This is a genomic window from Rhodococcus sp. 4CII (assembly GCF_014256275.1).
In the GTDB taxonomy this organism is placed as follows: Bacteria; Actinomycetota; Actinomycetes; order Mycobacteriales; family Mycobacteriaceae; genus Rhodococcus_F; species Rhodococcus_F wratislaviensis_A.
The window spans coordinates 1-57,671 of record NZ_JACCFE010000004.1 but is presented as its reverse complement, the minus strand read 5'-3'; the positions used below and the strand labels follow the sequence as shown (position 1 = coordinate 57,671).

The window sequence follows — 57,671 nt, the reverse complement described above, 5'->3', positions numbered from 1 at the left end:
TGCCGTGCGATGCCGGCGAGTAGCCCGGCCTGTGCCTCGGTCACCGGATCGGCGATCAGAACGATCTCGGGTGCGGTCAGCTCGCTGGTGGTGTACGCCGTGCGTGCCTGCGCGATTGACTCGAAGTCGTTGTCCGCGAGGATTTCGGAGTCGAGTTCGACGTGATTGGCGAGTGTCGTCAGTACCGTGTCGGCGTCCTCGGAGTGGGTGATGCGGCCGTTGTCGATTGCCTCCGCCAGGTCGGCGCAGTATCCGACGAGGTTGAGGTGGAGGCTGTCGGCGATGGGCGAGACTGCGAGCTCGACGGCGAGCGCACGCAGCACCCCGGCTGTTGCAGTTGGGGTGCCGCTGATGGCGAGGTGGCCGATCTGTTCGAGGTTGAGCAAGAGTTCGCGGCCATCGTTGCTGGTTCCGACTGCCGTCAGCGCCGGGTACGGACTGATCTCGGCCTTGGGAACGCTGCGCGGAAACGCTCTCGGATCTACTGACCAGGTGGTGTCGTCGATCTGTGTCCAAGGCGCGGGCAGTGAGATCTGTTCGACGAGTCCGAGCTCGATGTCGTTGTCACCGACGAAGACCGCCAGCAGGCCCGGCAGTGCGATGCTCGTGGACCTGCAGTGGTGCGCGAGGTGCCGCAATGCGATGTCGACGTGGGTGGTGGTGAGCGGATCAGCGGCGGCCGTGAGTGCTTGCTCCGCCTGGATCGCGGTTTCGGCGGGTAGGGCGATGCGCTCGCCGCGGCGGCGGCGGTGTTGTTGCTTGCGGCGACGAAGTGCGAGATGCCCGGTGAGTCCAGCTGCAGCAACCGCTGAGATTCCGAGACCGATGAACACGACGCCGGATGAGCCGTCCTCGGTATCGGTCTCTGGCGGCGCGTCATTGGTGACGAGGTCGGCAGGCATTTGAGGCTCGACGGGGTCGAGTTGCCAGTTGGGGGCGACATCCACAGGCGCGGACGCCGGAGCGGGAGCCGGAACAGCTTCCGGAGCGGGAGCGGGAGCCGGAACACCTTCCGGAGCCGGAGCGGGAGCCGGAACAGCATCAGTCGGCGGCACCAAGGCCGGCGCCGGCGTAGCGTCAGCCGCCGCGGAGGCGGCGGTGGGCATGATCAATTGCTGGCCGACCGTGATCAGCTCGCCAGCCGGGGTGCCGTCGGGAGTCGTGATCTCCATGAAACGCAAAGGATCGCCGAGCTCGCGCTCGGCGATATCCCACAGGGTGTCGCCCTGCTTGACCGTATAGGCGCCGCGTACCACCTCGGGCTGGGATGCGGGCAGCTGCAGGGTCAACCCTTCGGCCAGAAACCCTGGCTCGGGGACAGCAGTCCGGTTGAGGTCCAGGATCTCGGCGTAGCGGCGGCCCTCTCCGAGATGCTGCTGAGCTAATCCCCACAGGGTGTCTCCGCGCACGGTCGTCACTGTCGGCCCCGCCGGTTGTACCGCCACCCGGGTCGCCCGCGGATCCACCTGTGTCTGCGGTGACGCGCTCGGATCTTCCTGCTGTGAGTGCGGCGCGTACGGAGAGGTGCTTCCCACGTCCGCAGGCTGGGTCAGGACGGGTGCGGCGGTGGCGGTTCCGGCGGTCAGGAGCAAGAGAGCGCCGCTGACGAGGAACGTCGCCGTCCGCTGTTGTGAGCGAAGAAGGCGCAGCTTCGGCGCTTTGACGCCACGCAGTGTCGCCGCGAGTTCGAGCAGAATCGGGACGGTGAAGGTGGCCCAAGCCGCCCAGCCAACAAGGGGAAGAAGGGCGATGAGAAGACTGCCGTCATCTGGACTCGCGAGCAAACCTTCGAAATCCGACCACGGTATGTCGAGCGGATTGCCGCGCAGCGCCCAGAGCGCGGCCGGGATCCCGGCGACAAGCATCACCAGGATCAGGAGGTAGCCGAGTCCGGCAAGGCGGGACCGCGCGGCGTTTGCGCTCACGGTATGTACACCTCCCCGGCGTTGGTGCGATTGAGATTCACAGCGGCCGTACCGACGAGCAGTTTCGTTCTGGGGTATGGCAGAAGTTTCGAGTTGTAGACGATGCGGGTCGTGATCAGGAGGGTCCGCGGGCCGGTGGGGATCACGTCGCCGTCGACGCCGGCCTCGAACAGGTATCTCTTGGCGGCTGCCGTCGCGCGGACCGGGTCGACGACCGTGTCGATGCCGCGGGCGCTCACCGATCCAATGATCTGCTGACCGGCTGCTCGGGCAGCATCCTCGGCGACGTTGTCGGCTCGCTGGTCGGCGGTGAGCATGCCGCCACCGTCGACGATCAGTCCCCAGACGAAAAAGATCAGGACAGGGGCGAAGACCACCGTCATCAAAGTGACGGCACCCTTGTCGCGGTGCTCCTCCGGCAGTCGGGAGGCGAGTCGCTTACGCAGGGCGTTGGTCATCGTGTGCGCTCCCGGTAGGTATCGATCGGCGAGATTGCGGTAGCGGTGACGGTGCGGGCACCACTGACTCCGGGCCATCCAAGAGCGTCGAAGGAGACCTGGCAGGTCACGGTGACCTCGACCGTGGCGGGGACACCCGGTCTGGTGCGGAAGCCGCTGGTATCGGCGTTGACGTTCATGGTGGCGCACTTGAGACCTTGTCCGTCCATGCTGCCGGCCGCTGCTTGGTACGCCAGCGGAGTGGCCGTGGCGATGGTGCGGGCGAGTGAGGCTGCACGGGCACCCTCGGTGGCGGCGTGTTCAACCTTCTGATGCGCCTGTCGATTGACGCCGTACGCATACATCCAGCCCAGGAGCACAATCAGAATGACGACTGCGAGGCACAGCTCGATCGTGACGTCGCCCCGGTCATCTCGGCGGGCGCGGGATATCCATCGGGTGAGTCTCATCCGATTCCTCCCGGGTTGGTGACGCGTTCAGTCGGTTTGGTGTGGTTGACGACGATGGGGAATTCGAGACCCGGGACGAGGGAAGGGGCCATTCCGGTGATGTTGACGGTTGTTTCGCGGATGTTCTTGCTGACGAGGACAACCGGGATCTGCAGGTCACCGGTGCCTGCCTGGGTGATGCAGGCATAAGCGGCAGCTGTTCCCAGTGCTTGGTTGCCGTACTGGGATCTCGTGTTCTTCAGTGCCTTTTCGGCGCAGCTGTTGGCGACGTCGCGGCCGTGGAAGAACAGAGCGGTTTGCAGCAGGACCGAAAAGATCAGAAGGAATGCGACCATCGCGATGACCGTCACGAGCGTCGCCGGGCCTCGGTCATCGCGGCGCCACCGGTCGATCAACTGTTCCAGTGTGACCATGGTCTGCTTTCCGATAGTCGTTGGACGGCTGGCTTTTCAGGACGGAACAGGGATATACGGCCACGGCCAGGAATCGATTCCGAGCTGCACAAGCACCGCAGCGACCGCCACCATCGCAGCGGCCTGGAAAACTCTCACGAGGTATGTCACGTACTCACCGTCTCTCCAATCGATGCAGCGCTGTCTGATTTCAGTCGGGGATCGCGTTTGCGCGGGACATGATCTTGCGGACGACGATCGCACCGGCTGCGGCGGCCGCGCCGACAACCAAGACGGCCAGGAAGACGTACTCGAGGGTGGAGGGTCCGCGGTCTGAGTCTTTGCCGCCGGCGCGGTGGAGGAGGGTGCCGGCCAGTGCGGCGACGAACATCATCGTGAGGGTGATGTAGGAGGTCACGGCCTCGCGGGCAGTGCGCCGGGTGGCGGTAGCGACGGTGGTGATGCTCATGGTGGGCTCCTTGTGTTTGGTCGATGTGTAGCAGGTGAGCTGGACTGGATGATCGTGACCGGCCAGGCTCGGCGGTCTGGGCGTCTCGCTCCTTTCGCGGCGCCGGCGGCGCACCATCGAATCGGACTAGCCGGTGATGATGGTCAGTGCCGGGATGAGCAGCAGCATGATGAACAAGCCGGCGAGCCCGGCCAGCGGCATAGCCAGCTTTTCGGTGGCCTCCGCTGCCGCACCCTGTTCTGCGCTGGCCTGAGCGGATCGCAGGCCCGCGGCCTTTGCCCGCAGTGATGCGTAGACGGATGCGCCTTTGTCTCCGGTCATGTTCATGATGTCGGCCAGGTCGCCCAGCTCGGCCAGGCCGAGCTCATGGGAGACACGTGTCAGGGCATTCCACGGGGCTTCGCCGGAGCGCCCGGCTTCGTACAGTTCCTCGTCGAGGCGCAGGAACACCCATGAATCTCCCACCTGCGCAGCGCGCTCGAGGCTCTGGGTGGTGCCGATTCCACCGCGTCGGCACAGCGCGACGAGATCGATGTAGGAGCTCAGCGCCTGCGCGAATTCCGCTCGTGCCGCGGTTGCCCGGCGTCGGATCTCGATGTCGGGGATGAGGAAGAGCAGGAAGGCGGTCGCAATCGACAGGATGGCCGGGATGGACCATCCCAGGCCGACCCCGAATGCAGTCAGGACGAGGTTGAGGAAGGGGAAGATGAGCAGTCCGAGCAGTGCTGCGACGAGCTTTTCCCCGAGCACGTGGGCGGGATCTCGGTGCAGCAGGGCGAGATCGGCGTTGGGGAGCGTGAAGAATTTGCTGTCCTGCAGGTAGGGGTGGACCCGGATGCCGAGTTTGTTCGCCATCCCGTCGATCAGGGAGGTTCCGGCTGTCGACGTGCGCTCCGGGGCCGGTCCGGACAGGCGCGACATGGCATCGCTGAGTGCGGGTTGTGCGCGCATGAAGTAGAGGGCGACCAGGTAGATGCCGATAGTTCCGACGCTCGTGTAGAGGATGACCGTCATCTGAATGCTCATCGCTGCGCTCCTACGAGGTCGGTGCGGTTGACGCGATCATTGGTGCCGATAAAGCGGGGGTAGGTCGGCGGTTTGGTGGCCTGCTTCATCCAGTACAGGTCGGCCGCGAACAGGGTCAGCAGGATCAGTAGCACGATCTGCATTCCGCCCGACTTGTACGGTTCCATGAAGTTGGTGAACAGGAACGCTGCCGCGAGTGTTGTGATCGCGATGATAGTGACCCATTTCGCCTGTGTACGGCTGGATTTGCGGTCGGCCTCGGTGCGGCGTCGGCGCGCGACCATGTCACCGACGTCTTCGGCGAGGCCTTCGAGCACGGCTGCAAGTCCAACGCCCCGCAGTTGCATGCTCAGCAGCAAGGCGCCGCAGATCTTGTCGCCGACACTGTCGTTGAGGTCCGAAGCGAAACGTGTGATCGCATCCACCGGAGGGACGTTGTTGCGCAGACGGCTGATGAACGCCGTGATCTCCTCCCGTAGCGCCTCCGGGATCGGAGTGGAGATGATGGTGTGCTCGATTCCCGAACCAGCCTTCATGCTGCTGGACAGGTTGCGGGCCCACTCATCCATGGCCGCCAGCCGACTGATCTGCTGTTCTGCTTCGGGACGGCCGAGCAGGTACGGCAAGCCGACCAGCAGCGCCGGGACCAGAAAGAGGGTGAAGAGCCAACCCGAGAGGGACGACACGACGATGCCAGCGGCGAAGCCCACGACGAGCAGGATCTGGGTGCTACGCGGGATCTTCGACGAGCTGCGGCGCCGGCGCTGACGCGTGGGCGCGGTGGGATCGCGGCGGTCTTTCCATCCCATGACGATGCAGGCGACCCCGGCGCACAGCAGCAGTACCAGGAAGATGCCGATTTGCTGATACATCACGCCACCTCTTCATCGTCGTAGAGGTCGCGTTCTTCGTCGAAGTGGCGAAGGCTGTCGCTGGGGAGGTTGATTCGCTTGAATCCGCCGGCGAGCAGCCTGCGGAGCAGAGGTTGTGGAATGGATCCGAATTCTCCTGTGCCGTCCGAGTATCCCCGGTAGATCGTGGAGAAGGACGGCTTCTTGTCGTCGCCGGGCTCGACGTAGACGACTTCGTCGACGTAGCGGACCGAGGTGCGCGACCCTTCGCCATCGACGCGGACCTTCGTGCCGAGTTGGACGATCAGGTCGATGTGCTCTGCGAGCTGGCGTTCGACGTAGTCCACCGTCGCGTTCATCGGGGGTTCGGTCGCCAGGTTCACCAGACGGTCGACGACACCGCGAGCGGTGTAAGCGTGCGTCGTGGATAGCCCTCCTCTGGCCGTCTGCAGTGCCTTGAGAAGAGCGAGGATCTCGTGACCGGCGACCTCACCGACGATCATGTAGTCGAGCTGCTGCCGCACGAACTCGTACAGGATGTCCGAGAGGGTGTAGCTGCCGGCGAGCTCACCGTCTGCACCGCGTTCTCCGCCGCCCAGGATTGTCTCGGCGTCGACCACGAAATCCTCGCGGCCTGGCAGTTCGTCGATGAAGAGTTCCCGCTCGGTTTCCGCGATTCCGATTCGCGTCTGCAGAGGAAGCGCATTGGCCAGTGCACGCGTGAAGGTCGTTTTTCCGAAGCCCATTCCGCCGCCGGTGACCACCGAGGCACCGCCACGGACTGCGCACGAGAGGATGGTCGCGAGCTCGATCGGCATCATCCGATGTTCGACGGCGAGCTGATCGAGGGCGATGTTCTTGAGGCGGTGGATGCGAATTGCCACCGAGGGCCGTTTGACCGAGTAGCCCATCACCGACAGTCGGTGGCCTCCGCGCATTGTCAGACGCAGCGACGGATTGAGCCGGGAGAAGGGCCGGCCGCCGTTGTCGGCGCGTGAGGCCAGCAGTCCCATCCACTCGAGGAGTTCCTCGGGGGTGTCGACCACTGGGTCGCGGTGTTCATAGTGTCCGTCGGGAAACTTGACGTAGACGGCCGCGCCGTTGAGGAAGATGTCGGTGACGTGCGGCTCTTCGACGAGTTCCTGCAGCGGGCCCAGGTTGAACTGCGCGTCGAAGATGGCCTTGATCAGGGCTTCTTCTTCGACGATTGTGAAGGCTTCGCCGCCGGAGTTGATGGTCTTCTGGACGTGGTTCTTGACCAGGCCGGTGATCGTCTCACGGCCGAACTCGCGTTCTTCCTCCTCGGTGAACGGGGCGAAGTATTTGCCGGCGTTCTTCGGGTCGTGGCGCTCGCGGTCACGCGCTGACCGGTAGTCACGCAACAGTTCCGCAGCTTCTTTCTGCAGAGCGCGGACCAGGGCGCGATCGACCTTGACCTTCGCGGCCGGCGGCACGGACCGTCGCGCAGTGCCGCTGTGCCCATTGGTGCTGGCCGGTGGCAGTTCGTGTAGGCGAAGCGATCGAAACGGATCGGTGTCGGGGAGCGTGATTTCCGATATCGAACTGCGGCCTCCACCTGCGAGGTCGGCTTCCGGGATCGGGGCTGAGAAGAAGGGTAGTTCCGTGATCTTGTTCTGCGGAGGCTGAGTCGCGTCGTCGGAGTTCATCGGCGTTCTCCTGTCAGTGTCGGCAGCGCAGCATTGAGCGCGGGGCCGGACTTCCAGTCCGCCTGATGGCTCACCGCGAATTTGGTGATCTTCGGCCAGGTACTGCGGTGGAGGGTGTGCAGGTAGATCGAGCGGCGACGGCGCCATTTGCTGATGGGCAACCCGTCCGAGAAGACCTTGGCGTCACCGGAGTCGGGCAGGACCGCGATCACGTCAAGTCCGGTGACTTTCGTGATTTCCTCTGCGTTGTAGGGGGACTCACCGATCAGGATCAACCCCAGACTTGCCCGTGATTGCACCGCGGAGAGCTGCTGTCGCAGGGCGTTCTGCGAGGCGCGTAACGCTGCGATTGCCGTTCGCTCAGTGCGGGTGACGATTGCGATCGTTGTCGCGTTGACGATCAGTTCGACCGGAGCGCCTCGTTGCCCGATCCGGCCGGCATCGACGATCACGTTGGTGTCGTCGACGCTCAATCCGGCCAGGTGGACACCCAACGGTCCCCACACGGGCCGCATCGCATCTGCCTGGGCGGAGTGGACCAGCCCCGGGAGCAATGACACCGACGATTCCGGGATCTGGATGAGTTGCTCGGTCAGAGCAGCCTTGAGGCGCCCGTGACGATTCGCGTCGACGAGATTGATCAAGGAACGATCGTGATAGTGGTTTCCGAGCATGTATCCGGCCAGGACCGGCGAGGACCCGATGGCATCCGCTTCTACGAGCAGAGTCCGGTCGGTCGGTGAGTTCAGTGCCAGGGCGAGCGCCGTGGTGCTCACACCGGGTGAGCGTGAGGCGGATGTCAGTGCGAGAAACATCGCCGATCACCGCACTCGGTTGTCGAGGACGATCGCGACACGCTTGGTTGCGCCGCGGGCGGCGACCCAGTTGGCCTCTGCCTCGGGCACGAGCAGGTTGAGCGTTGTCTCGCCGGCTTCGGGGATCTCCTTGGTGGAGTACACCTGCGCCTTCGTGTTGATCGGGCCCTGTACGGGCGGGTCGTCCTGGTCGCGTGGTGTATCCACGACACGGACCATGTCACCGGGGACGATCGGCTCGGAGGGGAGGTGGCTGTAGCTCACCGTGATGCCGACCATCGTGAGGCCTTCCCCGGGAACAACCTGATCGGTGATCGCGGACGGGAGCAGGACGGTGCCGGCCGGCAACCGGGTGCTGGCACTCATTCCTACGACGCGGCCGCGTTCGCTGGCGGGCAGCGCCCCGAGATCGGCATCGACGTTGACCGATTTGGCGGCCAAGTCCTTGGACTCGATGGTCTCGCCTTGCTGCACCTCGTTCGTCAGGACGAGCACATCGGTGGTTGCGCGCATGGCGTTGACCGCGGTGAGCATGCCGATCACTGCCACCACGACGAGTGCGACACCGATCGCCAGGTAAATGGGGCGTCGACGGACGCGCGCGTGGGTATTCAGATCGGGTGGGTCGTCCTGATCTGCGCCGTTGTGCGCCGGGGGCAGGTCATCCCCGGACGAGCGGAGCTTGTCGATTTTCTTGGTCAGCAGGGATGCCATGTGGTGGTCCTTCACAGTGGACGTGTGGACATATCGGACACTTTCGTACGGCGAACAGTAGAGAGCGACCTGGACAAGTTCGCTGCGACCACGTCACCTGCAAAGCTCCGACGGACTGGTGACGCTATCCGGTGCGACTGGTCCGGTGCGTGTGAGGGCGCGCTGGGCGCGTGAACCAGCTGCGTTGCGTGGCGGATTTCGGTCGGGCGGACCGTGTTGCTCGCCATGGCAGTAGTGCACAGAGCTACGTCTTCGCCGGTATGTACATGAAAACCTCTGCGTCCAGCGGTATCCCGACCTCGGGCGCCGGAAACGACGGTTCCAACCATCCGGCGTTGGGCAAACTGCGCGGCATGCCGTTGACCGACTACTTCTATTGCCCCGTATGGACGGTCGGGTTCGAAATGGTCCTTGTAAACATTCCTGCAGCCCGTTTCAGGAGTCTCTGCTTGGGCTGACCATCGCCTCAGCACGACTAGCGATCCGTGCCGTGCCACGTCGAGCACGAGGAGCCGAACGCCGAGCACCGTCCCCGTCGATCGCACACGCGAACCCCATTGTGCTGCACGTGGCATAAACGCTTTCCCCTCCGCAACCCGCCTGGGCCCTCCCCCTCGGCGCGACTGTCGACCCGCACTCGTCTGCCTGCCACGCAGCTGTGAGTCTTCTGGGAAAACATTCCATCAGGTCGGGAACTGCGTTGTCCAGCAGGGGGGTAACACTCAAGAGTGTTACCTACAAGGCTTGACATTCCCCGGGAGTAGGGTAATGCCGCTGCATTCGCTATCGGAAAGGCCAAGCAATGGACTCGATCAGTCCGCCGAGTCTCGGTGATTTCATCCGTGCTCGGCGCACCCGGGCAACGCCGAAGCACCCGGATGGAATGACTCGGGCCCAACTGGGCGACGAAATCTATTTGAGTGTCAGCTACATCGCGCGGCTGGAAGGAAACGTTAAGGACGCGAGTCCTTCTCCACAGGTTCTCGACGCCACCGCCAACGCACTCTGTCTCGATGATGCAGAACGTCGGCACCTATTCAATCTGGCACGGAGAACACAGACCGAGCGTGAGGACACCACGACACCCTGGACGATCGCCGACTATCGGACACTGATCACACCCGACATGAAGACCGCCATCTCGGCGCTCAACCCGCACCTGGTGGCGTACCTCGACGAACGCTGGAATGTCATCGACTGTAACTCGGCGTACGACAAGGCGTTCCCTGGACTGGTCGACGAGGGAAACGTGTTGCGCTGGTTCTTCTCGACTCCGGCATCAATGAACGTCATGGTGGAGTGGGAGGCGGAAGCCGCCTTGACCGTCAGCTGGTTCCGAGCGTTGATGGGTCGCTACTACAACCCCGACTGGGCGGTGGAAACCCTCGAAGAGTTGAGCGCGTTCCCTCTCTTCCGCGAATTGTGGTCACGCGAAGAAGTCCGGTTCGGCCGGCACCAGCCGTTCATGCACCTCCGCGACGCCGAGACTGGTGAGCAATACAGCGTGCACGTGCAGGTCCACGCGGAGATGCGGGGCAAGTATCCGCTGCAGATGTACCTCGGAGTGCGCCTCCCCGCCTCCTGAATCAGCCGAGCGCCTTGACGAACGCAGTGATCGCCGCGTTGACCGGCTCGGGGTGTGTCCAGTTTGCGGCATGGCCGGCCACCGGGATCGTGACAACTGGCGCAGCACCAGGAAGACCTGCTTTGAGCTCGTCCGCCTTCTCTTCGGGCGCTGACAGGTCATTTTCCCCACGGATGATCAACGCCGGAACGTCAATGTCGGAGAGTCGGTCCACGACGTCGTCGCGTTCGATAAGGCACTCCGCGGCTGGCCGGACAGCCATGCGATCGCTGCTGTTCCATTTGCTGATCCACGACGTCCAATCCGCAGGTTCTCCACCGATCAGTTGGGGGGCAAGTGCGCTGGTGAGCGGTTCGAGTGGCTCTGTGCTGCACCACTGATCGAACAGGACGCGGTATCCGGACTTCTGCTCGGGTGTACAGGCTGAGGCTTCCGTGTCGAGCAAGATCAGAGCCGTCGTGCGCTCCGGTGCGAGAAGTGCTGTGCGCAGCGCGGTATAGCCGCCCTGGGACATGCCCCCGATGATTGCCTTCTCGACGCCGAGGTCGTCGAGGACGGCGAGGGCGTCGCGTGCGAGGTCCCAGTATGTGAACGGCATACCCGCATCGGTGGTCTTTCCGTGGCGGCGCGCATCCCAGGTCACAACCCGGAGGTCCGGGGATAGATCGCGCACCTGGGGCGTGAACATGGATGAGTCCATGAAGAACCCGTGCCCGAGTAGAAGTACGGGCCCCTCTCCCCCACTGTCGGTGTAAAAAATGTCGGCGTCGGGCGTTGTCACTGTCGGCACGTAGCCGATCCTAGGGTGAGGTGACTATCCCCGGTCCAGGCGAGTCTCAAGGAGCGCTGTTGCCAGTGCCCCTTTCAGGGGTTGCCGCTCACTCTCAACAAGACCCTTTCGCCCACAACCTGCGGAGACTATCGACGCGTTCTGCCGAGTGTCCGTGGTCGGTGGGGTTTCTCCCGTTCGAGGGCTGCCCGCGATTGGGTGCGCTCGGTTCGTCCATTCGGTCAGAGCGCGGGCGATCCAGCATCGCGCTACCGCGGAGTCCGCCGCACAGGCGGCGAGGGACTCGAATGCCAGCGCTATCGCGACTGTGAACTCGGGGTGCGTTTCGTCGATGCATTCGAGTGCGATGTCGTTCGCCGCCGAAAGTGCGAGATAGGTGGCCTCTGAACTGGTTACGGCCGAGCTGTGGGCCAATCTCTCCGTGGCCTCGTACGCCGCGCGCCACGCGTCGGGGCTGAGCGCCTTCGTTTCCGATGTTCGGCACATACCGGCGACCCGCTCGAGTTCGTGGAGTACATCGTCGCCGGCGACCGGGAGCCGGCCGGTCAAGCCCCAGTCTGAGTCGAGCACGTCGGCGAACCAGCACCAGCGAGCGAACTCGGGCGCGTCTTCGAGCGCGAGTTCAACGGTTCCGGACGCGAGCTGCATCACTGCATCGGCGACCGACATCTCGGTGAGAGCGGAAGAAAATGACTCATGCATGATCGTTTCCCGTCTCCGTGTCCCATGAGTGGGACGTGAGTATCAAGCGCAGGGTTGAAACCTGTTCTGGTAATTGCCAAACGCCACACTGTGCACAACCGAGCCCGACCGAGGTCAGAGCGTTGTCAACCAGCACTCGACGGCGCGCCTGGCAGCCTCGGTCGGATCGGCGAGGTCGACCACAGTGGTGGCATCGACCCCCTCGGTGCGCTCCCAGCTGCCGTCGTCTCGCTGGTGGTCGACGGTGGACCAGCTTTCGACCGTCGCTTCATGCTCACCGCGGGTGATGAGCCGAAGAGCCGGGGAAAATCCGGGGCAGAGGTTGCTGAGGGCGATGTATGTGCGGTCCTCGTCAACGGCGAGGTCAAGGTCGTTGTGATCATTCGCGTCGTGGGCGGCCGCAATGAACGCCGTGTGGAAGTCCTCGGGGATTTCTATGAGGGCCATCGGGTCTGGTCTCCTTCAAAAGGGTCGAGATCGGGGTGCACAGCAATGCCTCACACGGTCGCCGGCGTCAACAGGTATCAGCGAACTGGAACAAGGCCTGCTTGGTCGACCGGGTCGGGGTGCCGATGCCTGTTCGGCGAGGCGATGCGATCGTTGACGCGAAGAGGGGCAACCCCGACGACAGCCGCCATCGCTCATCTGAGTGAGGCCAGTTCTGCTCGGCACCTACGGCTCTCGTTGAACCCGTCCGGCAGGCCGGCCGCCATAGCTTCGAGCGCCGGGCTATCGGCCAGCTCCCTGGCACCCCACCTTCCGGCGCTGAACGAGCACAGTCGATCGTTGCGTCGTGGAACTGTGCGCTTGCCGTGAAGGCGCCGGTCCAGCGGCGCCTGATCGCACTCACTCGGTTGGCTGAAGCCCGCGCCGGCGCGTTCACCCTGGAGCCGGCGGGCGACTGTGACTCGGCGGCATCCGACGTAGCTGCTGCTTCTCGCGGAGAGTCAGAATCGGGTGCGTCTGTCAGATCGGCCGCGGCAGCGACCGCGGCAGTCTCGCCCTTTCCACGCTCCCCCGTAGGCGCGTCGGTCGGGGTCGACGTCTCCGCCGTGGAATCGGAACCGGCGACGACGACCGTCTGGACGAGAGCTCGGCGGTACCGGCTCAGCTCCGTCACGGCCGAGTCGTACTTGATGGCGAGCTTGTCCGCGAGGAGGCTCGGTGACCAGCGCTGCTCGTAGGCCATCCGAATGATTTCTCGTCGTTCGCAGTTGCGCATGGGGACTTGTTCGCCGCTCAGGCGACGAACGATGACGACCTCGTCGGCCGCGATCGCTCCCGTGGCACGCTCGCGCTCGTGACTACGCGCCTTAGGATTGTCGATCTCGTCGTCGTCCCACCCGAGAGGCGGCACCAGTCCTTCTGCACGTGCTTGTTCACGGAGGTCGGCGTCGGGTCCGGGGCACATGGAAAGCTCGTCGTAGATCTCTTCGACCGCTTCCCACAGCTCGCTCGGGATGAGACCTTTTTCCGGCATCGAGGTGACGACGTCGACCTCGACGTTCAACCGGTGAGCGAGGCTCGGATCGCCGTAGCCCATGGCGTTGAGTGCGCGCAGTCGGCGGCGAGCCCCCACTGCTGGGGTCAGATCACGCCCACGGCTCGGGTGAAAAGTGATCGCGAGGATCGCGTCCGCGATGGCGGAGGTGGTCGTGAGAGTCGAAGTGCTCCTCAGCGACCGGATTGTCGCGACCGGCAGGGAGGCCAGGTCAGCGATCAGAGCGGTCGTCATGCCGGCGCACATCAGGGCGTTGATGTGGTAGCGCACATCAACCGTGTCGACAGATGTATCGACGTGACGGGCAGGTGTCCAAGCCTGCCCGTCACGTCCCCCTAAACCCGACTGTCGCGATGTCTGGAACCACCCGTCGTCGCGACTGGGCAAAGCAGACCGGGCGGGGAATCCGGCTGCATTCAGTCTAGCTAGCTGAGTGGCGCATACGGACGAGCGTGCGTCGCGTCGATGCGCAGAAGTCTGGGACAAGGGTGGGGCAGCTGAAACGGTAGTGGTCATCGGATGCTCTTTTCCGTTTAGCGGCTGGTCAGGCCGCATGTACGTGGGAACTGTTCGTACTCGAGCGCACCGGGTTCGAGTTCAGCGAGTGATCAGCGCTGCACCGCATCGCATTTACCACTGGAATTTAAACCCGGTATGCACCGATGGTATCTACATCTTCAATAGGATGTCCAGCGATGAACGGAAAATCGCAGTGAGAGCGCCCCTGAACGGCTTCAAGCCCCAGGCCCTCGAAGACGCGCGCACTACTGCCGGAATCACGCGCGGCGACCTTTCCCGCGCAATAGGCGTCGACCCGACCACCATCCACAACTGGGAAACCTCGCGAACGCACCCTCAGCCCGACCACCTCGCCCGAGCCGCCGAAAAGCTGGGAATACCCCTCGACCGTCTCGTCGTCGTCCCGGAGGACAGTCGGACCATCGCCGACCTGCGGAATCTCGCGGGATTGACGCAGAAGCACGTCGCAAACCGAACCGGACTCAGCACCACCACCATCGGCCGAATCGAACGGGGCGAAGGAAGCCTGTCCGATCGACACGCCACAGCACTCGCTGAGGCTCTGCACCTGGAAGAACGCACAATCCGCGACGCATTCATCCGCGCACGGAATCGACCGCTTCCTACTTGATAGCTCGGCAACAATCACCCCCGTGCTCATGCACTGTCCCCGCGGCGCAACCGCTGCTGCCGGCGACGATCGATTGAGCGCCGTGCTCCGCTGAGAGCCAGAGTCACAGCGAGCACCAGAACTGCCACGACGATGATCAGCCGGCGGAGGTCGAGGCCTGCACCTTCCGTGCCAGGGATAGTCACCAGCGGTGATGCCGAGGCCGCAACGATGAGATCGTGAGCGAGCAGCCACGCAGTTGCCTTAGTCGACATCGCTGGAAGAGCCGCGACAAGTAGGCCCAGAATCAATGGGGCCGCCATCAACAGAGACAGTTGGTCCTCGTCGGACAGGCCTGTTGCATTCTGCGCGGGTTGGATGGGCCGCTGAGGTTGACTGGGGTGCATGGGATCTCCTCCTAAACTGGCTTCTATCTGGAGGAAGATCCGGTGCAGCGGGCTTGTGTGACAGATGGCGGCGTTCTTTTTCACAGCCCAGCGAAAGCCGTAAAGCTCACACCCGAGGCAGGCTGCATATCTCGACGGAGCCGCGGGCGGCGCCGAGAGCTGTGCAAGCGGAGACCAGCGAACTTTCGTAGCGCTGAAGACCTAATCGAATCGCCCCCGCTCTCCTTGACGGCGGGGGCGATTCTTCACGCAGGCACGTCAATCGACGATCTTGAACCCTGCTGCAGCGAAGGCTTCATCGAACTCGGAGACTCCCTCGAAGTGGTCGACGAGCCGCGCGAAATCGTACTCCCAGCTGCTGGTGACAACGTCGCCCTCGTCGGGGCCCGAGAACTGCTCGTGCGCCCAGGGCAGGAGGACGCGACCTCCGTCAACGACCGCGAAAAGCACCCGATCGACGAGAGAGCCGCGGTAGAAGATGTCGCCTATTGAGATCCAGACGTCCTCGTTGGGGAAGTTCTTCGCCCAGTCGAAGCTGCGAGGAGGCCTGCTGCCGGCGTCGCGCAATCCCCTGAAGTCGAGATCGAGTCCCCAAGCAATCGAGATATCGATGTCGTCTCTCAAGATGGCGACGTTGCCATGGCTCTCGACCTCGTTCTCGATCGCGTCGGTCTTGCCGACCAACGCCGTGACCGTCCGGTCGCGGTAGCTTGGCCCGGCGCCACCACCCCAGCAGTGGATGTGATTCCAATCTTCAGTCGTTGTTTCGCGGATGATCTTCCGCAGCTCGTCCAGCTTCATTGGCTCCCCCTCGTTGGTGTGGGAACGGGATCTGTTTGATCCGTCAGCGTGATCGTATGTTGGAATCGGGTATCTCACATTTGATCCACGCGGGGCCTTTGTGACATGTCACCCTTACGGGGCAAGGCCACCGGCAGGATGGCAGGTAGGCCGACGCAATGGGCGCGAAGAACGCAATGGGCGCGAAGAACGCAATGGGCGCGAAGAACGCAATGGGCGCGAAGAACGCAATGGGCGCGAAGAATAAGAAACCTCGGAGTCCGCGGCGCCCAGGGAGGGATACTTGTCCAATGTGGGGCGACCTGTGGATATTCCCGTTCGATGTCACAATTTGGGGTACGGTTGCGTCTTGGTTTAGCGCAATCATCAGTAGTCTCTCGATTTTCGCAGCCGCTGCTTACTACATTATCGATAAATGGCAGGCAGCGAAGTCGCAAGCGCGCCATGTTCGTTTCGTGAGATGCTACTGGACGAAATTTGCAGTAAAGGCGGAAGTACACAATCATTCAGACGAATCTATTTTCGATGTGACCGTGCTGTGTGGGCGGAGACCCTTTCGCGACTACATCAACCGATTAATGGATAGTCGGCCTGTCGAGATGGACGAACTGCCCGGGTTGCTGGAAGCTTGGCAAGCGCTTCCGGGCGGAAATGTACAGGTCAGGAGTTTTCAGGACTCCCATATCCGGCCAGGGGAATTTATTTCAGTTTACTACGCCGGAGCGCGCTCCCTTGGGCTTGTGTACTGGATCGAGTTTCGCGACTCGATGGCACGCCCATGGCGGATGCAGCTAGATCAGCACGAACCCATTCGCATCCGTGAACACTGGCGTCCCAAATATACGTTGACTGAAGTTCTGAAATACCGTGGCGCCCGAAAGTACCGAGAAGAGCGAAAGCGGGTACAGACGTGGATAACACAGAATGCGCACAAGTAGCTCCACTTTCCACGAACAACTCAGATCTATATTTCATATCCACTCTAGACTTACAGCTAGGATATCGTAATAGATCAATAGTTGCACTAACTGGGGAATTGAGTGCTTGCAGTGCCAGCCACGGCTAACCGTAGAGTCCTGACCCACTTAGCAGACTGATCAGCGTTAAACTCGTGCTGTTTTTCAGGGCCATACCGAAGGGGAGACGCAGTATCCGAAAAGAGCAGGTTCCTAATCGTATCTGTCTCAGAATTCGCAAGTTTCAAGAAGAGCTTCGACACCTGATCCATAGCCCTTACAACATGGTCTGTGCCGGCACCGATACTAAAGGTCGCATAGAAATCATCGAGCGGCGTTCGCCTGTGATCGCATAGGGAGGAAAGGACTGAGTCCACATCTTCGTGTAGCCACGATAGGTTCTTCTCCATCCGCCGAATACGCACCTGCTCATCGATTAATTTCCATTTGTTCGTTATAGAAATCCACTTAACTCGATAGTCAGCCGAATCTGGAATCATAGGCTTGGCAGCGAAGAGCATCTCTTTTAGATCCTCGCCAGCAACACGCAGACAGTTGCTTAGACTCTCGTCGTCGCCTTCATCCAAGTGCTGCCGGGCAGAGGTCAAAGTAGCTCGATAGAGTTCGATCATCGGCGGCGTTCTAACGATCAGTACTTCTTCGAGATCGTCATCGCACAGGCTCAGCGCCGCATCTCGAAACCCCGTCCAAGCCTCGGCCGTCAGGGTGTTAATTGCTTCTGCTTCGATCAGGTCGGCACGTTGTTCGACGACTGTTGCGATAATGAAGAATGCGACAGGAACGCCGATACAGAACCCAATCAGTGCAGTCAACACGTTGAGAGTGAAGGCCAGACCGGTCCACACGTCGTGCAGATCACCGACTACGCCTGCAGCAACTCCGCACCATCCAGCAACGAACATGATGCCGAGAATCCATCGGACGGACAGTGGCGTGTGCTTGAACGCCGCCTTGAAGTTCATAGGCATATGCTGCCCGGTCCAGGTGTCGAGGAATAACCCGACTCGACGTAGCGGGAATCCCCATCTGATAGAGAGTTCGATCTCGAGCCGAATCCCCCTACCAGAACGACCATCGAGGTGGCCTGGGAAGCCAGCCTCTATGTCTCAACTGGCGTAGTCCCTGCTCAGCCCATAACCACCATTCGAAAGGAACCTCTCTCCCTGGAGGGACCGTCAGCTCGCCGCCGGAACAGGCTGTCAGACGCCCTTCCCACCGGCCGTTTCCCGACACGGGATCCCTGGGTGATCGCCCGCCCCGATACCCTTCGCACAGTGGCTACAGACCAGTACACCCCTCATGGCGACTACCAGTCGATCAGAAAACGCCGCTGCCAATCGGATCGCTCACTTTGCGCACGAAGCAACGAAGACTCCGTTCGACCCGAAGCAGCTCGGAGTGCACGCGCGTGTTCTGAAGAAGGGCTTCGACGCTCACACGACCGCCGACGAGTCCGTGGGATCGGACTGCGTCAAGTGCCGCCAACCCTGGCCGTGCGCCAGCATTCGCCTCATTTTCGTGCCACTGAACGTCCTAGATTGATGCGAATGCAGCCGGTTGCGAGCCTATACGGACCGAAATGGCCGCAGACTTTCGGTGGGATCGCAGTCGCTAGGCTTCGGCAATGAGCATCGCACTCACCCTCGCTGTTTCGAGCAAGTTCGACAACGCGATGACGCATTGCGACAACCTCATCGAGGTACATAACCGGGCGGGATCGGGCGGACGCGGCCGGAGAACTGCCGAGACGTCGGTTAACCGAGCAGTTGTTGTGATTGCCATCGCGAGCTGGCAGGCCGTTGTGCAAGACATGGCGCGATTCCTCGTCGAACACCATATGCCTCAACCCACAGATCCGGGATATGGCGTCGCGAAGCTCATTCGGGGCCAGGTATTTGGCGAGATCGGCAACTTTTCGACCCCCAACGCGCAGAATACGCGCAACCTTCTTATCTCCGCCGGGTTCGATCCGCGGAACTACTGGACATGGACGACCAGGGGTCAAAATCGGCAGATGCTGACTCTCCGGCCTCATGAGGTTGAGGATCGCCTTCGAAAATGGTTGATGATTCGTCACGCCATCGCCCATGGTGACGAAGCGATGCCGGATGTCGATGTCCTTCAAGCGGTCAAGCAAAATGCCGTTCGGCCTGGGCAAGGTCCAGCGATTCGATTGGAGGACGCCAAACAGTGCATTGCGTTCATCCGGAAGCTCACCGACGTCACCCTCGGAGGGATCAAAGCTGAGCTTTAGCCGCTCTCGCCAAACAGCCCGACGGTTCCGGATCAGGTTCCGGATGCTTCCTCAACCACACCATGCGTTTCCGCTGTGGACGCCACGCAGCCTGGCATGAGATCACCGCAATACGGTGCGGCAACGCGGCATTTCACGTCGAATGGGAAGATCAACGCGAAGCGGCTGACTGGGCGCCTCGGCCATCGAACGGCTTCCCCCTCGGGTCATCGCGCCGCTGCCGTTGGCTTTCCGGTGGCCGGCTGTCAACGACAGGAAGGACGTGATGGTGGCTCGCAAAGGTCGTGCTCAGACCTGAGTTGGCTCATTTCGTTAGTGCGTGAACTCAGGGCTCCACAATCCGGTCGAGCAGGGCCTTCGTGTTGGCCTCGACGTCGGGTGGGAACGTGTGGCGAGTCCCGTTGATCGCGATGGTCGCCGACCGTAGTGGTCTCAGCAGTTTCACGACCTTCCCGATCGCGAATCCGCTACGTTCCTGCACCACCCGCGAGACCGCCAACGCCGTGAACACCACGGTCAGGTGCGCCTCGATCGCATCACGGGTCCGGTGGAAGATCGGCCGCGCCCGCAGATCCGTCTTCGACATCCGAAACGACTGCTCCACATGCCACAACTCGTGATACTTCCCGATCACCTCACCCGGATCCATCACCGACACAGGAAGATTCGTCACATAACCCTTCAAGCCCACGAGCATCCGCGCCCGCTCCAGCGAGGCCGTATCCAGCCGTCGGCCCTTCGCAGTCGCCTTGACGAACCGTGTCGACTTCGGGACGGTGTCACCGTCGACCACAGCACGAGCCCGCGCCTCCTGCGCGTTCAGGGTCTTCTCGTCACGAGCCGCCCGACTGCGCGAGTACTGCCACACCGCCCGCCACGCATTCGGATGCTCCGCCTGATTCCAGACGGGTTCGGCGCGTTTACGGGTGTTGTTCACCACCGAGCGACCATGCCGCGGCGTGATCGTGTCGATGATCTGCCCACCTTTGAAAACTGTACCGTTCCAATGGAAATGGGAACAGAGATCACCGGGCGCCTTCGTCACCCGTGACCCGACGATGAACTTCAGGCCCGCCCGATCCAACGCCGCCAGATTCGCCGCCGACAGCATCCCGGCGTCGGCGGCCACGACCATCTCGACGCCCTCGAGATCGTGGCGGGTCTGGAACTGGCGCACGATCGGCACAATCGTGTGGGTTTCAGCGGCGTTGCCTTCGTAGCATCCGATTTCGAGGGGGAAGCCGGTGCGGTCGACGAGCAACCCCACCACGATCTGCGGGTCGACCCGACGTTCCTTCGAGTACCCGACTTTGCGCAGGTCATCCTCTTTTTCGGCTTCGAAGTACAAGGTCGTCACATCGTAGAGCAACAGGCTCAGGCCGCCGGTTTCGGCAGCGTGGGCGAAGCACTGCTCGGCGATCTTGTCCCGGTACTCGCCGGTGATGACCTGCTTGAGGTGGCGTTTGATCGTGGCGTAGCTGGGCGGGTCGGCGCCGAGGTCGTGCAGGACCCGGCCGGCGTCGAGTTTCGAACCGGGTTCGACGATGCGGGCGATCACCAGATCGCGGAACACCTCATCGTCGACGATTCCGAAGCCGAGTTGCTCGTACACCTCGGTCATCACCTGGCGCAGCAGCACCGATCCGGTGGATTCGGTACGTCCCGGCGCATCGATCCTCGCGGGTTTCTCGGCGGGGTCAAGCAGTGTCTTCTGCCCGGTGGGCAGGGGTTTTTCGACCGGGATCTGGGGTGTGACACCCAGATCGAGAGCCTGCTGGTCGGGTTCGAGCCATGCCCGGGCGCGTTCGAGGAGCATCCCGAGTTCGAGGTCGGTGTGGGCGGAGCCGATGTGTGTGACGATCTCCTGCCGGCCGTTTGCGTATCGGGCGATCTGCACGGCCGTGGCCCCGGATTTGGTGCGCACCTTCCTGATAAACGCCACCCGCCGAGCCTAAACCGATGCGATTAGTGCGTGAAATCCGCCCGATCCGAATACAAGCAAGCAGGTCACAGGCGTGAGTACCCGTTCACCGCCGAAACGTGAGCCAACTCAGGTGTCAACGACAGGAAGGACGTGATGGTGGCTCGCAAAGGTCGTGCTCAGAAGGGCGAATCAGACGTCGAGCTGCTCGCCCACCGCATAGTCGAACACAACTCTTTTGTGTGGCTGGACCCGCATGACGACGGTAGCGAGAACGGAATGGTCGACTACCGGGTCTTCGACAAACCCGAGATCGACGAGTGTCGGCGGTGCATCGGAGTCCTGGAGGTGGGTTCGATTACCAACTCGGACTACCGCAGCTCTGTTGGCCAATACCGGCGGCGGTTCAAGGGGTTCGACGATTCCACTCTGTCTTGCAGTTGGGCTGTCATGTGTGAGTTCGGCGTGACTTTTCAGGGCTTACAGGAGCGATTGACTCCACTGCTCCGCAAGCTGGAGGACAAGGGCGTAGATACCCTTGTCCGAGGCAGGCGAGATACCAGCACGGTGGAGCTCGAACGCGAACTCAACGCCATCGCAGGAGTTGTCCAGATAGTTCGGACCCGCGAAGGCGAGCGCTCAACGCGAGTGGCCATAGACTTCATGTCGCATGCCAAAGGGACCACGACTCCCGACAGCACGCTCGAGGTCGTCGAGGCGTTCCTGGCCAGTGACGATAAGGACCCAGTCGGTATCCGCAGAAAGGTCATGTCGGAACCGGAACTCCCCTATCACGGCGTGTACCTCCACCTCGACGGTGCTCCAGAGCCCGTGCCGGACTCTCAGTTCGGCGAGTACCGTCACTTCGCGGCGCCGCTCCAGTTCGACCTGATGCCCACCCGTTCACCCAAGCTGCCCGAGGGGTTCACGGACCTGTGGCTCATCGGGAGGTTCGGACAAGGTTGGCACTGGGACCGCGAGTCGGGATGGACCTTCGTCGCAGCTCCCCCGTTCGGCCCGCAAGAGCAGCCCTGATCCTTCGGACGCCGGCCGCGTGCGCTCGGGGGGACCTGGTCAGAAGTCGAAAGGAGCGAGGTTGGGCGTAGTTCTACGCCCCGGCTGCTTCGCAGCCCGGCGAGTCCGGCGCAGACAGTCGTCCGTTGCCAGCTCAGCCAGATACATGGATGGGTTTGCGAATCGATACGTAGGAACTATCAGGTAAGGCGAGGTCGCCGAACTCATCGGTGTCGCTGCGCCAGGTCAGCGAAAGCAATGAATCTTCGATGATGTCCGGCTCGGGATCGGTGTCTACGACGACCCATTCGTCAATGTCCTCCATCAGCAACAGGTCCCCGAGTGCGACATCGGCGGCGCGAACATCGCGGACCGGACCGTACTGGTCCTCGTAGGTGTCAGGTGAATCCTCCGGTATGTCGAAGACCTCGGCGCCGCCGCCCGCCGGTATCTCTGGTTCGGTTGCTGCTGACTCTTTGACCAGGGCTAGTCGAGCGCGTGAGGACTCCGCCCGAGCGGCGGAGGATTCGAGTTGTGGAGCAGAGAGCTGGTCTAAGAACGAGGCGGCATCGGTTGGGCCGGCGGCTGTCGGGGTGCGGTAGTCGTTGAGCTCTACCGCTGCTTCGTTGGTGGGCTCGGCGCGGCCCCCGAGTAGCCCGAGGAGCGCCGTCGGCGACGCGAGACGCCGATCGGTTTCGTGGGTCATCTTCGCTCTTCTGAGTACCGGATCGAGGTCGGGTCGGTCGCTGGCCAGTACCCATTCGGCTTCGATGTAGTCGAAGTATGTCAGCGGTGCCGGTTCTGACATGTCGTCGGTGGCGTCGATGTCCGGAAGTTCGTCCGGTGGGACGATCAGCAATCGTGGATGGCGTGTTATCGGGGGTCGGAGGGTGTCGAGCAGATCGGACTCGAAGGTGCCGGCTCGCGTCTTGCGTGGGTCGGGTACGCGGTAGCACTGGATCTCGATGGACTGATAGTTGTCGGTGACGGTGGTGCCGCGGCCGCGGCACTTGCGGGGCACGCTGGTACCGATCGTCGGTGATTGCCACATCATGAGTGCCCCTTGTGGTGAGAGGCGGCCCATGGAGATGCGCATGGCGAAGTTGTCACGCATGTCGCCGAGGAAGTACTGCGCGTCGGGACGCTGAGTTCCGAAGACTAGATGCACTCGCGAGGTTCGGGCCTTGCGTGCCATCGACGCGAGCATGTTGAGCACCGGTGGCTGTCGGGCGCCACCTTTCGGTTTGACCCTGGAGTACCAATCTTCGACGTTGCCGCGGAACTCCGCCCATTCGTCGAGAAAGACCAGTACTGGTTCGAAGTCCGCTTCTGTCGCCTCGCCGGTAACGATCTTCTGGTAGCGGAACTCCATGAGATCGCGGGCGCGATGGACCAACGCCACTTGCTGCTCGATGGTCGTAGCGACGACTTGTACGTTGGGCCAGTCCTGGAATCCCAGGAATTCGACGTACTTGCCGTCGAGGACCCAGATCGGCCATCCACGTCGCGAGAAGTTGACCAACAGATTGTGTGCGGTCACGGTCTTACCGCTTCCGGGTGGGCCGATCAGCATCAGATTCGGGTCGATCGCCGGCCGCCACACAACCTCGTTGCCGTCTTCGTCGATTCCGTACGGAATTTCCACCGAGTCGTAACTGGCCAAGAGATCGGCCCCGGGGTCGAGGTCCGGTGCCGGCAACCAGACACTGTCCGGGAATGCTGTACGTTGCTCGAATCGAACCCAATCCGTTTCAAGGTTCCACCGTGCTCGCCAGCGACCGGGCAACGTCGCACTCATTCCTCGTTCGACGCGGGTCCGGTAGCCATCCGATTCCAGTTTCGGACCAAGTTCGTGACGTACTTCCATTGAGGTCACTTCGCCCGTTTCGGCGGCGACGTCGATCGCGGTTACGGTCGCGGTCGGGCCCAACAGCTGGGCGATGATCCGCTTCGCGCGCACAACCTGGTCGCTGTCGGAGACTTCTCGTTCCGGCTCGGCAGCGGGCGTGAAGATCAGGCGCCGGCGGGCGGGGTCGTGCTTGTCGAGTGCGAAGAAACCCCACCCTTGATCTTCGAAGACTCCGCAGATATCAGCGAGCCACGTCTCGTCATTCAGTGCCTGTGTCGAGTCGTAGTGCACGGTGAGTTTCCCCGGAAGTCCCGGCCATCCACGACTCCATTTCGACGTCGACAGCACCGCCCGGGTGGCCTCCGGCAGTCCCACGATCGGGCACAGCCTTTCGATCACCTCGTCGACGTCGACATCGCGAAGCTGCTTACGTTTGCCGGCTACTCCGGCGTAGACGGCAGCGATCGACAAGCCCGCCGCGGCGGGCATCGCGAGGGCGCTGTATCCGAACAGCGGAGCGGCGGCGCTGGCACCGACCGCGGTGGTACCCAAACAGAAGCTGTCGCGAAGCCAGGTGTGCGGCCGCGGGGGCAAGGAACTGATTCGGGGAGAGCGTGCGAACCGCGCACCACTTTGCTGCGGAGGTGTGGTTGTCATCGCCAGGCCTCGCCTTCACCAGTCGCCGAGGAGAGCACGGGCGTGCCGGCACCGCGATTGCCTTCCTCTCGCCGATTCGTACTACCTGACTCCGCGTATCCAACTGCCGATCCGTGCCGCGGCCACCTTGCGTTCGCAGTTCGCTGATCAGTTCGCATTTCCACGCTGCTCCCTCCTGCGCGAGCGAGCACACCACCTCGCCGCTGATTGATCTCTCCTACTCGGAGGAAGATCCCGGTAAGGGAGCTTGTGTGACACGCGCTGGCCAAGTTTTCTGGTCCGTGCTCGCTCCACAGCGCTCATCGCCTCATGTTGGAGTCCTCTGGGAGGCGTCCCATCCTCATCCCATTGACCCGACTGTCCGGTGACACGGGATTGTCCTCGGTGCGGAGCTGTGACCTGGGCCGAGGAATTTTGACTGGCGGGATTCGGGTGTGCCTGTCAGCGTTTCGGGGGTTGGTGACATGGCCGCCGGGCGCTGTGTGCCAGTGAATCTTGCTTGAACCGGCGTGTGTTGCCGTCTGCTCATGCACCGTCGGCAGGCTGCGGTGATTCGCATCGGCCCCTGCGAACTGGCCTGCCGGCCAGGGTGGGTGAACTCGAACCGAGCAAACTACAGTGGCGAGACAGCCGGGATAAGCAAGATTCATTGGCAAAAAGGAAGATCTTCTGTCACAGGACACCGACCTTGCGAAACACCGCCATGCCGGTACGGCAATCCCCGATGTCCCGACTCAGTGCATCTGATGCCGCAACGAAGCTCTGACCAGCTATGCATCAGATAGGCGTGGTCGGCCTCTTCACGCGTGGCTCAACCAAGCTGATGCACACGGAACGGCGGCCTGTGGCCGCGATTCTCCTGGTAACGCAGCACGCGCCATCGGAGCGCTGGTCAGGGAACTCCGCATCAGATCCACTGCGCCGGGCATCAGTTTGACCGCCGCCGGCATCAGATTCACTGAGTCGACATCAAATGCACCGAGTCAGGACACCCGTGTCCTAGCTCAGTGGATCTGGCGAGATCACAGAGGCCGCACCTGCTGCTCGCCAGGTCTATTGAGTCGCCGCGGCGACTTCGGACTCAAGGAACGTGGCGAGCATGGAACTCGGTGCCTCGATTCATTCCCGATCGCGGGGGTGACCACCTCGGATTCGCCAGGTTCACTGAGCCTCCGCCAGATGGACCGCCACACTCGCCATATTCAATGAGCCGTCGCCACCTTCACCGAGTCAGGACAACCCGATTTACACCCACCACCCCCTTGACACGTGGGTTACGCTCCGACCAGCGCAACGAAGAGAGCATGGATCGGAGCGAAGACCCCGCGTAGGGATATATTTCCGCTCAGGCAACAACCCATCTCACGCGTGTTGATCGTTCCTTGAGCCTCGCTTGCGTACCTGTCCTTGGCGCGATGCCACTGATCTCGCTGGTCTCGCACACCGATCGCGAACCCGTCCCAACGCCGTCCCGCCACCGTCGGCATCCGGTACGGGTTCAGCCGACAGTGCTCCTCTGAACGAACAGCTTGGCGTTGCCGCTCGCTCGCGGCAGGGGCGGAAGAAATGGTTGCTCCTCCAGTCCGAGTAACACTGCTGGCCCGGCAGCAGTCAGTTACCCTGGGCCTGGAATGCAGTACGAGTTTCACGAGTTTCAGAAAGCGCCAGCTTTCGACACTCACCTCTGAGAAAAGTGACGGCCCGGCCAAGGCCATAAGCGGAGGACCTGCCAAGTCCTCCTCGCGAAAACACCCCCGCCAGGGGGTTTTTCGTGTCTCTGAACGTCTGCGCTGATCCCGAGGCGGGACCACTTACCCCTTATTGCCAAGGGGTCGGACTTCACCCGGGACGGGCATGAATTCGCCACATGAATTCGCCTCACCCTGCCCGAGTGCGCACTTTCCACTACTACCGAGCGGTGGGTGGCCGGCCTTGTGCCGGGCGTCGGGCAATAACGTCCGAGCGAGTGTCAGGCCGCCAACTTCTTCATGTGCTCACGCACGGCCGGCACGTATGCCTGGGTCTGGCCGAATGGCGGAATCCCGCCGTAGGTGACGACGGCACCCTCCCCGCCGTTGTAGGCGGCGATGATCAGATCGGTGAAGTCGCCCTTGACGGCTCCACTGTCGTGATGCGGTCGAAGGTAGTCGGCGATGTGGCAGAGATAGCGCCCTTCCGAGGCGATCGCGTCGTACGGATTGAACGGGTCGGCAGCGTTCGGTGGTTCCGCTTTTCCGTTTCGATCTAGACCGGAATCCGTACCGAAAGCCTTCCAGGTCTCCGGCATGAACTGACTCATTCCTTCGGCGCCGCCCTGGTTTACTCCATCGCCCTTGCTGACGGCCTTTTCGTTGAACCCGGACTCTTGTTGAACGATGCCGGCAACCAGAACCGGGCTCACCTCTGGGCACTGAGACCCAGCGGCCGAGACTGCGTTGGTGTATTGCGGCGGGATGCTGCCAGGGGCGAACTTGGTCTGATCACCGCCCTCTGGCGGGCACGGCTCCGTGGTGGTCGTACCTCCCGGAGCGCTGCCGTAGCGGGTCTCGGCGGTCGGCATCCCGCCGCCCTTGAGTGTCACGTGTACGTGGTCGAAGTGGTTTTCGGTGTAGCCGTGGCGGTCCTCCATCAGTGTCCAGTGGCCGGTGCCATCCCAGTAACGCTGTTGCCAGATCAGGTACTCGACGTGCAGGGCCACCTTGTTCTGTTGGAGGTACAGGGCGATCTTGTCGCCGAGCGCCTTCCCTTGGGCGCTCGCGGAGTCGGGAATCATGATGTCGACCGCGCGGCCGTCGGGGTGGTCCTGGGCGACGTCGTCCGTGGGGCGCCATCCGCCGATGGTTGTGATCTCGGGGAAGGCCACCGCGATTGTGCGCATGACGCGGATGGAGTCGACCTGCATGTGCGCTTCGCTGCCTTTGTCGGCGGGCAGCGGTGGTAGGTCGCCACCGGTGGAATCGGTATGGGCGACTAGCTCTGCTGGTCCTCCATTGGGCGAGATGGTTCCTTGTTGTGTGAGCCACGGAATGGGATCTACTCCGCCGCCCAGTGACCAGCCTCCGGGGTAGATGCCGAAGTGAAGATGCGGTCCACTCGACTGTCCTTCGCTGCCCACCTTGCCGATCAGTTGGCCCGCTGTGACCTTGTCTCCGGTGTGGACGAGGACCCCGGACGCCTGCATGTGCCCGTATAGGGATTCGACGATCTGGCCCTCGATGGTGTGCCGGATCCGAATCCAGTGTCCGTAACCGGCGGCGGGCTCTGCGGCGATGACTTCGCCGTCACCGGCGGCGTAGAACGGGGTCTCCAGTGGTGCTGCGTAGTCCTGGCCGTCGTGCATGCCTCCCTCGCGCAGACCGAAGGGTGAGCTGATTGTGTAGGTGCCTTCGGCCATCGGGACCGCGAGGGATCCGGGTTTGATTCCCGTGAGGCTGCCGCCCCCGGCGTCTGGCACAGGTTGACCGCAGTTCGTGTCACTACCGGTCGTCGCGAGGATGACCAGTATCGGAGCCATCATGAGGACCATGGCGAAGGCGGGTATGCCGGCGAGCAGCCACCACCACTTTTTCGAGCTGCCTTCCTGTGTGTCCGGGGTCGACGGTGGTGTGTCGAGGAGCGTCATCAGCGAGCTCGGTGGGCCAGTGCGCTTGGCTTGACTACCGGCGCGGATCCGGACTGCGCGGCGGCAGCGAGCAGCTGAGCAGTCTTCGACGATGAACCGTTGGGGATCCCTGTTTCAGCAGAGGCGGGTCTGGCTGGTCGCGGGGTGCGGCTCAGTGTCGTCGGCAACATCACCGGCGCCCCAGATGTGGTGGTGAATTCGCGGAATCGGCGACCGTCAGGGCTACTGGTTGTCGTGGCCGAGGCGCGGACCTGGCCAGGGTCGGGGACCGGCAATGACGGGGCGACCCCGATGGGGTGCGTGATGCCGGCCTTGTCCGACACCGCCGTTTTCGACAGTCGACTCCGGACAGCGTCGGCAGCGTTCGTAGCGGCGGTTCCACGACTGGTCCGGGCACCGACCGTGCCTGAGGTGGACTTCGGGTAGCTGTCGGGATCGGCGATCGAGTCGACCTTGTTCTTCGCTCGCTTCGCCGTCGAGGAGAGGACCCGTCCGGCAACCAGCACTGCAGCCGCCCCGCCGGTTGCTGCGGTCGACGTGGCTCCGGCTGCGACTTTTCCGGTCGTTGCCGCGGCAGTGCCGGACTTCTTCGCTAGTGCTCCTGCCCCCTTAACCACGGCCCTTCCGCCCTGGTACATGTGGCGTCCGTTGGCGGCCATCGCCGCGATGTCGCGCGCGGTGGTGGGCGTTGAGCGACTAATGGCGGTCGGTGCGGCGTTGGGCCGTTTAGCCAGAATTGTTGCCAGGTTGTCCGACATTCGCTTCATTCCCTTGACCGCTCGGCGGAAGAGGAGAAGTGCGGTGACCAGGAAGATGTCGACGAAGAACACCGTGCGGATCAGGTTCGATTCGTCTGCTGCGAAGAGATCCTCGACGACCATGACGTATCCCACGAGGAAGACGATGGCGAAGATCATCTGCAGCAACGCCATTGCGACGTTGGCAATGGTCCGCCAGAACTGCCCGCGCATCGAGGGTGCGATGGCGAGGACGACTCCTGGTATCGATTTGATGGCATTGCCGATCGAGACACCTGCGGCGATGATCAATCGGCCGGCGAGGTAGATCGCGAAGGCCATGAGGAGTGCGCCGGCGAAGATCAGGAAAAACAGGCCCATTGCTTGTCCGGGGCCGGGGTTGTCGGCATAGGCCTTCATCGGCCCGTCCTCCCCCTCACATTTGGCGATGGCATCTTTGACGCGGTCTTCCGGTTTCGCGTCGGGATTGATCAGGTCAAGGGCTACGCCTGCCCCAGGGGCGATCTCGGAGACGACGTCCTGCGCTTTGTCCGCGAGTCCAGGCTCCTTTGGCTTCGCGAGGTACGCGGCGTCGAACTCTTTGACGCATTTCCCGTTGTTTTCCGGGGCATCGAGAACGACTCCGAAGTTGATCAGTTGCGTGGGTTGGCGGATGAACGTATCGATGAGTTTCGATTCGATTGTCTCGATCTCGGTCTGCGGGTTTCCGCTGGTATCACCACCGTTCGCCAGCCCTGAGGCGACTTCCAGGCCCGCATCTCGCGCCGACAGCACCAGCCCGTCGTCCCCGAGGACGCGATCGACCGGGTTCGAGAGAACGCCCACGGCCGCGGCCGCGATGACGCAGGACATGAGGAGCTCGTAGATTCCGGTGGAGAATCGGCCGCGGATGATCCAGATGGCGACGCTGAGTCCGGCGACTGTGAGCATCAGCGGGGTCAGCGCGAACTGGTCGGTGATGGAGGTGACCGAGTCGGCGATGGTGCGCACGGGCGTGAGGATCAGCTCGAGCCATTCGAACGAGAGCACCCAGGTGATGAACCAGATGGCCGTTGCCATCAGGAAGCGGAAGACCTCGTATTCGAGGGTGATGATGTACGCCCAGATCATGCGCCAGCCGCCGCCCACCGAGGCGTTGCCTTTGTCGATGGACAGGAAGTAGCCCCACGCGTCGATGCCGTGCGAATCTTTCAGATTCATCCAGGCGAAGAACGGGCTCGCACCGCCGCCGCCGGCGGGATCGGCGAGAGCCGGGGTGGCCACGATCACCAAGATGGCGCCGGCCGCGTGCCAGCCGGCGATGAGGCGGATGAGTAGCCGGCTCCACCAGCGTGCCCACAGCCAGCGGGTTACTGGACGGATCAGGTGTATCAGTGCGGTCAGCCAGGATTGCGGAATCCATGCGGTGACAAGCCACAGCAGTGAGCGTTTGGCCGCGGCGCGGACACTGAAATACTCCCGGGGTGCGGGGGCGCCGACCACCTCCCGTTCACGGGAGGACGCCGCGGCCGCGGTCATGCTTTCACCAGCTTGTTGTCCTTCGGAGTGGTCGACACTGCAATTCGGCGCGACTCGGTTGCCGGCAGCAGCGTCTTGATACGACCGACGTTTCCGCTGCCATCACGCATGTAACCTTCACCGCGGCGGTGCGGTTCGACGTACTTGTCTTTTCCGGTTGCCGGAGCTGTCTGCTCCATGTATTGCTTGACCAGTCCGTAGTCGTCCGGGTCGAGGCCAAGCCATTCAATGGCGCGCTTGGCGAGGGTTTCGTCTGTATGACGGTGCGCGATGCGGGTCTTGATCAGTCCACGCAGCTTCGGGGTGCCGAACGCGCAGTCCTGGTCGCCGAGTCCCACCGCGGCCGAGGACTTGCGGCCCTGCAGCACGAAGTCCTCGACGATGTCGACTCCGTCGTCGGCGCCCAGGAGGTGGTGTGCCTCGTCGACGAGGAACAACGCCATCTGGTCGGGGTCGGCGAAGCACTGTCCGCGGGCGACCTTCGCTATCAGGGTGTACACCGCGTGACCGAACCGCTTCTCCAGCGGCAGGTTCTCATAGAGGTGCTGCTTCTCGGTCTGCAGCTGGGTCGGCAAGTCGACCTTGTGGGTGCGGAAAATGATGCCGGGAGCAGTAATGGGCAGCGGGGGTAGATCTTTGCCGAACAGTGCCGCCGCGTAGGTGCGGCGGGCGTAGACGTTCATCGCTTCGCCGAGATCTTGGGCGTGGGCGATCGGGCAAGCACCGGACAGGAGGTGTTCGGTCAGCTCGCCCAAACCCTGGTAGGGGTGCTCTGCGCGGTACTCGGGCTCGAGCACCCTGGCCAATGCGATGCCCAGGTCTGAGGAAGGCTGGATCCGGAGCAGTGTCAACAACACGGACTGGGCCATTTCTGCTGCGAGTCCGGCCTCGAAGATCCTCAGTGGGTCCATGCTGTATTCGGGTTCGACGAGGTCGACCACGACTGCCTCGGTGACGGCCTTGGCCCAATTGGCGTACTCGCCGAGATCGCTTTGGTCGATACCGATGACCTGCCCCCCGCAGTCGACGACCTGGCCGGCGATCACCTTCATGGTGACCGACTTGCCCGATCCGAGCTCACCGGTGACCGCGAAGGATCCGGACTGGTCGCGCAGCGACTTTCCGGCGACGTCGTGGTGCACCACACCGATCCGAGAAGTGGTGATGTTCAGTGCCAACAGCGGGCCACTGCCATCGCCGAGATCGTTGCGAATGAACGGCATGTACGCCGCGAAATGCGTCGACGTGGTGATCTGCGCGAACTCGCGGACGATCTTCGAGGTGGGAACGCCAGGCAACATCGCCCACCACAGGTCTTCCTGGTAGCCGACCGGCGCGACCACCTTGTATTCCTGCTGTTCGAACGCTTTCACCAATGCCTTCGCATCAGTGAGTGCACCCTCCTCGGAATCAGCTCCTACCGCGAACAACGCCGTCCAGGCAACCTCGACCTCATCGCGGTTCGTCTCGAGCAACGAGGTGTATTCGGTCAACGCGGCGGCAGCGAGGTCGAGAACACCTTGGCCGCCGGCCAACTCTCCTTCCCGCTGTTCGTACTGCTCCTTCAGGTTCTCGAGCGCGCGCTTGTTCGCTCGCATGACATCGGCACCGGCGGTGACCTTGAGCCGTACGGCAAAGTCGACATCGATATCGCCGAAGTCGTCAGCGAGGGTGAAGAACTCCGAGCCGGGGAAATAGACGCCACCGGCGGGGGTGTCCGCGAGCGCGAGGAGCACTTGGTAGGAGGCAGGGTGGTCGACGAATTCGTACGGCTGGTCGACCTTCAGGACCCGACTGAACGTCGGGACCTTGCCTCGCCAACCCGGCGCCTTCTCTCGATCCGATTGGGCGCCCTCGTCGATCCGGCACGCGGACAGTGCGGCACCTGACTTTGCTCCTGGCGTCACGGCTGCGTCGGGCAGGTCAGGGTCGATATGCAGTCCGCGCGTCATCGCGTGCTGCCACAGCCACATCATCTGAGCGGGAGTGACCGGTTGCGCATCGAAGACACCGGGGATGTCGGCCATGATCCGGTTGGCCTGCCGGACACGGGCCCGGATCTCGTCATCGTCAATTGCGGTCCGCGGCAGCCCGATGTAGTCGGAGAGTGTGGTCCAGGCCGAATGAGCCGCGGCCTTGACCTGATCGACGGCCTTGGGTGTGGTCAGCGGAATGCTCAGCCAGTAGATCCTCTGCCCCGGGCGGTATAGCTCGATCGAGTCGAGAGTCGCTTCGCATTCGGTTGCCCAGTCCGGGTGTGCATCGAGATCGACGCCTTCGGTCATTCGGGAAACGACGGCTTCGGCGCTCAACGATGCTGCGATGCCCATCAACAGTGACTCGCCCGGAAGGGCGCGGACGAGCATCGTGTGCAGGGTACGAGCAGTGCGCTTGTCCACGTCGGGGCGGTAACCGTAGTCGATGCCCGTGAGCACGTAGTCCGCCCAGACAACGCCGGACTTCGTCCACCGGATGTTCGCGGCCATTGACAGTGTCGGCTGTTCCATAGTGGCGGTGCTTTCTACTCGGAGGTGCCTGCAGCAGCCAGAGCGAGGAGTTCCTTGACGCTCGATCGGCCGGCGCGATGGGTGGGCCCGCTTGCCGGTGTGGGCACCGGAGCGGAGGTCTGCGGTCGTGGTGCGACAGGTTTCGCCGATGCGGTTTCGGTGACCTCGGCGGTGGCGATGTGCACGGCCTGCGGGACGACCGTGGCGCTGAGTTCGGCGGCCGTGGGGTCGGCAGTGATGTAGCCACTCGGACGCACGATGTGGGGTGGCCGGATGGTCACCCGGCGGCCGTTGATCTGGATCTTGGCACCGGCCGGCGCGAAGGCTGCGGCGCAGATTCCCTGTGCCACTGAGGCGGGGCTCCGGCCGGCAAACCGGAGTTTGCCGACGACAAGGACGGTGCCCAGTGACCAGAAGGCGAAGAATCCGACGTTCCAGGAAATGCTGTCCCGAAGCCACAGTGGATGCAGGAGCCACAGGAGCCCTCCGACGATTGCGCCGCTGACGGCCTGCGGAACGGTGTAGGGACCGAACGGCAGCTTCTGTCCCTCGGGTGTACGCCCGATCAGCTGCGGCACCTTGCGAGCGCGGGTGAAGTTCTTGATGACTTCCCCGGTGGTGCGCTCGTCGCTCATCGCAGCACCGGCCCACTCGTGACTTCATGCCGGCGAAGCCGCGAACCCGCTTCCGCAGTGCTAGCTACATCGAACATTGGAGCCCTCCTTGTAGAGGTCGGTCGCGCAGTGAGGTCATTGCCGACAAGGCGTCTTTCAGCCGGTGCGAACGAGCGGAGATCACACGGGAAGGTCTAAGCCGGAACTCGGCTCGGCCACGAGGTGCACCGCGGCGGGAGCGCTCTCCAACTCCTCACCTGTCGAGTCCTTCAGGACGTCCATGTTGAAGACGACCCACAGTGCTGCTCCGCCGATGAGCGCTGATGTGATGAGTCGGGCAACTGTGAATGAGGCCATCAGATTCTTGAGAAGGAAGAACAAAACGAGGCAGCCGGCGGCCGACTGGAGGAGCAGCTTGCCGTCGCTGGTGAACTCCTGCGCCTTGTCGAAAAGCCCTACGGCGAGGACTGCGTTGTTGGGATCGGTGGCTGCGAGCGCAATGGACATGATGGGTTACCTTCCGGATGAATGAGGATCGGTTCCTGACGGGGAGAACAACGGCACGTCGCCGGCAGTCGGCACTGAGAGTGCGGGGGTCTGCCCTGATTCAGACGATGCGGGAACCGGACCTGAATCGGGCGATGCGGACTGCGGGGCACCCGTACTTGGTGTGGTCGAGCTCGGTGCGGTCGTTGACGAGGATGGTGTTCGGGGTGCCGCCGGCGGGTACAACGGCGTTGCGTCAATTGCGCTGACCTCCCACCGGCCGCCGCGGGAGGTCATCGTCAGGGCGTACTGCCCACTGACCGAATCGACCTCGGTGACTTTCTGCGCTGCCGTCACCAGGAGACGCACCACATCACCGTCAGGCAGTGGTGCCGATGCACTGGCAGTACTCAGGTCTTCCGACGAATAGACATCGGTGATTGCCACGCTGCGGTACGGCGCCGGGACAATCGGGGCGATCGAAACCCCCGGTGTGAGATAGCGGGCTACTTCCCCGTTGCCGGTCAACATCGCGGACAGGAACTCGTGCGCGGACGTGGCGATGGGATGGTTGGCGACCCGGTACTTGTAGCCGAGTTTGACGTCGATCGAGGTCGACGGTTCAGCTACTTCGGCGGGGAGTGCGGCGGCCCTCACGCCCGCTTCGGTGACCACAATCGGCACCTGAAAGTAGCGACGAACTGTGGGCGCATTCGCGTCCGTGGCGGCTTGAACTGACACCGAGACCGTCACCGCGTATGTCCGTGACTTCTGCTCGTAGTCGATCGACGCGACGGCCGGATCAGTCGCGGCAAACAACGGCGCGGTCGGAAGGCTGGGGTTTCCCGAGACGAAATGATCGAGTTCTTGTTCATTGCCACGCGATGCCTGGAGCCAGGCAACGACGAATTGCCGAGCAAGATCTTCGGCTTTCGCTTGACCGATTGTGTCGACGTCTGTGGTGTCCTTGGTGGCGTTGTCGGTGAGGTTCGGGGTGGGCGAGGATCCGAAGACGACGAGGATCAGGGCAACTGTTCCGGCGCCGAGTGCGGCGAGGATTCCTGCCTTGAGAAGTCGGGTGGTCCACACCTGCCGAAGGCCCCACTGTGCACGTTCCGCGCGCGCCAATTCCTCGGTTTCGTCGACAACGGAGTCGGCGCCATTTTCGGTCGCGGGATCGGTCTTGCTCTTGGGGCTGCGGCCGAAGTTGTTGATTTTCGCGAGGTCGATTTTCATCGGATGCCGGCTTCTGTCGTCGGGTCGGACGTTGTGCAATCGGGGGCGGAATCCGCGATGTCGAGTGCGGACGCCCGCGACAGCGCGGCGCGCGCGGCTGGCGCTTCGACGAACACCAACAGCCACAGCGAAGTGCTCGCGTCTTCATCGAGAGGGTTCACCGCCAGGGCTGCCGCGACTCGGCGGATCTCCTCGGTGACGGCGTGCACGTAGCCGAGATCGTGCAGCTGGGCTTGCAGCGAGTTGTCGAGCTCGTGCATCCGGTCCTCCTGGCGACTGGGGTGTGGAAGAGCGCCACACAGAAAAAGTGGGCTTCTATTTGGAGGAAGATCCGGGTCCGGGGGGCTTGAGTGACATCGCTCGCGAAACTTTTTTGAAGTTTTTTCTGCAGTCGCCAAGGGGTTATTGCCTCAGCCGAAAGAGCGCACGTGAGGGGCACTTCCTGCCCATCGCCGCGCAGCCGGGACCGTCGCGGCAACAAGCCTTGGCAATAACGACGACCCCTCCGGCAACAACAAACATGCAGTTCAGAGGCAATATCTGGTTGCTGTACTGGGCGCGAGACCACCTCGTCCGCGCCCAGAGGAGACCGATCGTGGAAACGTCCACCCACGTACCCACCGCCACCACAGCGTCATCGGCAACGCCGGTTCGCAGCACCGCGCAGAGCAATCTGTACAGCCGTTTGAACACGGAGTGGATGTACCTCTGCGCTCGCCCCGCAGCCGCCGCCGAAGTCTTGACGTGGTCGGTGAGCCAGGACGCGCTCCGTGAGGTCGCGGATCTCAACGATCTCGCCGCGGCGCACCGCCGAGATCGTGATGGTGTGCTTCTGGCGCTGCTGACACTGCATCAGGAAGGAAGCTCCCTTGCGGGGCGAGCGCTGCTGCAGTTGATGCTCGGGAAGCTCATCTCACTCACGCGCCACGCGCGGGTCAGTGGGCACGATCGGTATCACGCGTGCGATGAGAGAGCGGCCTCTACTGTGGCCACTTTCATGTCTCTGATCGCTACCTACAGGCCGTCCGGTGAGAACGTCTACGCGGCGCTCTTTCTGCACACGCTGAAGAAGATCACGCGCGAGGAAACCTTCGCCCAGGAGATCCCCGCCTCCGATGTCTTGGACGAGTCCGACAGTGCTGAGAACGAGCTGGGAGCGGATATCTCTGCTCCGGCTCTGCTCACATGGGCGGTCGAAAAGAAGGTCATCAACGACCTCGATCGCACCCTGATTCAGCGGGCATACCTCGAGCAGACCGATTGCGACTTGGCCGTGATTGCCGCGGAGGTAGGGATGACTCCGGCAGCGCTTCGCCAGCGGCTCTACCGCGCGGTCACGCGCATTCGTAAAAGTGTCGTCGCCTCCAATCAGCCGCCTTCTCGACCCCGGTTTGCACGCGGTCGTCGGCGGACTGCAGCGGCTACTGCGGCAATCTGATGACCCGTTCGCTCGCGCCTCTGTTCACCGTCATGGTCTTCATCGCGACGGCGTTTCTGCTGACCGAAACGTCCTTGCTCTTCGAAGCGACTCGAGGATTCGAGGCTGCACTCACCCGCCCCGCAATCGCTCGTCCCGGACTGCTCGCCGAGGCCTCGCATGTGATGAGCAGAGTCGCTCTCACTGTCGCTGATTTTCTGCCTCGCGACGTCACCACTCACATCGACAGCGGTCGGATCATCGTGCCGGCGCTGTATCTCTGACGAAGAGAGAACACTCATGACGAACCTTCACGCACCAACTTCTGCGGACGGTCGCCCCGACTACAGCGGCTGGGTTTGCATGCTCGTCGCCTCTTTGCTCGCTGCACTCCTCGCCGCGCTCACCGCGGTTGTGTCGCCAAGTCAGGCCGGGGCGGCGCCGGCATCATCGGGCTGCCCGGAGGTGGAAGTGGTGATGATGCCGGGAACGTTCGAAACGGACTCGACCGCTGATCCTGACGTCGCGAAGGGTCTGCTCAAGCAGGTCACCGATCCTCTTTCCCAGCTTTTTGGTACCTCCATCAAGATCACCTATCCGGCGTACGAAGCGTCCGCCTTCAACAAGGGCAAGACCTATGGCACCAGTAAGGCATCTGGCATCGGAGCCGGTGCGCGCGTGATGCAGACTCGTGCAACGCAATGCCCGAACACTCTGTTCGCACTCGGCGGCTACAGCCAGGGTGCGGACGTTGCCGGCGACTTGGCATGGTTGATCGGACACGACAAGGGACCGATCCCGGCAGAGAAGTTGATCGCTGTCGGTCTTGTTGCCGACCCACGGCAGAGTTCGAATGGCGACAACACTCTCGTCGGTCCTCCCGTCGACGGTGTCGGGATCGCGGGGCCCAGGCCGGGCGGGTTCGGAAAGACAGCTGCAGTCACGCGTTCGTACTGCGCCCCGCCGACGACCTCTACTGCTCGACCAACGCCGGCAAGGATGGATTGCTCGCAGGACTTGGGCGAGTGCTTGCCCAGCCTCCGACTGCTTCCGGTCCGCAGCAGAGCGATGGATCTCAGCCCACCACCGCGGGTCTGCAGAACGCCTTGGTGTCCGACTACTCGAAGGTCAATCTTCCGGGATTGGCCGGCAACATCGAGACCCTGCAGCAGCAGCTGCAGTCCGGCGCTCCGGACCTGGAGAGCATGGAATCGGCGGCGACAGATGTAGCCAACACCCTTGTTCCGGTGGCCGATACGACCAGCTGGGTAACCCAGAATCCGGCCGTGGAACAGACGCTCATGACTGCGGACGCTTCGACTCCCGAATACGCCGCCGGCCAGATCGTCGACAAGGTCAAGGGCATCGACCTGAAGAGTGCATTTCAGGCCGCGGACACCATCGCGCGGACGGTTCAGAATGCCTCCACGCCGGGTCAGGCGCAGCAGCTGCAGACATCGGTGGACACCTTGTCCACTCAGGTCTCCCCCTTGGCCGCCACTCCGGCTGATGGTCTGTCACTCGCTGCGGACGCACTCTCGGTCATCAAGCCGAGCGTGCTCATCAACCAGGTCACGCACATCGGGACGAACGCATTCGACCTCGCCGACAACATCCCTGCAGTCCTCGACATCTTGTTCAACCGGATCCCGCACATTGTTCTCGATCCGGGTCTCGATCCGATGGCCAAGGTCAAGGCTGTCCACGCCGAGTTCGACCGCATCAACGTCCTATTCGAGCCACTCATCAAGCTCGCCGCCGGACTCGACTACAAGACTGCTGCGGCCCTGATCGCGATGATTCCCGACCCATCCGGCGCCGCACAGATCATCTCGATGATCGTCGGCCTCGTCGGGAACCTCGACATCATCGGTCTGGCCAACACCGCCGGCGAACTCCAAAAGCAGCTCTGGCACGCCATCGAGACCGGCGACATCATCGGAGCCGGCCTCAGCGCACTCCCCCACATCCTCGATTTCGCGAAGATCGCGGTGGGCACACTCAACGGTGGCCAGAAGACCGAGGCGTCCAAGCTCGGTTCAGTGTCTGCGTCCACGACGACCGGACAGCAGATCACCCAGCAGTCACACGCTGGGTACCTTGGAGGGCTCGCCTCGAGCCTCACCGCATTGGCAGGCTCTGACGGTGCAGACGCCCTCTCCCAGATCGGTGCTGAAGGGCTCAAGTTCGCCTCATTCATCGGGTCCGGAACTCACCAGAACTACGGGGAGCTCGTCGTCGATTCATCAGGCACAACGGCCCTACAGGACATGACCAACCACTTCCGCGATCCGATCGCCAAGGCCGTAGCCTAAACCGGTCGTTCATCATCGAAATGGCGGTCGTCCGACATACGTCGACAGAACAATGGCCGGCCACCCCGACACTGCGTCGCTGCGTCCCGCCTCGTCCGGTCAACGCATGGGATCAGTCGTGAAGTATAGGGATATGCGCTAGTTCGAGTGTCTCTCATTCGAATCGATTCCTGACTCGCCGGCACCCGCCGTTCTGGAGTCGGCTCCCGTCGAAACGACGTCTCCTGACACTGCTGCAGCAACGCCGGCCATCGTCGCGACGGCGGAGACCACGCAGCAGCCGACCACGACAACCCCGGCGCCGAATCCTCCGAGACAGACAGGCGATCACTCGATACCGTCCCGCCTCGGGGTCCGCCGTTCTCGGCGTCTCGGGGTCCCTCGCCGCTAGCGCTCGCTGTCTTCCGGGAGAAGGAATTTACGCAGCAGCTTGAGCTGTTCCAGGATCTCGTCGTACGTCACAATCTTCACGTTCCGTGAGTTTGCTCGGTACATCTCGAACGACTTTTGCTCGTCATCCGAGGATGGAGTTCGCCCGATAACGACGAAGCACGACACCGCGTATGCCTCCAGATCCGCCCGCGAAGCCAGTTTCAGGCCCGCGAAGGAAGTCATCAGTTGATACGCCTGATCCATCACCTGCGTCACGGCGCCGCCGAGATCTTTGGACGGACCGAACACACCCCCTCGATACTCCTTAGTGTTGAGCAGTGACGTCGACGGCTTCTTGATCTCCACCAGCGCAACATTATTGGTCAGTGGATTCTTGAGGAGGTAGTCGGCAACCTTGCCGCCACTACCGGCGAATCCGACACCACCGACAGAGGCACTCGACTGAAAACTGACCATTGGCGTGCCGAACACCTGCTGGAGTGCAAAGGCGTTGTTATCGAAGAAGTTCTGCCAGAACCCCTCCTTCTTGCCCCTAGCCAGGGCATCTTCGTAGGACTGAATGAGTCGATCAAGATTCACGAGCTCGATGTCACGGTGGAGCTTGAGAAACGTCTCCGGCCGTGTCCGCGCCAGTGCAGCGGACTCGGATGCGAAGGTGTCGATCAGCGCGTCCTGCTCTTGCTCGGTCAGTTCCTTGACGCCATCAGCGGCCTTCGTCAGCACCTGCGACACCGGGTGGCGGCCGAGGCTGTATACCGCCGGCTCCAGGCTGAGGGTAGAGGCCAGTGCGTTATGAACGAATGCATCTTTGACGCGCGCAGCACCGTCGTAACCGCGGCTGTTGATTCGCCGGATCTCTGAAAGAATTGCCTCGAAGCGCTCCAGGCCGAGGAGCAGCTGCTTCCCGGCCACCGCGACGTTCGTTCCTCCCATGAAGTAGATTTCGTCGCACTCGGTGTGCTTCTCGATCAGTCGCACGAGGCGATTGCAGTCCTTGACCAGCCCCAGACCAAATTTGTAGTCCGTGACGAAACCGCTCGGCAGCCACTCAAGAAGAAGCTCCCTGAAATCAACAACGCCGACGTCCGTATCCGGCACGCTCATCGTCAACGTGTGAATCTGTGGGTACTTCGGCTCAAGATACTTCTCGTTGTCCGGAAACGTGTAGATAGGGAAGATACGCAGCTCCGAACTGTCACCCGAGAAGTTGAGTATCCGCGTCCCGTCAGCAGCACTTGGGTCGTCGGGAGGATCGAGCGGGACGAAGAATCCGTCCACCTCATTGTCATGATGTCGAACGTCAAGTCGGGCCTTAACATCCTGGTCACTGCCGTATCTTCTCACCACGATGTGAGTGTCTCATCATTCGGCATCCCCGAAGCCGTCGTTTCTGATGGCGCTGATCGCAAGCGTAGGTCAGGCCGCCCGCCCTCTATTCCTCTACTCTCCGACCATGGGAAACGGAAAGAATCAGGGTGAAGAGAACCGACACGGGTTGCGCCAAGGGCTGCCACCGGGATATCGCAATGCCCTGGCCCCGCAAAGAGCCGAGGGTGCTTTGACCGCCTTCCAGACGCCTTGTGACTGCACTGTGCGATACCCAACCGTCCTTGTCGAGGACGCTATTGCAGCGAGGGCTTCCCATGCCCTACCCGCATTGTGCGACCACGGCACTGGCCACATCCTCACCACTGAACCGGATGGAGCCCACATTCGCATCTCTGGCGGCGCAGATGCAGTTGCCGAGATCTACATTGCGATCCCCTGGCCGCAGCAGGTACTCCGTTTCCCCGGTGGGTATCCGGACGGTCATGCCTGTAAGCGAGCACCGTCCACCGAAGCCCTACGGTCGTACTTCGCGAACCTCAAGAATCCTTAGCGGCGCCCGCCACTTCGAACAGAATGGCCGGAGGAGGACCCCGCCGAGTGCCGACGGGGTCCTCCTCGCCCGGGCCATCCGGGGCAAGACCCTGTTGTACGCAATGCACCCACTGCCAGACTGAGTAGATGGGCGACTCCGCCGTCAACGTGAAGCAGCTAGATCTCGCGAACCTCGTCTCCGTTCGGCTCAGTCAGCTCGGCGACAGATACCAGGCCGCGTCACATCTCGTATCGTCCGCGGCTTTCCAGGTCGGCTTCGTCCGGCTCGCGGCCGGGATGGCCGAATGGTCGCGCGAGCCGGAGGGACACAAGCAAATGCAGGAGCGCCTCTCGAACGAACAGTTCAACATCCTGATGTTGGCGCCGGTCGACTACGCCTCACGTACAGCGATGACATGTCTGGACCTCTGTGCCGCAGCGGCCTATCGGCTGCGAAAGTCTGGCCAATACGACGCCCACGGGGGCAGGGAATCAGATTTAGATCACCTGCGTGATGCTAAGAGCCATGGTGTTCGGCTGCACGCCGAACAGGAACGCTGGCGCGCGGAAGTCACTGGATCGGCGGCTCGGAGCCTTCTAAAGCGGACGCGTGACATCGTCACCCATCGACCGATCTCGGAGTACTCAATCGTCGGCAGCGATCAGCCGACCACCTCGATCGAGATCGATGGACAACGATACGACGGAGTCGCTCTAACTTCTCGTTTCGCTCGATTCGCCGAGACTCAATACGAGGCGTTCGTCCAAGCAGTTCTTGCTGACTTTCCCACTAATCGGACGAAGACGACGGGCTAGTCGGGCACAGACCCCTCTGAGTCCCGGTGGGCAAGACACCCATTGAGAACGAAGCAGTCCAGAACCGCACCTACCCTGCACGCCATGGCTCTCCCTTCACAGTTCGAATACCGTGGGTCGCGATCTGTTCGTCGTACACGTGACGACGTCAGTAGGCGGTGACGGTATTCCCCAGGTAAGGGACATCGCTGCCATCGACACGAGCACCGGAAGGTACTGGAATATCACCTCTCCGAGTCACAGCGAGCCACAGAGGACGCAACTGCGGTACTCGGTCTCCGGACTCTCGCGAGGAGCATGGAGGAGCACATCGCCGGCGGATTCCACCCCGACGAGCACGCGGAATTGCTCACCCGACTGTTCGCCGAGGTCAACCTCTCCCCCACCTGGTATCAGAGCGCTGATATCAGGCAATTGACAGCCGGCGCTCTAGGGATACCGCCGACTCACACACCCACTGCCGAACAGACGAGCAACCTCTGGGGCGTTTCGGTGAGGAACGCCCGCCACAGCGCCGCTCAGATGGCAAAGGCGGCCGCCGCTTGCTTCGACGCGCTCGAACATTTCGCAGCTGGGGGGTCAGACTGCCAGTGTCGACCCGATGACGAACTGAGAGCCAGATGCTCCGACGCGATCTCCAGATCCCACCGCGAATCCTCGGAATCTTCCGGCGCCTTCGCGGCCGTCATATTGCAGTGGTGGGTTCTTGCGGCCCCTCTCGTCAGTGCGATCGATGGTGTCGCCGCAACCGGGACGACCGTCCACTCACTTCTGGCCGTCCCCGTCGCTGTTGCGCCGATGATTGTCCTTGCGCTCTGGGTAGTCGCGAACAAGAAGTAGGGCTCGTCGGCGCTACTCTGCCGCCTGTGTGCGTTCGTCGTCCCCGAAGAAGTACCCCGTCAGGGCCGCTGTGATCAGATGCGACCGCGACTTCGCGGCAAGATCGATGACAAGTTGATCGATGACATCGAAGTCCGCCTTGAACAGGCGGTATGTCACTTGCGTCTCGGAATCGTCACGTGACGTTTTGGCGCGAATACCTCGGGGTGCGAATAGCCCTCCCCCGATTCGGCCGCCGGGATACAACAACTCGGGCAGACGTTCGTGCGTCGCCTCGATCGCGACAATGAAGATCTGACCGTTGGTCATTCCTGTCTGCTCGCGAAGCTGCTCGAGTTTCGCGTGGCACTTTGCCGGCACTCGAACGCTGGACGACTTCCCTCCGCTGTCCGGATCCGTCACCACGGGCCCTCGTTCGGGTGGCGCTTCTCGAGACGGCTCGTCAACTCCCGAATCCTCCCCACCCTCAATGAACTGGGATGCGATGTGTTCGACCGATCGAGCAGCCGGCGACCGAAAGGTCGAAGCTAACGGACGGTGTCCCCCGGTGGCTCGAGGTTGACCATGTTCCTGCGTCACGACGATGTACTCCGATGCTGAACAGGGAGCGAGGCGCGCCCGCTCGAACCCAAATGATCTTGATGTGCTTTATACAGCCCGCCCTGGACTACTTCGACCAACAGTGCATACGACCAACAGTGCATGAAGGGCGCGCTTTCAACGTTAAACGTGACGTTGTAAGAAGAACATAGACCAACACTGACATACGCCGAAGAGAGTAGCGCAACTTCGCATGAGCGGTATCGACTAGTCCAGCGCAATCGGCCTCAAACTCGTCCCAGACGCGTCCCATAATCGTCCTAGTTTTGTATTTAATTGGATTTGTTAGAGCTAGGGGACGACTGGCAGTCACGTTGACTTGCACTACTAATCGAGTGTGGGACGCTGTTGGTATGCTCCTTGGACGCTTTAGGGAGGCCCATGTTGCACTAGTTGCGCGTTTTTCTGGATGCTTTGATTTCATGCTCGGTATCTATGTGTTGTGCGCTAGAGCTACGCCTTAGAAACGTTTGGGACGATTGCATAACTATGGATGACACACCTATCGCCCGATGTCATCATGTTCGTATGACGGTGCCAAACGGTGAGGGCCTCGAGCTTGGCCGTCCGTGGATCGAAGATCTGCGCTGGCACCGCGATCAATACAGACAGTCTCGCTTTCAATGGAGTGGCAGTGAGGCGCTCCTTGCGGCTACAGAATTCACCCACGGGCGCCAGGACTTCACCTCACTGATGGATCTGCGCGAGCTGAATCTGGGCCGGCGTGCTGCCACTGAGTACGCCGCAGTCTGCCAACGCGCGTTCGGAGAGGCTGCAAGGCAGGCGCGTCGGTCCATCTGCCCAACTTCCTGGGTCGCTGTCGCCATCGAACTGGACTCGACAGTCGACGACTGTTCGGCCAGCTCTCACTTCGCCACCTGGTCGAGCCCTGCAGATAGAACAAACACCCAGGTGGATCGGGTTCAACGGATTGTCGACGGCCTCTACTTCTCGAACCCTTTGATCCGGGCCTGGGAGCTCAAGCAACTCTGGGACCTGTACACGGCCGCCGAGAACATTCTCGAGGACACCTTGATCGACCTCGTTGTCGAGCTCGACGGACATCGTCGAGCTCAGGACATTGCCGATGCGATCGGCGTCTTCACTGTGGCGGGCCTCAGTCATCGGGTAGACCTCCAACGAAGCCAGCGCGGCGTCGTCGGCGATCCCCGCAGAACACCGCATCAGTACAGGTAGAGCGCAAGTCTGTACCTCTTCACGCATGTGTTCACGCAAAGGCTTCCCCATACGTTCACGCGCGTAGACCCATCCCAACGGGGCATTTGCCCTGTGCCGCACTCGACGTTCGATCCGCAGAGTTTCCGCTCGGGCGCCAGTGTGCTCTCACGCACTGTGCCTAGCACCGAATTACGGCACCCCATCACGCATCTGATTCAGTTCGCCCCCTCGTGCTCGAACCAGCAGCGGCGCACGGAACTGCTCACGTATTACAACCAGTGGTGTTGCCCGCGTTGACGACAGGGTCAAGTTCACGCGCGCGTACCGGCATCGCCTCCCGTGTCTGATCACTTACTCCAACACGTGTGGTTACCGGCATGCAATCACGTGCAATCCATCGCGGTTAATCACGCCTACGTCCACGTAGGTTGTCCCGCTCAGCATCCTGCATGACACCATGCGTGGCTTCACGCAAATCTTCACGCATGATGTCACGTAGCTATCCATGCAGCATCACACGCGTTAACCACCGCATTATGTTCCGTCGCAATTCCCGCTTGTCGCCACGCGAATTCACACGCATGCATACCCGCGTTGCTACCTGCAGATCGATCCGCGTGTTTTCCCACTGGCCTACACGCCTGTTCTCACGCTTGTTCTCACGCCGTCTGCCATGCCTGTTCACACGCTTGTTCTCACGCCGTCTGCCATGCCTGTTCACACGCTTGTTCTCACGCTGGCAGCCATGCCTATAAGCACGCCAGACATCACGCTTAAGTCCACGCTTGACCACCCGCCTTACCTCATACGGTTGACCCCGTCGCATCTCACGCGTTTGCTCACGCAGATCTACCTACGGTTCACCCCGCGTGGCATACAGCAAGTTGTCCAGGAATCCTGCTAGCTTCACTGGGAACCACTCGTCACAACCAAAGTCCAATGGGAGAACTGCCATGTCCATGCATGTCGTCGAGACCTCAACTGCGGAGCAGCAGGAACTGCCGGTGTCGTTCGGATTCTTCAACGGCAAGGGGGGAGTGGGAAAGACAAGCTGTGCCGCCAACTGCGGCGGACTCCTTGCCGCCGCCGGATACCGAGTTCTGATCGGTGACTTCGACCCCCAGGGGAACCTGTGCCGCGATCTGGGCTACGACAAGCGAGACGGATCTGAACTGTTCACCGCGCTCCTGCAAGGGTCCGCGCCTCCGATCGTCCACAATGTCGGGGGCCGCGAGAATCTCGACGTGGTGCCGGGTGGTCCCGCGATGTTCGACCTGGCGGCCGTCATGGTTTCCCGGCAGCAGCGTCAGGGTGGTAAGCGGCTCGGACAGCTCGTTCGCGCCATGCTCCTGCAGGTTGCGCACAACTATGACGTGATCATCTTCGACACTCCGCCCGGTGATTTGACCATCATGGAGGCACTGATGGAGGTCGTCCAGGCTGTGGTCATCCCGGTCAGGGCGGACGACGCAAGCCTCGACGGGTTGGAAACTATTGCCGGCCAGTTCTCGGCGACACGGGATGGTGATCCAGACCGTAATCTGCCAGCTGTCAACCCGCGGCTGCAGTTGGCAGGTATTTGCTTGTTCGGTGTGGGCTCGCGCTCAACCAAGCTCACGGCGAAGATCCGTCAATCCGTCAACGAGATGATCGGGGATGCCGCCCCGATCTTCGAATCCCGGATCCGGACGATGGAATCTACTGCCTATGATGCCCGCCGGGAGGGCTTGTTGGTCCATGAGCTGGAACAGCAGACCGAAGTCGCCAAAGTCGCACGTTTCGCCGCTTTGAAGAAGGGCGCCAAACCGACGGATCAGATACTTTCGCGCAATGCGTCCGGGTTGGCCGAGGACTACGCAGAACTGACACGCGAAATCCTCGTGCGCCTGTCGACCATCAGCGAGGAGGTGGCTTCGGCATGACCGAAACCAGCACTCCTCGCCGCAAGAGCCTTGCCAGTGCTTTCGCTCCGAAAGGTAACCGAGCGGAGGGTTTGGCCGGCCTCCTTCCGACTGCTGGCAGCCCCACCCAGCCGCGGCGCTCTACCCCGGTCACCGAGGTAGAACCAGCCGCGGAGGAGTCGCGGCCTGTCGAGAAGGCGCCTGCAGCGCAGGAGCCGCCACAAGCTCTGGCCGAATCACCCGCGCCTACTTCTACGGTGCCCGTGCCCGTTCGCTCCGAGCCGGTCAGTAAGCCAGAACCAACCCCACCACCCACACCCACACCGACCGAGAAGCAGGCTCCCATTTATGAGCCGGCCCCGGACCCGACCCCGGTCACCGACGATGATGTCGAACCTCCGACGGAAATTGGGAAGGTGACCGTGACGGCTTACCTGGATCGCGCCACGCGTGATGCACTGCAGAGCCGCGCGGCCGAGCGTAGATGTGATCACGCTGATGTCGTTATCGAGGCCTTCGATTCTGTGGGGATCGCGGGACTTCGTAGCCTGTTCCAGCCGGTGGCCGGGCGATCCGCGGCCGGGATCCCCGTGCATCAGGAGCCATTTGCGGTCAAGGGTCCCGTTGAGACGTGGTTCCGGTTCACGACGGCTCAGCGGGACTGGCTTGATGCTCAGGTGAAGGTGGTCGGGTCGAAGTCCCGGAGCCGGCTTCTTGCTGGTGTCTTGTCGCTACATCTTCGGACGGTGTCTCGCTAGTGACGATGGGGTAGGGCGACGGGGGAGTAGAACCTCGCCGCCTACCTCTCAGTCGATTCCCGACAGCTCATCGGTGTGCACGCGAAGGCACTTCGGGTGTCTTTGAACCCGCTCCCCACCCCACTCCCCACCCCACTCCCCACCGCCGTGGGGAGTGGGTTTTATCGTTTGATCAGGCATTTCTTCCCACTCCCCCCACTCCCCACCGATTGGCCCCGCAGGTCACACGTAGGGGTAGTTGTTCATCTGAAACCGCGGTCGGGCGAGTTTGGTGAAACAGTCCATGCTCCGCGGCATGATGCGGCGACGAAGATCTTGTTTCCCATCTGTCACACAGCGTTGGGCCGAAGGATCTTCCTCTAACCAGAAGCGGATTTTTGGTGAAGGTGAGGGGATGCACGATGAACGGCGACACACCGACAACACGACCTTCGACGTTTCCGAAGCAGTTTCTGTTTAGGCTCATCGCATGGGACGGCCACACAAGGGAACGCGCAAGTGCATATCAGTTCGTGCACCCCTTCAACAGCACAGCTTCTACGAAGCACGCGCCGAAGAGCTCGGACTTGAGCTGGGCGACTACGCCCTGCTCGTCATGGCCCGTGCGTACAGCCTGGATGTCCCCGACTACATCCTTAAGAAGTTGGACCCGGAAAAACTACGGGCCCACGACGAGCGCTACGCGGTCTGCGATTCGTCCGACAATGAACTTTCAATCTCGGCATGACCTGGCCATAAATAGCGAAAGACCCCCACTGCTTGGCGGCCTGCGGGGGTCCTTCGATCCGTTGATTACGAACTGAGTCCTGGAGGGGACCTTGTTCATAAATACGAGTCCTGGAGGGGACCTGTGCCCATACTAACCCGGGCCGCACCGCGCTTGCCAGATCTCCTGGCGCGTGTGTCTGAGGCGGCTTCGTGACTGCTATCACTGCTGGAGCTATTGAGAACGGCCGGATGTCGTCATTCGACCGGGTTCGTGCTGCTGCCGAACGCAATGGCGGGGTGACCGAACGCGGCTCTACCCAACTGATGGCACGGTGCCCAATACATGGCGACCGTCACGCGTCGATGTCAGTGACCTGGGTCGATGGGCATCGGGGAGGAATGGTGCTGCTTCACTGCCACGGCTGTGAAGCTCCCGTCTCGGAGATCGCCGACGGCCTGGGGTTGTCGATGACCGATCTCTTCGACGAACCGCTGTTTGGTCGCGACGCGCTCACACGCGTAGGCCGATCTCCGCACCAACGTGGTGCTGGGCGGCGTAGGCCGAAGGGAGGACGACTGCCCGCCCGAATCGCGTTCCCAGACGTAACACCGGACGCGCAACACCGGTGGGATCGGGTCAAGGTCTACCCGTACGTATCAGCCGACGGTGCCTTGGTGCAGGAAGTGATCCGAGAGGAATGCACGAGCTGTGAAGCTGGCCGGCACAAGCAGTTCCGACAGGTTTTCGTGGATGCCGCAGGGACCCGGCGCAAGCGTAAGCCGGAGGGTTTTGAACCGGTCTTGTATCGACTGCCGGAACTGCTGTCGGCAATCTCGAGCCATTCGCCTGTGTGGTTACTCGAGGGGGAGAAGGATGTCGAGACAGCCGAGTCGCTTGGACTGGTTGCCACGACCAATGCTCAAGGCGGACTGAACTTCCCTCTCTCGTGTGCTGACCTTTTCGAAGGCGCTGAGGTTCGCGTAGTGCTTGATCGCGACTCCGTCGGATGGAAGCGGGGTATCGAACTCGCATCTCTATTGGGTGGCAGTGGTGCCCAGGTCCAGCTCTTGCTGTCCGCACCGGCGGCACCTAAATCTGATTTCACTGACCACGTCGATGGCGGTCAATGGTTGACCGACTCGACGTGGGGTGGTCTGATCCCTGTTCGGCCTGGGGAGGTCGCTGCCCACGGCTTTGCTGCCGACGTAATCGAGAAGCAAGCACTAATCGAACTTGCGCTGGCAGAGGCGACCGCCAGAGCTGATCGTGCAGATGGGCAGGACGGAGACGAAGAGTTCCGACGCGCACAACGTTGGGCGCTCGAATCGGAGCGACGTTTCGAAGATCTGACTGAACTTCTGGACAAAGTTCGACAGCAGGCCGCGGCTGAAGGCACCGATTGGGTGGGAGAAGCGGTCGAGAATGCCATGACCGCATGGCGTGCTGCGCGTGTTGCAGCGCGAGCGGCACACGATGTCGCGCGAGTTCCCATTCCGCCGATTCTGCAAGATCCCGAGCTTGAGCCCGTACCGGGTGCGGTTCAGGAGTCGCTCAGCCCAGTTGATTCACAGTCGGTCCGGTCTGGCTCGGAAAGCCTCGTTACGCCGCTGAACACGATCCGGGGGCGAAATGTTATCGCTCCGGTGTATCGGATCATTGACGGGACCTTGGTCGAAATCGTCACGACCAAGAGCGGTGATCAACAGGCGAAACTCGTACTGGACCTCGATGCCCGGATCGTTGAGATGGAGTATCTCGAAATTGCCGAGGCGGGTATTGACGTCGACGAGCCGGAGTTGATGGGCCGAGCGGCGATGGCCGGTCAGAGTGAAGTCAACCCCGCCGCACCTCAAGAACTCACCGCAGTGGTTATCGGCTACACCCATCCGGAGAGCCGAGAGTTTCTGCGGATTCGGATCCCGGCGAAGGAGTACCGGGATTGCGGCTGGGTCGATACCTTGCCAGGTCCGCCTGCCTACGACTCTCGCCCCAGCGGTGTGGCGAAGCTGCGAGATGCACTCAAGGGCGCAGGTGGACGCGAAATCCAACGGGTGGTGCGTTACCGCTCCACCGGGTGGCGCCGCGATGATCAGGGAAAGTGGTTCTTCGTTCATGCTGGGGGAGCCATCGACGAGAACGGCGGACGGGTAGCCCCCGTTCTGCTGACCGGCCCCCTGAAGATGTATGACCTTCCCGCACCGACGCCCGACCCAGTAAGGATCCGAGAAGCATTCCTTCTTCATTCCGGCTCGATGCTCGAACGCACCCCGACGCGGGTTTCGGCCGCTCTACTTGGGCAGGTATTCAGGTCCGCATTGGGTCCGAACCCGTGGGTTCTTACGTTGGTCGGATCGCCTAACAGCTACAAGACATCACTCGCGTCATTGGCGATGCACCACTGGGGAGAGAAATGGGATCGCCGGCGACCGGCGACATCGATGTCGGGCAACGGCGACACATTGAATGCATTGCGTATCAAGCTTAACGCCGCAAAAGACGCTCTGTACTGGGCGGACGATGTCGCACCAACTCGAGATTTCGGGACTGCGCAGAAGGCGCTCGAAGAGTTCGCTCGCATGGTGCACAACGGTGAGCAACGCTCGAGAAGCACACGTGATGGTCTCGGTGTTCTGGACGGAACCCCGCCACGCGCGTCTGCGTTGGTTACCTCCGAGATCATGCCGCGGCCAGGATCTGCAGCTCAGCGGATGCTCGTGGTGCCGTTGCAGGCGCGGGAAATCGAACTGGATGTTTTGAAGGAACTCGATACTGCGCATTCCCGTCATGGCCGTGCCTTGTTGATGGCCACGTACCTGCAGTGGTTATGTCCTCGGTTGGATAGTGTCCGCGCTGAGGCGTTTGCCGAAGGTGAGCGGTATAGCGAGCGTTTGCGCACGAGTGGTGAAAGTGTTCGTCAGGCAGACGCTTTGGGGTCTCTGTGGGCGGGCTGGCATGCGATGTCACGTTTCCTTGTTGATGTCGGAGCGTTAACAGAGAACGAAGTCGCGCAGGTCGGGGACCTGGTCACGATGGGCTTGTCTGATGCCGCTGCTGCGGCGACTGACCCAGATCTGCCCATGCGGACCGGTGCGCGAGTACGGGAGTTGTTGGTACACGCACTGAGAAATGGTCACGCCTACGTGGAAGACGTCGACACGGGGCAAGCTCCAGCGGATTGGTCGATGGCTGCATGTCTTGGATGGCGGCGCAGTGTGGTGGGTGAAACATCCGACGGCACCCCTCGATGGCGTGCGGAAGGTCGAGGCGTTCGGTTGGGATATGTCGTCGCTAACCCGCGGCCGTGCGATGGTCAACCACAAGTCTTGTTGGACCCGATGGCCCTCGAACAGGTGTTGAAGGCCACTGGTCAGACGATGACCGATACCTTGCAGATCGATCGTGGTACCGCCTTGAGGGCTCTCTATGACGAGGGCGTGCTGATCGCGGAGGAACGGAAAGGCCGGATGCCGCGGTACACGGTGCAGCGGATGGTCAAGTGCGAAAACCGCAGGCAGCGCATGGTTGCACTGCGGCTACACAAGTTACTCGGTAGCGATGATCCGGAAGACCAAGTAACCAGCGATGCAGGATCAATTGACTCGACACCCGGCGGCGATTCCAGCGACTCGTCCAGGCCTGATGTACCCAGCGGTCCGGCTCTGTTCGACGGTTGGCTCGCCGATCTGAACAGTCCAGGGCCCGGCGTAGCTTCGGGTGATTCGTCCAACGAAGTCATGAGCCTGACCAGCTCTCATTCCGAACAGGAGCCTGAGATGGCTATCGAGACCGATGCCGAGGGGCATTTCGCTGATGGAGTGCAGATTTCACCGGTTTCCACCTGCGCCCTGTGCGGCGGCGAGGACGCCGGATGGCAGATCGACGGCTTGGTGATGCACCTTCCCTGCTGGTGGCAGAGCACCGCCGTCACCCGATCTGCAGCTGCAGCAACCGGCGACACAGTCGGACAGGTTTCGCCAATGGTTGTGGACGAGCTGGAGTCGGCGCCCGTCGAAACGACGTCTCCTGACACTGCTGCAGCAACGCCGGCCATCGTCGCGACGGCGGAGACCACGCAGCAGCCGACCACGACGACTCCGGCGCCGAATCCTGCAGCAGGAGAAGCACCGACCACCTTCACCGCACCCGCGGCAGTACTCGACGTCGATGGCGCATGGCTACCCGATGGCACCCGTCACGACCTTGCCGCGCCGATCACCCATGTCGGCGATGTCGCGGAGCTAGTAGCGACGTTGGACCTCGGCACGTGGACGTCAGACAAATGGTCGGTGCCTGGGCAGATCTGGATCACCGACGCGATGGCGCAGCACGTGGGAATCGACACCAGCAGTTTGGGCAAGCGCAATCGAAACGACCGGATCAAGGAACTGACCGCACAATCTCCGTTCGTCACAGAGGCTCTCTCCGAGGGCTGGCAGCTCGGCGGCAAGGAGGGGGACCGGCTCGGCACTTGGACCCGCGTGTGGAAGGGCGAGACGCGTGGTGTCTGGGTGGCACTGGTCTCCGGCATGAGCCAGGACCCCAAGGAGATGCCCATTCTTGGTGACTCGCCGGCACCCGCCGTTCTGGCGCGGCGCCTGTCACTGCTTGCAGGTGCTCTGCGGTTCCCCTGGGCTGTGAGCCCGGCATCGACGGGCATCGACCTGATGATCGCCGCCCGGCCGAAGGAGTGGAAGCGCGTATTCGCATCGTCGGACGCGGAGTTCGCGAAGAAGTTCCAGATCTTCGAAGCGGATATCGACTGGTCACGGACCTTGTCTGACGACGAAGCGAAGTGCCGTTACGTCCATGCCTTCGACCGTGGCGGTTCGTACGCGGCAGGAATCGCCGGTCTCGAACTTCCGATCGGCGAACCTGTGCATCATTCGAACGGACTGCCGTTCGATCGCAAGCTCCCCGGGTACTGGCTCGTGGAGATCCCCGAGTGCGCGGACTGGCGGCTCCCGAATCCACTCAACCCGATGGGCTTGTCAATTTCTGAGCCGAAGTGGGTGACTACACCCACCCTCGAACGCGCCAGCAGTCTCGGGTACGAACCAGAGATTCTGGAGGCCTACGTGTGGCCTGATCACGGACGGGTCCTCGTCCCGTGGTACGAACGGATCCGGGATGCGCGCACCGCCTTGGACGTCAAGGACGATCTCGACGCGCAGTTGGCTCGCGAACAGAACAAAGTCATCTATACGCACACGATCGGCATTCTCAATTCCGATCTGCACTTGGCAGGACGGCCAGGATATTCACCGGAGCGTCACCACCACATCGTCGCCAAGTCGCGGGCCAACATCATGTACCGGATAGCTCAGATCGGCGAAGACACCGGACAATGGCCCGTCGCAGTCACCAAGGACACCGTGCTCTACGTGTCGGATGAATCCGATCCCCAGCTGGCGTGGCCTGGAGGACCGAAGCAATTCGGACGTGGTTTCGGCCAGTACAAGCCGGAAGGCTCCGCGCTCCTCGCCGAACATCAGCAGTACCTGGACGGCAAGGGCTACCGGGGCAAGTCGGATCTGATCGCACCGGCTGAGTGGATGTCCGCCGATATCAGCGCGGGAAGTGACTCGTGATGGCACGGAAACCCCTCAGCCGCACTGCCTATTCGCGGATCGCCGACAGTCTGGCGGACTACGGCTCTGTGGTGGACAACCAGATCAATGTCGTAAGAGCCGCCAAGGAACTTCGTGTTACCCAGACAGCGGTGCGTGAAGTGCTGCGCGCTGAGCGCGGAAAGATGCAATCGGAATTCTTCGGCAAGCTGACCGGACGCCGAGGCGCCGACACTTCCGGTCGACCTGGATCCGCCAACCTCAAGGCTCAGCTGCTTGCCGCTTACGGGCCCGGCAAACGGAGCGAGATCAACACTGCCGCCGCAGCACGCGATCTTGGGGTCTCTCGACGCACCGTGGAACGCTGGCTGGCCCCGGAAGGTCGGCAGCGAATCGCCAAACCACGAGCCGAGACCCTCAAAGCCCTAGCCCACAAGGCCAAACGCGCGGCATCTACGCAGAGCGCACGTCGCGCGGCGATGTCGACTATGCGAAGCAGCAAACAAGGTAAGGCGCTGGCCAAATACGGCGGCAAGATCAGGATCGATGCTGTTCAGGGTCCGGGACCGCGGGAGTATGCCCGCGATCGGCTGATCACCTTGACGCTGACGCCCGACCAGGTCGAGGCGATGTGGAGTGCGTATGAACGCGGTGGCGACAAGGGAATGACCGACTGGATGAACACGCGAGCGCAGGACTACGTCGGTGGGTGGGAGTTCTTTCAAATTAACAGCTTCGACCTGGAACGGTAGTTGTGGTCGTACATCGAGGACCTCGCTGGACGCGCAAACGTCTCGAGGCGATGCTCCGGACCTGTTACGGCGAAACGGCGCGTGGAAGTGTTGACGCGCAGGCGGTCGCGGACGCTATGCATGTCTCGTCGCGCACCGTTAGGCGATGGTTGGCCGGCTCCAACCGACAGTTGGCGGCCGTCCCACATCGTCGACTCGAGCAGCTGCGTCTGCCGGCCGCCGAGTCTGAGTTGCGGGGCCGGCAGCAGGCCGACTACGCCCGCGAGGCGATCGCCCAGATCGCTCTCCCGAAGGACAAAGGAGTTTTGCCTGTTTGGCGTGAGCGGGGTTGGCTCGAGCCACACGTCGTGGCGATTCTTGACATCACTGGCAAGCCCTGGAAGCAGGTTGTGATCAGCAACGGTTCGGCCCGCTCGATGAACGAGTGCCGGCGCCGGGGCTCCATTGTCGATGTCACGACGGTGCCGACGCGTTTCCATGGTGTGGTGCTTGCTCAGGAAGTGCTCGATGAGATCGAGCCGTGGAGGTTGCACCCGCTACCGGAGTTGCTTCCTGTTGGTCGTACACATGTGTGGTCGAACGACGCGCCGGCGGTCGATCTGTCGGTGTTAGCTGTGTCGAAGGAGTTGAGATGACAAACGAGAAGGGTATGAACATGGACAACGAAGCCAGCTTCGTCGAGCAACGAGCCAAGGCGCTGCTTTCGGAGTTCGTGCTCGATGATCACGCCGAGAGCTCGCACCGTCGTAAGGTCGATCTTTCGTGGTCATCGTCGGGCCGCTCACTGCCGTGATCGATTCGGTGGGGCCGCGCCCATGGTTGCGCGTGAAAGATCCGCAGCCGTTGCCCGAGGCATCGAAGCCAGCACTCTTGGCGCGTCAGCTGCGTGAGCTGGACGAGAACAGCCTCGGCCGGCTGATACGCGACCACCTTGTGCCGCTCAGTTCGGACCACAGTTACCGCACGCGGTGGAACGGATTCTGGTCATCGCTCGGGTTCGACCCGGTGCTGCGTGACCGCGCGACGGGGATCATCAATGGATTTCTCGATCTCGCTGAGGGAGCGCTCGAAGCCAACGATCAGGATGACAATCAGACTAAGCGCACCGAGAAGTTCTTCGACCGGTGTGAGGGTGCGCTCGACCGGATCCTGAAGCGCGAGGACGAACCGCTCGCCTGGGCGGGTGCGGCAGCAATGACGTTCAATCCGCCGGCTCGGGCAGTGATTGACCAGCTCGTGTCGGCCATCGAGAAGCACCGAAGCGATCTGGACAACGAAGCGCTGTGGGCGACACTCGACAGCGTCCGGAAGCAGTCCTTGGGCGGATCTGGACCGCGGAAACGCCGATCTCAACGCTGAGATAGTCAGTCGGTTACAGCGTCAGTCAGTCGCTAGACACAAACGTCCCCGGCACCGGGTGTGCCGGGGACGTTTTCACTGTTCAGCGTCTGTTTTTGACGGTGCGTGGGGGTAGATTCGGTGTTGTCCTGTTGAAGGGCGGACTGACCATCTGCCCCCTTGTTTTGGGAGTTGTTCTGGCATGGTGACGATTTCACATAGTGCGGCCGAAGGGACCTTGATAAAGGGGACGTCGCGCGGCGATGGTACGAACGAGGCGTTGAAAGCACTGGGGTGGCGGTGGTTTCGTTCGCTCGGGACCTGGGGTATCCGCGGGAGCCGGGATCGGGCGCCGAAGTTGCACTTGATCGAGAGCACTGCGGCGGCGTTGCGCGCTGCTGGGTTCGAGGTACGGATTGAGATCGATGCCACGGCGCGGCCAACTGCCGAGGTCGAGGCCGATCGGATTGAGCGTCAGGCCGGCCGCGTCGCTGCACTCGAAGACAAGGCGCAGCGACGAGCCGATCAGGCCGACCAAGCATGGGAGGCTGACCGGCGCGCACACGATGCGCTTCCGGAGGGTGGCGAGCCGATTCACGTGGGGCACCATTCGGAGAGGCGACACCGGCGGGCAATCGAGACCGCGCATCGCACGCTCGGGCAGGCCGTGGCTGCCGAGGAGGAGGCGAAGGCGGCTCGGCGGCGGGCTGAGTCGGCGGCGGTGACGACGTCGGCTCGGTACAACCCGGAGACGGTCAAGAATCGTATCGACTCGCTGCAGGCGAGCCAGCGTGCAGATCAGCGGCTTTTGGACGGGCACGAACGGACATTGTTCGTCGTGCGGGGAGTCAAGCAGGTCGAGAAGACTGCGCCGGTCGAGGGTGCTTACCGGGAATCGGTTATTGCTCGGATGGAGGAACGCGCAGATCAGATCTCGTATTGGGAGGGAGTTCGCGCGGAGCAGATCGCATCGGGGCAAGCAACGAACTACGGGCCCGATGACATCGCGAAGGGTGATCAGGTTCAGCGTCGCGGCCAGTGGTACAGGGTCGTTCGTGTGAACAGGAAGACCGTGAGCATCCCTTCGATCGTGGGTGGGCGCTGGACGGACAAGGTTGCGTATCACGAGCTCAGCGGCCATATCCGCGCCGAGGCTCAGAAAGAGCCGGTGGAGACCTTTATCGCCGTGGAGGACGCCCGGTCATGAATCAGTTCCGATCCGAGATCCACAGTGGCGAGTTTCGGTGCTCACGGCACTACCCGGTTTCGCGGCGGGTGGAAGATGCCGCAGCACAAGCGTTTACCGAGTGCATGCCTGGTTCGGCGTGGCCTCCGGTGAACACTCAGTTCGCCGATGTCTTCCGTCTGGCGGCCTGGCGCCTTCTGGTGCCGGTCGAGACGGTCGCGGCGCTGGACTGCTCGACGCTGACCGGGCGGGACTGGTCAGCGCTGGCGCCGGACGCGCAATCGGAGTGGATCGATCGGGCGCGCGCGAGCATTGCTCGGCTCACGCGCATGCCGCACTGGAAAAGGCTCAGTTGCACAGCCTGATTGAGCGTGACTTGGTGGTGTCCAGCGTGTAGCCGCTGGGCGCCGCCGAGTCAGTTTCTGCCGGCGTCCCCGGCACCGGCTGTGCCGGGGACGTTTTCGCTGTTCCAGGGGTGTTTTTGTCGCTGGGTTCGGCTAGTTTTCGAGGTGCAGTAAGTCCAAATTTCAGCGGGTGAGTCTGACCAGCTCACCCACCGACCCAAAGGGGTTTGTGTGATGGAACCGATTCGTATCAGTTCGGCAGTGGATGCGGCCGCGTTGGCGGTGAGTCTGGCGGGGCACTTGCCTACGTCGGAGGTTGTGGTGGCTCCGCTCGATGAGAGGGTGTTCGGGACGGTGTTGCTTGCCCAGCTTCCCGAGGTTGTGTCGGAGGCCGATCGTGAGGAGTGGGTCGAGGTCGCACGCGAGCGTGTCGGTGACATCGAGTCGCTGCTGGTGGTGGTGTTCGGCTCACCGGCCCACGCCGAGCTGGTGGTGCAGGCGCTGCGCGAGGCTGCGCCCGATCGGGCGTTTCACGTCTTCGCCTACTTCCAGGGCCAGGCTCGGCGGTTTCATCCGCTGCCGGGCGAGTGGGAATCCGGCGA

48 protein-coding genes and 2 pseudogenes (1 of these 50 running past the window's edge) are annotated in these 57,671 nt (G+C 62.2%); 23 read left to right on the top strand and 27 right to left on the bottom strand.

Annotated features, from left to right (window positions below):
• The 10 genes from H0B43_RS38480 to H0B43_RS38435 form a co-directional block, all read right to left on the bottom strand.
• On the bottom strand, window positions 1–1,925 hold the 5' portion of the coding sequence (locus tag H0B43_RS38480) for a LysM peptidoglycan-binding domain-containing protein (RefSeq protein ID WP_005560300.1). It extends 1,231 nt beyond the left edge of the window; 1,925 of the gene's 3,156 nt are visible here — the first part of the coding sequence; its start codon is at window positions 1,923–1,925; its stop codon lies off the left edge, out of view.
• A complete protein-coding gene (locus H0B43_RS38475) occupies window positions 1,922–2,383 on the bottom strand; it encodes a TadE/TadG family type IV pilus assembly protein (protein ID WP_005560298.1) in 462 nt (153 codons plus the stop codon). The genes H0B43_RS38480 and H0B43_RS38475 overlap by 4 nt, the downstream gene beginning before the upstream one ends.
• Window positions 2,380–2,832, bottom strand: a complete 453-nt coding sequence (locus tag H0B43_RS38470; RefSeq protein WP_005560297.1) for a TadE/TadG family type IV pilus assembly protein — start codon at window positions 2,830–2,832, stop codon at window positions 2,380–2,382. The genes H0B43_RS38475 and H0B43_RS38470 overlap by 4 nt, the downstream gene beginning before the upstream one ends.
• Window positions 2,829–3,245: a hypothetical protein gene (locus H0B43_RS38465; RefSeq protein WP_005560296.1), complete on the bottom strand. Its 417-nt coding sequence runs from the start codon at window positions 3,243–3,245 to the stop codon at window positions 2,829–2,831. Before H0B43_RS38465 ends, H0B43_RS38470 begins: the two co-directional genes overlap by 4 nt.
• A gap of 190 nt (window positions 3,246–3,435) precedes the next feature.
• Window positions 3,436–3,693, bottom strand: coding sequence for a hypothetical protein (locus tag H0B43_RS38460; RefSeq protein ID WP_005560295.1), 258 nt, complete (start codon window positions 3,691–3,693; stop codon window positions 3,436–3,438).
• A 126-nt stretch (window positions 3,694–3,819) separates the two neighbouring features.
• Entirely contained in the window at window positions 3,820–4,719 is a 900-nt protein-coding gene (locus tag H0B43_RS38455) for a type II secretion system F family protein (protein ID WP_005560294.1), read from the bottom strand.
• Window positions 4,716–5,591 carry a type II secretion system F family protein gene (locus H0B43_RS38450; protein WP_005560293.1) on the bottom strand — a complete coding sequence of 292 codons (876 nt, stop codon included), beginning with the start codon at window positions 5,589–5,591 and terminating at the stop codon, window positions 4,716–4,718. Before H0B43_RS38450 ends, H0B43_RS38455 begins: the two co-directional genes overlap by 4 nt.
• On the bottom strand, window positions 5,591–7,237 hold the full coding sequence (locus H0B43_RS38445) for a CpaF family protein (protein WP_005560287.1): 1,647 nt from the start codon (window positions 7,235–7,237) through the stop codon (window positions 5,591–5,593). The genes H0B43_RS38450 and H0B43_RS38445 overlap by 1 nt, the downstream gene beginning before the upstream one ends.
• The gene (locus H0B43_RS38440; protein WP_312034189.1) at window positions 7,234–8,013 is read right to left on the bottom strand and encodes a hypothetical protein; all 780 of its coding nucleotides are present in this window, start codon (window positions 8,011–8,013) and stop codon (window positions 7,234–7,236) included. The genes H0B43_RS38445 and H0B43_RS38440 overlap by 4 nt, the downstream gene beginning before the upstream one ends.
• Window positions 8,014–8,058: 45 nt before the next feature.
• Window positions 8,059–8,766, bottom strand: a complete 708-nt coding sequence (locus tag H0B43_RS38435) for an SAF domain-containing protein (protein ID WP_043786713.1) — start codon at window positions 8,764–8,766, stop codon at window positions 8,059–8,061.
• An 802-nt stretch (window positions 8,767–9,568) separates the two neighbouring features.
• Here H0B43_RS38435 and H0B43_RS42685 point away from each other — a divergent pair.
• Window positions 9,569–9,790, top strand: a pseudogene (locus H0B43_RS42685) (helix-turn-helix domain-containing protein); the annotation flags it as partial.
• 102 nt (window positions 9,791–9,892) lie between these two features.
• Window positions 9,893–10,351 carry a hypothetical protein gene (locus tag H0B43_RS42235; protein WP_252190448.1) on the top strand — a complete coding sequence of 153 codons (459 nt, stop codon included), beginning with the start codon at window positions 9,893–9,895 and terminating at the stop codon, window positions 10,349–10,351.
• 1 nt (window position 10,352) lies between these two features.
• On the opposite strand, the gene H0B43_RS38420 is transcribed toward H0B43_RS42235, so the two are convergent.
• From H0B43_RS38420 to H0B43_RS38405, 4 genes are all read right to left on the bottom strand, one after another.
• Window positions 10,353–11,132 carry an alpha/beta hydrolase gene (locus H0B43_RS38420; protein WP_312034202.1) on the bottom strand — a complete coding sequence of 260 codons (780 nt, stop codon included), beginning with the start codon at window positions 11,130–11,132 and terminating at the stop codon, window positions 10,353–10,355.
• Between the two features lie 33 nt (window positions 11,133–11,165).
• Entirely contained in the window at window positions 11,166–11,810 is a 645-nt protein-coding gene (locus H0B43_RS38415; RefSeq protein ID WP_005560279.1) for a hypothetical protein, read from the bottom strand.
• 147 nt (window positions 11,811–11,957) lie between these two features.
• Window positions 11,958–12,290 carry a hypothetical protein gene (locus tag H0B43_RS38410; RefSeq protein ID WP_005560277.1) on the bottom strand — a complete coding sequence of 111 codons (333 nt, stop codon included), beginning with the start codon at window positions 12,288–12,290 and terminating at the stop codon, window positions 11,958–11,960.
• Between the two features lie 67 nt (window positions 12,291–12,357).
• The gene (locus H0B43_RS38405; protein WP_252190978.1) at window positions 12,358–13,860 is read right to left on the bottom strand and encodes a hypothetical protein; all 1,503 of its coding nucleotides are present in this window, start codon (window positions 13,858–13,860) and stop codon (window positions 12,358–12,360) included.
• A 37-nt stretch (window positions 13,861–13,897) separates the two neighbouring features.
• Between H0B43_RS38405 and H0B43_RS38400 the strand changes: the two genes are divergently transcribed.
• A complete protein-coding gene (locus H0B43_RS38400; protein ID WP_312034200.1) occupies window positions 13,898–14,494 on the top strand; it encodes a helix-turn-helix transcriptional regulator in 597 nt (198 codons plus the stop codon).
• A 644-nt stretch (window positions 14,495–15,138) separates the two neighbouring features.
• Here H0B43_RS38400 and H0B43_RS41070 read toward each other — a convergent pair.
• On the bottom strand, window positions 15,139–15,681 hold the full coding sequence (locus H0B43_RS41070; RefSeq protein WP_005560272.1) for a hypothetical protein: 543 nt from the start codon (window positions 15,679–15,681) through the stop codon (window positions 15,139–15,141).
• A gap of 158 nt (window positions 15,682–15,839) precedes the next feature.
• Between H0B43_RS41070 and H0B43_RS38385 the strand changes: the two genes are divergently transcribed.
• The gene (locus tag H0B43_RS38385) at window positions 15,840–16,619 is read left to right on the top strand and encodes a hypothetical protein (protein WP_252190438.1); all 780 of its coding nucleotides are present in this window, start codon (window positions 15,840–15,842) and stop codon (window positions 16,617–16,619) included.
• Between the two features lie 86 nt (window positions 16,620–16,705).
• On the opposite strand, the gene H0B43_RS38380 is transcribed toward H0B43_RS38385, so the two are convergent.
• A complete protein-coding gene (locus H0B43_RS38380; RefSeq protein WP_159929906.1) occupies window positions 16,706–17,620 on the bottom strand; it encodes a hypothetical protein in 915 nt (304 codons plus the stop codon).
• Window positions 17,621–18,282: 662 nt separating this feature from the next.
• On the opposite strand from H0B43_RS38380, the gene H0B43_RS38375 reads away from it, so the two are divergent.
• A complete protein-coding gene (locus tag H0B43_RS38375) occupies window positions 18,283–18,912 on the top strand; it encodes a hypothetical protein (protein WP_005560269.1) in 630 nt (209 codons plus the stop codon).
• 325 nt (window positions 18,913–19,237) lie between these two features.
• Here the strand turns inward: H0B43_RS38375 and H0B43_RS38370 are convergent, their stop codons facing one another.
• Window positions 19,238–20,854 carry an IS1634 family transposase gene (locus H0B43_RS38370; RefSeq protein ID WP_043786706.1) on the bottom strand — a complete coding sequence of 539 codons (1,617 nt, stop codon included), beginning with the start codon at window positions 20,852–20,854 and terminating at the stop codon, window positions 19,238–19,240.
• Window positions 20,855–20,989: 135 nt separating this feature from the next.
• On the opposite strand from H0B43_RS38370, the gene H0B43_RS38365 reads away from it, so the two are divergent.
• Window positions 20,990–21,868 (top strand): hypothetical protein, encoded by an 879-nt coding sequence (locus tag H0B43_RS38365; RefSeq protein WP_005571743.1) that lies wholly within the window; start codon window positions 20,990–20,992, stop codon window positions 21,866–21,868.
• A 133-nt stretch (window positions 21,869–22,001) separates the two neighbouring features.
• Here the strand turns inward: H0B43_RS38365 and H0B43_RS38360 are convergent, their stop codons facing one another.
• From H0B43_RS38360 to H0B43_RS38325, 8 genes are all read right to left on the bottom strand, one after another.
• On the bottom strand, window positions 22,002–24,353 hold the full coding sequence (locus tag H0B43_RS38360) for an FtsK/SpoIIIE domain-containing protein (protein ID WP_185730770.1): 2,352 nt from the start codon (window positions 24,351–24,353) through the stop codon (window positions 22,002–22,004).
• 1,969 nt (window positions 24,354–26,322) lie between these two features.
• A complete protein-coding gene (locus tag H0B43_RS38355) occupies window positions 26,323–27,975 on the bottom strand; it encodes a M23 family metallopeptidase (RefSeq protein ID WP_185730769.1) in 1,653 nt (550 codons plus the stop codon).
• A complete protein-coding gene (locus H0B43_RS38350) occupies window positions 27,975–30,251 on the bottom strand; it encodes a hypothetical protein (protein ID WP_185730768.1) in 2,277 nt (758 codons plus the stop codon). The genes H0B43_RS38355 and H0B43_RS38350 overlap by 1 nt, the downstream gene beginning before the upstream one ends.
• Window positions 30,248–32,758, bottom strand: a complete 2,511-nt coding sequence (locus tag H0B43_RS38345; protein WP_185730767.1) for an ATP-binding protein — start codon at window positions 32,756–32,758, stop codon at window positions 30,248–30,250. Before H0B43_RS38345 ends, H0B43_RS38350 begins: the two co-directional genes overlap by 4 nt.
• A 14-nt stretch (window positions 32,759–32,772) precedes the next feature.
• On the bottom strand, window positions 32,773–33,393 hold the full coding sequence (locus tag H0B43_RS38340) for a hypothetical protein (RefSeq protein ID WP_005563478.1): 621 nt from the start codon (window positions 33,391–33,393) through the stop codon (window positions 32,773–32,775).
• Between the two features lie 159 nt (window positions 33,394–33,552).
• The gene (locus H0B43_RS38335; protein ID WP_005563479.1) at window positions 33,553–33,879 is read right to left on the bottom strand and encodes a hypothetical protein; all 327 of its coding nucleotides are present in this window, start codon (window positions 33,877–33,879) and stop codon (window positions 33,553–33,555) included.
• A 6-nt stretch (window positions 33,880–33,885) separates the two neighbouring features.
• Entirely contained in the window at window positions 33,886–35,094 is a 1,209-nt protein-coding gene (locus H0B43_RS38330) for a conjugal transfer protein (protein ID WP_185730766.1), read from the bottom strand.
• Entirely contained in the window at window positions 35,091–35,354 is a 264-nt protein-coding gene (locus tag H0B43_RS38325; RefSeq protein WP_005571327.1) for a hypothetical protein, read from the bottom strand. Before H0B43_RS38325 ends, H0B43_RS38330 begins: the two co-directional genes overlap by 4 nt.
• Window positions 35,355–35,689: 335 nt before the next feature.
• Between H0B43_RS38325 and H0B43_RS38320 the strand changes: the two genes are divergently transcribed.
• From H0B43_RS38320 to H0B43_RS42990, 4 genes and pseudogenes are all read left to right on the top strand, one after another.
• Complete coding sequence (locus H0B43_RS38320) at window positions 35,690–36,532, top strand: sigma-70 family RNA polymerase sigma factor (RefSeq protein ID WP_185730765.1); 843 nt, start codon at window positions 35,690–35,692, stop codon at window positions 36,530–36,532.
• Complete coding sequence (locus H0B43_RS38315; protein WP_005568088.1) at window positions 36,532–36,795, top strand: hypothetical protein; 264 nt, start codon at window positions 36,532–36,534, stop codon at window positions 36,793–36,795. The genes H0B43_RS38320 and H0B43_RS38315 overlap by 1 nt, the downstream gene beginning before the upstream one ends.
• Before the next feature lie 16 nt (window positions 36,796–36,811).
• A pseudogene (locus H0B43_RS42995) lies at window positions 36,812–37,225 on the top strand (cutinase); the annotation flags it as partial.
• A gap of 311 nt (window positions 37,226–37,536) precedes the next feature.
• Window positions 37,537–38,826: a cutinase gene (locus H0B43_RS42990; RefSeq protein ID WP_312037661.1), complete on the top strand. Its 1,290-nt coding sequence runs from the start codon at window positions 37,537–37,539 to the stop codon at window positions 38,824–38,826.
• 387 nt (window positions 38,827–39,213) lie between these two features.
• Here H0B43_RS42990 and H0B43_RS38305 read toward each other — a convergent pair whose 3' ends face one another.
• Entirely contained in the window at window positions 39,214–40,497 is a 1,284-nt protein-coding gene (locus tag H0B43_RS38305; protein ID WP_312034185.1) for a Shedu immune nuclease family protein, read from the bottom strand.
• Window positions 40,498–41,226: 729 nt separating this feature from the next.
• Between H0B43_RS38305 and H0B43_RS42225 the strand changes: the two genes are divergently transcribed.
• Together H0B43_RS42225 and H0B43_RS42220 are read left to right on the top strand one after the other, a co-directional pair.
• Complete coding sequence (locus tag H0B43_RS42225; RefSeq protein ID WP_054247853.1) at window positions 41,227–41,895, top strand: hypothetical protein; 669 nt, start codon at window positions 41,227–41,229, stop codon at window positions 41,893–41,895.
• Window positions 41,896–42,192: 297 nt separating this feature from the next.
• Window positions 42,193–42,735, top strand: coding sequence for a hypothetical protein (locus tag H0B43_RS42220; RefSeq protein ID WP_252190436.1), 543 nt, complete (start codon window positions 42,193–42,195; stop codon window positions 42,733–42,735).
• Window positions 42,736–42,747: 12 nt separating this feature from the next.
• Here H0B43_RS42220 and H0B43_RS38290 read toward each other — a convergent pair whose 3' ends face one another.
• Window positions 42,748–43,044, bottom strand: a complete 297-nt coding sequence (locus H0B43_RS38290) for a hypothetical protein (protein WP_213016565.1) — start codon at window positions 43,042–43,044, stop codon at window positions 42,748–42,750.
• An 819-nt stretch (window positions 43,045–43,863) separates the two neighbouring features.
• Between H0B43_RS38290 and H0B43_RS38285 the strand changes: the two genes are divergently transcribed.
• The 11 genes from H0B43_RS38285 to H0B43_RS38235 all read left to right on the top strand — a co-directional run.
• On the top strand, window positions 43,864–44,532 hold the full coding sequence (locus H0B43_RS38285) for a hypothetical protein (protein WP_005574271.1): 669 nt from the start codon (window positions 43,864–43,866) through the stop codon (window positions 44,530–44,532).
• A 935-nt stretch (window positions 44,533–45,467) separates the two neighbouring features.
• A complete protein-coding gene (locus H0B43_RS38280) occupies window positions 45,468–46,436 on the top strand; it encodes a ParA family protein (protein WP_005574273.1) in 969 nt (322 codons plus the stop codon).
• Window positions 46,437–47,642: 1,206 nt separating this feature from the next.
• Complete coding sequence (locus H0B43_RS38275; protein WP_005574594.1) at window positions 47,643–47,900, top strand: hypothetical protein; 258 nt, start codon at window positions 47,643–47,645, stop codon at window positions 47,898–47,900.
• 191 nt (window positions 47,901–48,091) lie between these two features.
• The gene (locus H0B43_RS38270) at window positions 48,092–53,470 is read left to right on the top strand and encodes a telomere-binding protein (RefSeq protein ID WP_185730763.1); all 5,379 of its coding nucleotides are present in this window, start codon (window positions 48,092–48,094) and stop codon (window positions 53,468–53,470) included.
• Window positions 53,470–54,201: a hypothetical protein gene (locus H0B43_RS38265; protein ID WP_043793952.1), complete on the top strand. Its 732-nt coding sequence runs from the start codon at window positions 53,470–53,472 to the stop codon at window positions 54,199–54,201. The genes H0B43_RS38270 and H0B43_RS38265 overlap by 1 nt, the downstream gene beginning before the upstream one ends.
• Window positions 54,202–54,350: 149 nt before the next feature.
• Entirely contained in the window at window positions 54,351–54,836 is a 486-nt protein-coding gene (locus H0B43_RS38260) for a hypothetical protein (RefSeq protein WP_235214911.1), read from the top strand.
• Window positions 54,833–54,994 carry a hypothetical protein gene (locus H0B43_RS38255; RefSeq protein ID WP_155756151.1) on the top strand — a complete coding sequence of 54 codons (162 nt, stop codon included), beginning with the start codon at window positions 54,833–54,835 and terminating at the stop codon, window positions 54,992–54,994. The genes H0B43_RS38260 and H0B43_RS38255 overlap by 4 nt, the downstream gene beginning before the upstream one ends.
• The gene (locus H0B43_RS38250) at window positions 54,964–55,560 is read left to right on the top strand and encodes a hypothetical protein (protein WP_064081019.1); all 597 of its coding nucleotides are present in this window, start codon (window positions 54,964–54,966) and stop codon (window positions 55,558–55,560) included. The genes H0B43_RS38255 and H0B43_RS38250 overlap by 31 nt, the downstream gene beginning before the upstream one ends.
• Window positions 55,561–55,903: 343 nt before the next feature.
• Window positions 55,904–56,746 carry a DUF3560 domain-containing protein gene (locus H0B43_RS38245; protein WP_397517553.1) on the top strand — a complete coding sequence of 281 codons (843 nt, stop codon included), beginning with the start codon at window positions 55,904–55,906 and terminating at the stop codon, window positions 56,744–56,746.
• Window positions 56,743–57,090 carry a hypothetical protein gene (locus H0B43_RS38240; RefSeq protein WP_252190435.1) on the top strand — a complete coding sequence of 116 codons (348 nt, stop codon included), beginning with the start codon at window positions 56,743–56,745 and terminating at the stop codon, window positions 57,088–57,090. Before H0B43_RS38245 ends, H0B43_RS38240 begins: the two co-directional genes overlap by 4 nt.
• 240 nt (window positions 57,091–57,330) lie before the next feature.
• Window positions 57,331–57,671, top strand: a 341-nt coding sequence (locus tag H0B43_RS38235; protein WP_252190976.1) for a hypothetical protein, incomplete at its 3' end; no start/stop codon positions are given.

What these genes read in the sequence shown, in the direction of transcription:
- H0B43_RS38475 (WP_005560298.1), bottom strand. Translation starts at nt 2,383, where the DNA reads ATGACCAACGCCCTGCGTAAGCGACTCGCCTCCCGACTGCCGGAGGAG.
- H0B43_RS38470 (WP_005560297.1), bottom strand. Translation starts at nt 2,832, where the DNA reads ATGAGACTCACCCGATGGATATCCCGCGCCCGCCGAGATGACCGGGGC.
- H0B43_RS38465 (WP_005560296.1), bottom strand. Translation starts at nt 3,245, where the DNA reads ATGGTCACACTGGAACAGTTGATCGACCGGTGGCGCCGCGATGACCGA.
- H0B43_RS38460 (WP_005560295.1), bottom strand. Translation starts at nt 3,693, where the DNA reads ATGAGCATCACCACCGTCGCTACCGCCACCCGGCGCACTGCCCGCGAG.
- H0B43_RS38455 (WP_005560294.1), bottom strand. Translation starts at nt 4,719, where the DNA reads ATGAGCATTCAGATGACGGTCATCCTCTACACGAGCGTCGGAACTATC.
- H0B43_RS38450 (WP_005560293.1), bottom strand. Translation starts at nt 5,591, where the DNA reads ATGTATCAGCAAATCGGCATCTTCCTGGTACTGCTGCTGTGCGCCGGG.
- H0B43_RS38445 (WP_005560287.1), bottom strand. Translation starts at nt 7,237, where the DNA reads ATGAACTCCGACGACGCGACTCAGCCTCCGCAGAACAAGATCACGGAA.
- H0B43_RS38435 (WP_043786713.1), bottom strand. Translation starts at nt 8,766, where the DNA reads ATGGCATCCCTGCTGACCAAGAAAATCGACAAGCTCCGCTCGTCCGGG.
- H0B43_RS42235 (WP_252190448.1), top strand. Translation starts at nt 9,893, where the DNA reads ATGAAGACCGCCATCTCGGCGCTCAACCCGCACCTGGTGGCGTACCTC.
- H0B43_RS38415 (WP_005560279.1), bottom strand. Translation starts at nt 11,810, where the DNA reads ATGTCGGTCGCCGATGCAGTGATGCAGCTCGCGTCCGGAACCGTTGAA.
- H0B43_RS38410 (WP_005560277.1), bottom strand. Translation starts at nt 12,290, where the DNA reads ATGGCCCTCATAGAAATCCCCGAGGACTTCCACACGGCGTTCATTGCG.
- H0B43_RS38405 (WP_252190978.1), bottom strand. Translation starts at nt 13,860, where the DNA reads ATGACCACTACCGTTTCAGCTGCCCCACCCTTGTCCCAGACTTCTGCG.
- H0B43_RS38400 (WP_312034200.1), top strand. Translation starts at nt 13,898, where the DNA reads ATGTACGTGGGAACTGTTCGTACTCGAGCGCACCGGGTTCGAGTTCAG.
- H0B43_RS41070 (WP_005560272.1), bottom strand. Translation starts at nt 15,681, where the DNA reads ATGAAGCTGGACGAGCTGCGGAAGATCATCCGCGAAACAACGACTGAA.
- H0B43_RS38385 (WP_252190438.1), top strand. Translation starts at nt 15,840, where the DNA reads ATGGGCGCGAAGAACGCAATGGGCGCGAAGAACGCAATGGGCGCGAAG.
- H0B43_RS38380 (WP_159929906.1), bottom strand. Translation starts at nt 17,620, where the DNA reads ATGAACTTCAAGGCGGCGTTCAAGCACACGCCACTGTCCGTCCGATGG.
- H0B43_RS38375 (WP_005560269.1), top strand. Translation starts at nt 18,283, where the DNA reads ATGAGCATCGCACTCACCCTCGCTGTTTCGAGCAAGTTCGACAACGCG.
- H0B43_RS38365 (WP_005571743.1), top strand. Translation starts at nt 20,990, where the DNA reads ATGGTGGCTCGCAAAGGTCGTGCTCAGAAGGGCGAATCAGACGTCGAG.
- H0B43_RS38360 (WP_185730770.1), bottom strand. Translation starts at nt 24,353, where the DNA reads ATGACAACCACACCTCCGCAGCAAAGTGGTGCGCGGTTCGCACGCTCT.
- H0B43_RS38355 (WP_185730769.1), bottom strand. Translation starts at nt 27,975, where the DNA reads ATGACGCTCCTCGACACACCACCGTCGACCCCGGACACACAGGAAGGC.
- H0B43_RS38350 (WP_185730768.1), bottom strand. Translation starts at nt 30,251, where the DNA reads ATGACCGCGGCCGCGGCGTCCTCCCGTGAACGGGAGGTGGTCGGCGCC.
- H0B43_RS38345 (WP_185730767.1), bottom strand. Translation starts at nt 32,758, where the DNA reads ATGGAACAGCCGACACTGTCAATGGCCGCGAACATCCGGTGGACGAAG.
- H0B43_RS38340 (WP_005563478.1), bottom strand. Translation starts at nt 33,393, where the DNA reads ATGAGCGACGAGCGCACCACCGGGGAAGTCATCAAGAACTTCACCCGC.
- H0B43_RS38335 (WP_005563479.1), bottom strand. Translation starts at nt 33,879, where the DNA reads ATGTCCATTGCGCTCGCAGCCACCGATCCCAACAACGCAGTCCTCGCC.
- H0B43_RS38330 (WP_185730766.1), bottom strand. Translation starts at nt 35,094, where the DNA reads ATGAAAATCGACCTCGCGAAAATCAACAACTTCGGCCGCAGCCCCAAG.
- H0B43_RS38325 (WP_005571327.1), bottom strand. Translation starts at nt 35,354, where the DNA reads ATGCACGAGCTCGACAACTCGCTGCAAGCCCAGCTGCACGATCTCGGC.
- H0B43_RS38315 (WP_005568088.1), top strand. Translation starts at nt 36,532, where the DNA reads ATGACCCGTTCGCTCGCGCCTCTGTTCACCGTCATGGTCTTCATCGCG.
- H0B43_RS42225 (WP_054247853.1), top strand. Translation starts at nt 41,227, where the DNA reads ATGGGCGACTCCGCCGTCAACGTGAAGCAGCTAGATCTCGCGAACCTC.
- H0B43_RS42220 (WP_252190436.1), top strand. Translation starts at nt 42,193, where the DNA reads ATGGAGGAGCACATCGCCGGCGGATTCCACCCCGACGAGCACGCGGAA.
- H0B43_RS38290 (WP_213016565.1), bottom strand. Translation starts at nt 43,044, where the DNA reads ATGACCAACGGTCAGATCTTCATTGTCGCGATCGAGGCGACGCACGAA.
- H0B43_RS38285 (WP_005574271.1), top strand. Translation starts at nt 43,864, where the DNA reads ATGACGGTGCCAAACGGTGAGGGCCTCGAGCTTGGCCGTCCGTGGATC.
- H0B43_RS38280 (WP_005574273.1), top strand. Translation starts at nt 45,468, where the DNA reads ATGTCCATGCATGTCGTCGAGACCTCAACTGCGGAGCAGCAGGAACTG.
- H0B43_RS38275 (WP_005574594.1), top strand. Translation starts at nt 47,643, where the DNA reads ATGGGACGGCCACACAAGGGAACGCGCAAGTGCATATCAGTTCGTGCA.
- H0B43_RS38265 (WP_043793952.1), top strand. Translation starts at nt 53,470, where the DNA reads ATGGCACGGAAACCCCTCAGCCGCACTGCCTATTCGCGGATCGCCGAC.
- H0B43_RS38255 (WP_155756151.1), top strand. Translation starts at nt 54,833, where the DNA reads ATGACAAACGAGAAGGGTATGAACATGGACAACGAAGCCAGCTTCGTC.
- H0B43_RS38240 (WP_252190435.1), top strand. Translation starts at nt 56,743, where the DNA reads ATGAATCAGTTCCGATCCGAGATCCACAGTGGCGAGTTTCGGTGCTCA.